This window comes from Streptomyces sp. NPDC025618 (genome assembly GCF_055558795.1).
Map to the genome: position 1 here is coordinate 1 of NZ_JBVHLW010000042.1, position 49811 is coordinate 49811.

The following is a 49811-nucleotide window of genomic DNA, read 5'->3' on the forward strand; positions in this document are numbered from 1 at the left end:
GGCACCTCCCAGCGGTAGCTGGGGGAGATTGAGGACGCTCCCCCAGACTTCGTCCGGGGGGACCCCCAAGGGCGCTCCCGCCGCAGGCGGCAACGAAACCCGCAGCCGGGGGTCCGGGGCGCGAGCCCCCCACGCGGCGGAGCCGCACATCAGATGCAGCCGGGAAGGGGCGGGGCGGGGAACAAGCCCGCCGCAGGCGCAACCCGCCGCACCCCCTACAGCAACCCCCCGAACTCCAGCAGGAGTTCACCCCGCGACCGCCGCCCGAAGGAAAGCTCGGCCACCCCCGCCGACACCGCACGGAAAACCGCCCACCCCCGCACCCGCTCCCCATCCACATCCAGCGAATCCGAAAGCTTCGACACCCGCCGCCGCGCGGCCGCCGCGGCCCCCGGCGAAGCGAGCAGCGTGTCCACGCGGTCGCCGATCAGCCACGCCAGGTCGTACGCCCGCTCGCCCACCAGCGGCCGCGGGCCGACGGCCAGCCACGGTGACCGGTCGCCGGCCAGCACATTGCCCTGGTGGAACTCCCCGTGCAGCAGCACCGGTTCCTCCGCGGAATCCGCTGTCAGCGCGTCCCGGAGCTCCAGCGCCTCGTCGGCGAGGGCCCGCGCGTCGGCCGCCCAGGGCTGCTCCCGGTGCTCCCGGAGAGCCGCAGCGAGAGCCGCCGTGTGCTCGGCGACGCCGGTGAACGGATGGTCGTCACCCGCCGGCACCCACAGCCGCTGGAGCACCGCCGCGGCCTCCAGCTGAGCCTTCGGCTCCGCGAGCGAGCGCAGGCTGATGTCACCGTGCAGCCGTTCCAGCAGGAGCGCCCCGCCGTCCGGGTCCACCCGCAGCGGCCGCACCGCGTGCCGGCCGTCCCACCGGGTGAGCGCCGCGTGCTCCAGTGCCGCCGTGCCGTCGGGCGGGGTCAGCTTGAGGGCCGCGGGCGTGCCGTCGGACTGGTGGACGAGGAGGACCAGGCTGGTGCGCCCGCCGGGCTCCTGTACCCGATCGAGTGTCAATTCCCAGCGCCGCAGCCACTCCTGGGCGGTCTCGGGCAGGGCGGCCAGCCACTGGCGGGCAGGGCTGTCCGCCGGCTCGGAGCTCAGGGTCCGCACCAGCCGCTCCGGCGGTTCGAGGCGGTCGCTCGCGTGGGTCATCCCTGGGCTGTCCTTTTCGTCTTCGCTGGTCAGGTGCGGTCCGGCGAACCGCTGGGGGAGGCCCGCTCGGCGAGCCCAGGGAAGGCTACGCTCCCCCCGCGCCAGCGCACCGCCCGCACCGCCGCCTCCCGCAGCGCGGCGGCCGCGTCCCGGCGGAGGGCGCCCGTGGCGTCCCGTACGAGATCGGCGTAGACGTCCGCGACCCGGCTCTCCAGCTCCGCGCCCAGCCGCACCGCGGCCGCCGCGTCGGACACCGCGAACGGCAGCGCGTACCCCGCGGCCGCCGCCTCGGGCGTGCCGCCCAGGTCCCGTACGGCCCGGCTCATCGCGTCGCGCCGCACGCGGTGCGCGTCGTACGCCTCGCGGGCCAGCGCGGCGTGCGGTTCGTCGACGCGCGCTCCGACCACCCCGTAGCCGTACACCGCCGCGTGTTCGGCGGCGAGGGCGGCCTGGGCCGCGTCCAGGGTCCGGGTCCGTGCCGTGGCGGCCGGCGACGCTGTCATGAGGCGCCTCCGAGCAGGAGGACGTGACCGGCGCCCGCCGCCGCGACGGACGCGAGGAGCCGGGCGAGCCCGGGCGGCGCGCCGACGAGCGCGGCCGTACGGGCGTCCAGGGCGCGGCGCTCGGCCTCGGCGAGGGCGGCCAGGGCCTCCTTCTCGTCCCCGGGAACCTCCGGGGGAGCGGAGGGTGAGGGTGAGGGTGAGGGTGAGGGTGAGGCGGACGAGGAGGTTCCGAACGCCTCGGCGTGCCGGGCCACTTCGGCCCGCAGCGGCCGCAGCCGGGGCGCGAGCGCTTCGTGCGCGCCGATCGTCGCGTCGTACCGCGCCAGCAGCTCCGCCGAGTCCCGGCCCGCGGCGGCCCGCAGCCGGTTCGCCGCGGACGTCCGCTCGTCGCCGCCCCCGGCGGTGTCCGAGCAGCCGGTCAGCAGCGCCGAGGCGCCGCCGGTCAGCAGGGCCGCGCCGCCCGCCAGTACCCCGCGTCTGCGCGGGCCGGCAGCGCCCCGCGTCGTCGTCGTGAGCGCCACGATCCCCTACTTTCCGTGTGTCCGCCAGGTCCCGCCATGATCACCGCCCGCGAGCGTACCCGCGCGCGGGCGCGAGGCCGGGGAGCGGGGACCGAATCGTCAGTCGGCTGCCGGAACAGATAGGCTTTGACCTGACACGCGACTTTCCCACAACAGCACACGCGGCCGAGGAGTCACCCGGATGAGCACCACCCAGAGCGAGAGGCTGCGCGAGCTGCTGGCCCCTCTCGTCAGCGCGCGAGAGCTGGATCTGGAAGAGGTCGAGGTGACCACCGCCGGCAAGCGCCGTGTGCTGCGCGTCGTGGTGGATTCCGACGCGGGCGTCGAGCTGGACGAGTGCGCCGACGTCAGCCGCGCGGTCTCCGAGAAGCTCGACGAGACGGACGTCATGGGCGGGACCCCGTACGTCCTGGAGGTCACCTCTCCCGGCGCCGACCGTCCCCTGACCGAGCACCGTCACTATGTGCGTGCCACCGGCCGCCTGATGAAGGCGCAGCTGACGGAGGGCGGCGAGCTCGTCGCCCGTATCGTCGCGGTGGACGACGAGGGCCTGGACCTGGAGGTTCCCGGGGTGAAGGGCCGCAAGCCCACCGCCCGCCGGATCGCCTTCGGTGAGATCGCCAAGGCCCGCGTCGAGATCGAGTTCAACCGCAAGTCCGACGACAAGGCCGCCAAGGCCGAAGACGAAACCGACGAGAGCCAAGAGGAGGCGTAGCCGTGGACATCGACATGAGTGCCCTGCGGGGTCTGGTGCGAGAGAAGGAGATCTCCTTCGACCTGCTGGTCGAGGCGATCGAGTCGGCCCTCCTCATCGCGTACCACCGCACCGAGGGAAGCCGCCGCCGCGCCCGCGTGGAGCTGGACCGGTCCACCGGCCATGTGACGGTCTGGGCCAAGGAGGACCCGCAGGACCTGGAGGAGGGCGAGGAGCCCCGCGAGTTCGACGACACTCCCTCCGGCTTCGGCCGGATCGCCGCGACCACCGCCAAGCAGGTCATCCTCCAGCGTCTGCGCGACGCCGAGGACGAGATCACTTTCGGTGAGTTCGCGGGCCGTGAGGGCGACGTCGTCGCGGGCATCGTCCAGCAGGGCAAGGACCCGAAGAACGTCCTGGTCGACATCGGCAAGCTGGAGGCCATCCTGCCGGTGCAGGAGCAGGTCCCCGGTGAGGAGTACAAGCACGGCACCCGCCTGCGGACGTACGTCGTCCGGGTGGCGAAGGGTGTCCGCGGCCCGTCCGTGACGCTCTCGCGCACCCACCCCAGCCTGGTGAAGAAGCTGTTCGCCATGGAGGTGCCGGAGATCGCCGACGGCTCGGTGGAGATCGCGGCCATCGCCCGCGAGGCCGGCCACCGCACGAAGATCGCGGTGCGCTCGACCCGCTCCGGGCTGAACGCCAAGGGCGCCTGCATCGGCCCGATGGGCGGCCGCGTCCGCGCGGTCATGGCCGAGCTGCACGGCGAGAAGATCGACATCGTCGACTGGTCGGACGACCCGGCCGAGCTCGTCGCCCACGCGCTGTCCCCCGCACGGGTGAGCAAGGTCGAGGTCGTGGACCTCGGCGCCCGCTCCGCCCGGGTGACCGTGCCGGACTACCAGCTGTCGCTCGCCATCGGCAAGGAGGGGCAGAACGCCCGCCTCGCCGCCCGCCTCACCGGCTGGCGCATCGACATCCGGCCCGACACGGAGCAGTCCGACCAGGACTGATCCTCATGAGGCCGGCGCCCCTGGGCGCCGGCCGACGGACTTCGGGGCCCGCCGAGGCGGGCCCCGGGAGACGGCCGCGCAGGGTGGCCGAAACGTATTCGTGCCCGATCACGGCCCCCCAGGGGTGAGGTCGGCGCGGGGAGGTAGACTTAATCAGTGTCTGGCCGGACGCATGCCCGCGCATGCCCTGAGCGAACCTGTGTGGGATGCCGGGAGCGAGCGGCCAAGGGCGATCTGCTGCGGATCGTGATGATCGAGGGCGCCTGCGTCCCCGACCCTCGCGGTACGCTGCCCGGCCGGGGTGCCTCCGTGCACCCCACACTGGTCTGTCTCGACCTGGCGGTCCGCCGCAGGGCGTTCCCCCGGGCCTTCAAGGCCCAGGGCCCGCTCGACGTGACGGAACTGCGCCGATTCATCGAGCGGATCGATGAGTAAGGGCAGCACCGACAGGCAACACCGTAAGAAGAACGGCACGGGAAACCGTGCGGTCAGGTACCTCGCGAGTTGGAAGTAGGTCGAGATTGCGATGAGCACTCGATGAGTACGCGATGAGTACGCCCATGAAGTAGCGACGGTCCGGTGGACACCCCGGACCTAGAAGGAGCGAAGTGGCTAAGGTCCGGGTATACGAACTCGCCAAGGAGTTCGGAGTAGAGAGCAAGGTCGTCATGGCCAAGCTCCAAGAACTTGGTGAATTCGTCCGTTCGGCGTCCTCGACCATCGAGGCGCCGGTCGTCCGCAAGTTGACTGACGCATTGCAGGGCCCTGGCGGCAACGCCAAGTCCGCTGCGAAGCCCGCGGCGCCGCGCAAGGCCGCGCCCGCGAAGCCGGGTGCCCCCACTCCGGGCGCCCCCCGTCCCGCTGCCCCGGCCCCCAAGCCGGCCGCGGAGACCCCCTCCACCCCCAAGCCCGCAGGCGGCGCGCCGACCCCCGGTCCGCGCCCCGGCCCGAAGCCCGCTCCGGCGGCTCCGGCCAAGCCTGCCCCTGTCACCCCGGTCCCGGCCGCGGAGTTCTCCGCCCCGGCCCCGGCCCAGCAGGCCCCCTCCGGTCCGCGCCCCGGCGCCACCCCCGGCCCGCGCCCGGCCCGTCCGGCGCCCGCCGGTCGTGACGGCGGTCAGCGTGACGGCGGTCGTCCCGAGCGCGCCCCGCGCCCCGGTGGCCAGGGTGCCCCGCGCCCCAGTGGCGCCCGTCCGGCCGGTCCCCGTCCGGGCAACAACCCCTTCACCTCCGGTGGCTCCACCGGCATGGCCCGGCCGCAGGCCCCCCGTCCCGGTGGCGCCCCGCGTCCCGGCGGCGAGCGCCCCGGCCCGGGTGCCCCGCGTCCGCAGGGCGGCCCCGGTGGCGCCCCGCGTCCGCAGGGTCAGGGCGGCGCCCGTCCGACCCCGGGCGGCATGCCCCGTCCGCAGGGCGGTCCCGGTGGCGCTCCGCGTCCCGGTGGCGCTCCCGCGGGCAACCGTCCGAACCCCGGCATGATGCCGCAGCGTCCGGCCGCGGGTCCGCGTCCGGGCCCCGGCGGCGGCGGTCGCGGTCCCGGCGGCGGCGCCGGTCGTCCCGGCGGTGCCGGTCGTCCGGGTGGCGGCGGCTTCGCCGGCCGTCCGGCCGGTCCCGGTGGCGGCGGTCGTCCCGGTGGCGGCGGCGGCTTCGCCGGCCGTCCCGGTGGCGGTGGCCCCGGCGGCGGTGGCGGCGGCTTCGGCGGCCGTCCCGGCTTCGGCGGTCGTCCCGGCGGCCCGGGTGCCCGTGGCGGCACGCAGGGTGCCTTCGGCCGTCCCGGCGGTCCGGCGCGCCGTGGCCGCAAGTCGAAGCGGCAGAGGCGCCAGGAGTACGAGGCCATGCAGGCCCCGTCCGTCGGCGGCGTGATGCTGCCGCGCGGTGGCGGCGAGACCATTCGCCTGTCCCGCGGTGCCTCCCTCACCGACTTCGCGGAGAAGATCGGCGCCAACCCGGCGTCGCTCGTCGCCGTGATGATGAACCTCGGCGAGATGGTCACGGCCACCCAGTCGGTCTCCGACGAGACGCTGACGCTCCTCGGCGACGAGATGAACTACACCGTTCAGATCGTCAGCCCCGAGGAGGAGGACCGCGAGCTGCTCGAGTCGTTCTCCATCGAGTTCGGTGAGGACGAGGGCGGCGAGGAGATGCTCGTCTCCCGTCCGCCGGTCGTGACCGTCATGGGTCACGTCGACCACGGTAAGACCCGACTGCTGGACGCCATCCGCAAGACGAATGTCGTCGCGGGCGAGGCCGGCGGTATCACGCAGCACATCGGTGCGTACCAGGTCGCCACCGAGGTCAACGGCGAAGAGCGCGCGATCACCTTCATCGACACCCCGGGTCACGAGGCGTTCACCGCCATGCGTGCCCGTGGTGCGAAGTCCACCGACATCGCGATCCTCGTGGTGGCGGCGAACGACGGTGTGATGCCGCAGACGATCGAGGCGCTGAACCACGCCAAGGCGGCCGACGTGCCGATCGTGGTCGCGGTCAACAAGATCGACGTCGAGGGTGCCGACCCGACCAAGGTGCGCGGTCAGCTCACCGAGTTCGGTCTGGTGGCCGAGGAGTACGGCGGCGACACCATGTTCGTCGACATCTCCGCCAAGCAGGGCCTGAACATCGACAGCCTGCTGGAGGCCGTGGTCCTCACCGCGGACGCCTCGCTCGACCTGCGCGCCAACGCGGAGCAGGACGCGCAGGGTATCGCCATCGAGGCCCACCTCGACCGTGGCCGCGGCGCCGTGGCCACCGTGCTCGTCCAGCGCGGTACCCTCCGCGTCGGTGACACGATGGTCGCCGGTGACGCCTACGGCCGTGTCCGCGCGATGCTCGACGACAAGGGCCAGAACGTCGAGGAAGCGGGTCCGTCGACCCCCGTCCTCGTCCTCGGTCTGACCAATGTCCCGGGCGCCGGCGACAACTTCCTCGTCGTCGACGAGGACCGCACGGCCCGCCAGATCGCCGAGAAGCGCGCCGCGCGTGAGCGCAACGCCGCCTTCGCCAAGCGCACCCGCCGGGTGTCCCTCGAGGACCTCGACAAGGTGCTCAAGGCCGGTCTGGTGCAGGACCTCAACATCATCATCAAGGGCGACGCGTCCGGTTCGGTGGAGGCTCTCGAGTCCTCGCTGCTCCAGCTCGACGTCGGCGAAGAGGTCGAGATCCGGATCCTGCACCGCGGTGTCGGTGCGGTCACCGAGTCCGACATCAACCTGGCGACCGGCTCCGACGCCATCGTCATCGGCTTCAACGTCCGCGCCGAGGGCCGTGCCACGCAGATGGCCGAGCGCGAGGGCGTGGACGTCCGTTACTACTCGGTCATCTACCAGGCGATCGAGGAGATCGAGGCGGCCCTGAAGGGCATGCTGAAGCCGGAGTACGAAGAGGTCGAGCTGGGTACGGCGGAGATCCGCGAGATCTTCCGCTCGTCCAAGCTGGGCAACATCGCGGGTGTTCTCATCCGCTCCGGCGAGGTCAAGCGCAACACCAAGGCGCGACTCATCCGCGACGGCAAGGTCATCGCGGAGGAGCTCAACATCGTCGGTCTGCGTCGTTTCAAGGACGACGTCACCGAGATCCGCGAGGGCTTCGAGGGCGGTATCAACCTCGGAAACTTCAACGACATCAAGATCGACGACGTCATCGCGACGTACGAGATGCGCGAGAAGCCGCGCGGCTGATCCGCGTAGCGACTGCCGCGGGTCGCGCGTCCACCAGGGATGGTGGCCGCGCGGCGCGCGGGACGGGGCCGGTCGGCGGGAGAAATTCCCGTCGATCGGCCCCGGCCGTTGCATGTACGGTGCTAGGAGCTCGTACACAACAGCTCTTGCCTCACGCCTCCCGGGTGGGCCTCACCCGTCACGCATGTATGTAGGGACACTGTCCTTCGACCTGCTCCTCGGCGACGTCCGGTCGCTGAAGGAGAAGCGCTCCGTCGTCCGCCCGATCGTCGCCGAGCTGATCCGCAAGTTCGCGGTCAGTGCGGCGGAGGTCGGTGACCAGGACCTCCACCGCAGGGCCCGGCTGGGGCTCGCGGTGGTCTCCGGGGACACGGGGCACCTCACGGATGTACTGGACCGCTGCGAGCGGCTTGTCGCCGGGCGGCCGGAGGTGGAACTGCTGTCGGTCAGACGGCGGATCCACGGCGACGACGACTGATGACTGAACCGAAGAAGAAAGAAGTAGGCGCATGACCGACAACGCGCGGGCGCGCAAGCTGGCCGACCGTATCCGGGAGATTGTCGCGGAGACGCTCCAGCGCCGGATCAAGGACCCGCGGCTCGGCTATGTGACCATCACGGACACCCGGGTCACCGGTGACCTCCGCGAGGCGACCGTTTTCTACACGGTCTACGGCGACGACGAGGAGCGTGCCGCCTCCGCGGCCGCCCTGGAGAGCGCCAAGGGCATCCTGCGCTCCACCGTGGGCCGGGAGACCGGGGTGCGCTTCACCCCGACCCTGACCTTCGTGGCGGACGCCCTGCCCGACAACGCCCGGACGATCGACGACCTGCTCGCCAAGGCCAAGGCCAAGGACGCGGAGGTCCGTGAGGTCTCCTCCGGCAAGACGTACGCCGGCGACGCGGACCCGTACCGCAAGCCCGGCGAGGACGCCGAGGACACCGACCAGGCGTCCGAATGAAGCAGAAGGCACCGGCTCCGCCGGACGGTCTGATCATTGTCGACAAGCCGGCCGGCTTCACCTCGCACGACGTGGTCGCCAAGATGCGCGGCATCGCGCGGACGCGGCGCGTCGGCCACGCGGGGACGCTCGACCCGATGGCGACGGGCGTGCTCGTGCTCGGCATCGAGCGGGCGACCAAGCTGCTCGGTCACCTCGCGCTGACCGAGAAGGAGTACGTCGCGACGATCCGCCTCGGGCAGAACACCGTGACGGACGACGCGGAGGGCGAGATCACCTCGTCCACCGACGCCTCCAAGGTCACCCGCGAGGCGATCGACGCCGGCGTGGCCAAGCTGACGGGCGCCATCATGCAGGTCCCGTCGAAGGTCAGCGCGATCAAGATAGACGGCAAGCGGTCCTACGCCAGGGCCCGCGAGGGCGAGGACTTCGAGATCCCCGCCCGCCCGGTGACGGTCTCCTCCTTCGCGGTGCACGCCGTGCACCCGGCCGAGGCGGAGGACGGCACCCCGGTGCAGGACCTGCTGGTCTCCGTCGTGTGCTCCTCCGGCACCTACGTCCGGGCTCTCGCCCGCGACCTGGGCGCGGACACGGGCGTCGGCGGCCACCTGACCGCGCTGCGGCGCACCAGGGTCGGCCCGTACGGCCTGGGCGAGGCCCGGACGCTGGAGCAGATCCAGGAGAAGCTGGACGTCATGCCGGTCGCCGAGGCGGCCGCCGCGGCCTTCCAGCGCTGGGACGTCAACGAGGAGCAGGCGCGCCTGCTCGGCAACGGCGTGCGGATCAAGATGCCGTTCTTCGAGCGCACCGGCGCGGTCGCGGTCTTCGGGCCGGACGGCCGCTTCCTCGTCCTGGTCGAGAACCAGGGCGGCAAGGCCAAGAGCCTGGCCGTCTTCGGCTGAGGCCGGACGGCCTCACCACGGCGCCGGGGCCTGGGCTCCGGCACGCTCGTGGGGACGGGGCGCGCAAGCACGCGTCCCGTCCCCACGATGCCCTTCTCCTCGCTCCCCATCCGCCGCATGCCGAGGATTCACCCCATTGGGCAGGCGCTCGGAGTGAACCGAGGGGGTGGAAGGGGGCGCGTTCCGGGTGCGATCTGTCCTGCCGATCATCCGCTGCCTACCGTCGACGTAAGTGCACGGCGGGGAGGTTCGACGGATGAACGGTCGGCGGACCGATGCGGACGAGTACCTGGTGCGCATCAGAGACCTCGCCGGGCGACCGCGCGGCACGGGGTTCCTCGCGGACGACCGCGGCACGATGATCACCAGCCATGAGGCGGTCGACGGGCTCGCGCGGCTCGTCCTGCTCGCGCCGGGCGACCGCACCTGCCTGGTCGGCGCGGACGCCGTGACCCAGCTGCCCGGCTGCGACCTCGCGCTCGTGCGGACCGAGGGGCTCGGCGTGCGGCCGCTGCCCATCGCCGCGGCCGAGTGGATCGAGGACGGCACGGAGGTGCGGCTGCGCGCGGGCCGCTGGCAGACCGCGCGGATCGTCGGCGAGGCGCTGGTGACGTACACCGCCACCGACCGCTTCCACCTGCTGGACGCGGCCGTCGAGCTGTCCCTCGGCGAGCGCGACGGCCTGCGCCTCGGCGAGGAGGCCACCGGCGGACCCGTCATCGACGCCCGTACGGGAACGGTGGCCGCCGTCCTTGGTACCGCGCTGCACGCCGAGCGCCGGTCGGGCGGATTCGCGATCCCGCTCCGGGCCGCCGCCGGTGCCACCCCGGGCGGCCCGCTGGCGGCCCTCCTGGAGCGCAACGCCGCCACCATCCCGGCCTACGGCCCCGACCTCAATCTCGCCGGCGCCCTCCAGCTCACGGCCACCTCCCTCGGGCAGGTCACCACCGCGCGCGCCTGGCGCGACCCCGTTCCCCGGCCGGAGATCGCCAGGGAGTTCGAGCGCTTCCTGGCGGTCCCGCGCGCCCCGTTCACCGACGCGGACGACGGGCCGGATCCCGCGGGCGGCGCTAACGCCCCGGAAGGCGGCCTCCCGTGCGGAACCGGCGCGGCCGAGCCCGCGCCCCCGCCCGACGGCTTGGAAGCCGGCACCGAGGCGGACGCCGGTTCCGGGCCGGAAGCGGAACCGGGGACCCGCCCGCCGCTCGGGCCCCTGGTCCTGGGGCTCGTCGGCGGACCGGGCACCGGCCGGACGACCGAGCTCGGCGCGCTCGCCTCCCGGCGGGCCCTCGGCTCGGAGCCCGCGCCCACGATCTGGATCCGCGGCGCCGACCTGCGCGACGGCGACGAGAGCGTGCGGGACGCCGTGGCGCGTGCACTGGAGGCCGCCGCGCGGATCGTCACCGCCTCGGCGGGCACGGCCGGCACGGTGGGGGATCCGGCCGAGGCCACCCCGGAAGCCGTCGCCGCCCTCGCGCACCGCGTGGGGCGCCCGCTGCTGATCGTCCTCGACGGGCCCGAGGAGCTCCCCCCGGTCCTCGCCCACGGGCTGCCCGCCTGGACGGCCGCCACCGCGGAGTGGCTGGGGGAGGTGTCGGCGCGGATCATCGTCGCCTGCCGCCCCGAGCACTGGGAGACGGCGGGCGCCCTCTTCCCGCCGTCCGCCCTGCACGTGCCGGACGACGCCCCCGCCCCCCGGGGCCTGCCGCCCTGCGTCCGCCTCACCGACCTCACCCCCCGGCAGGCCGCCGAGGCCAGGGCCGTCTACGGCGTCCCCGAGGAGGCCATCCAGCAGGCGGACGCCGCCCACCCGCTGGCCCTCCGGCTGCTCGCGGAGGTCCGCGCCGCCCTCCCGGACGCGGCCGCGTCCGGGGAGGACGAGGGCGCCCGGCCGCCCGACCGCTGGGACATCTTCTCCGCCTTCCTCGACCTCACCTGCCTGCGCATCGCCGTACGGCTCTCCGCCGACCGCAGGCCACCGCTGCGCGGCACGACGGTGCGCCGGCTCGCCGCCCGGGTCGCCGGGCAGGTGCACGAGGCGGCCCGGCGCTGTCTCGGGCCCGGCCAGGGGGAGCTGGAGCGCGAGGCGTTCGAGGAGCTCTTCCCCTGGCGCAACGGCTGGGCCTCCGCCGTGCTCACCGAGGGCCTTCTCGTCCCCGCCGGCAGCGGCTACCGCTTCGCGCACGAGGAGTTCGCCGACTGGCTCCAGGGCGCGCACCTCGACCTCGACGCGGCCCTGCACGCACTGGTCCACCGGTGGTACGAGCACGAGAGCGCGGGCCTGGAGGCGGAGGAGAGGCTTCCGTCCCGGCCGGGCACCGGAGCCGCCCCCGAGGGCCACGTCCCGCCGCCCCCCGGCTCCAAACGGCCGCCCCGCACCGGCGCGGGCCGCCGCCGCACCAAGCGCGGCGCGGCCGAGCAGGAGAGACCGAAACCCCTGCCCGTGCCCCGGCACCGCATCGGCCCCGTGCTCCAGTCGCTGCTCCTGCTCGCCCGGCGCTCCGGCCCCGCCGCCCTGGCCGAGCGCCTCTGCGCCCTGGTCCACGCCGTGGAAGCCCTCTCCCCGGCCGGGCGCTCCGCCCTCGGGCAGACCACCGCCGTCACCGACGCACCGGCCCCCGCCCTCCCCGACCCCGCCTGGTGGGCCGCGCACCTGCTCGGCGAGACGCTGCTCCGCGTCCCCGACGCCGCCCCCTATCTCGGCGCCCTGCGGCTGCTCGCCGAGCGGATCACCGCCCGCGCCGTCGACCTCGGCGGCTTCGACAGCGACGCGAGCCGGGCGCTGGGCGGGCTCGCCGAGTTCGGCCCCTGGTTCTGGCTCCGGCTGCCGCTCGGCCTCGCCGACCGCCTCGACCTGCTGCGCCTGCTGCTCCCCGCCGACGGCCCGCCGCCCGGGGCCGCCCCCCACGTCCACTCGCAGCTCGCCCCGCACCAGGGCGCCCACGCGCCCCAGAGCGACCGCTTCCTGCCCGCCGTCGCCACCGTCCTCGCCGAGGACCCCTGCGCGGCACAGACCCTCATCTGCCGCTGGTTCACCGACGAACGCCCCCTCCAGGCCGCGCCCTACCCCGACAGCGCCCGCCTCACCGTCTCCACCGCCGCCCAGGTGCTGCTCCACACCCACCGCCACCGCGCCGTCGACGACCTCGCCGAGGCCCTGGTGGAGGCCGGGCACCCGCGCGCCGACGAGCTCCTCAACGCCCTCGCCGAGGACGAGCCGTCCGCGCTCTGCCGGGCCGTCGACCGCTGGGCCCACGACGACCGCCTGGAGCGGCACGTGGCCGCCGCCGCGTACGCCCTGCGGACCGCGCCCCACGTCACCATCGACGCCGACCGCGAGCTGCTGCGCTACTCCGCGCTCGCCCTCCTCGCCCGCCCCGCCGAGGGCGCCCTGCACGGCACCGCGCTCGCCCTCCTCGTCCGGGACACCGAGACCCGCGCGAAATACCTCCCGCAGGCCATCGTCCGCTTCGCCGCCGGTGACCCGCACCTGCCCGCCGAGGCTCTGGCGGCCGCCCTGACCACCCACCCCGAGCCCGTCTTCGCGATCTTCCGGGCGCGGCTGTACGAGCCGGGCGACGGCCCGGCCCTGGTGCTGCGCGCCCTCGCCGGGGTCACCGCCCCCGCCCTGGCCCGCCGGGCCGCCGCGCTGGTCCAGGAGCACATCGAGCACCGCCCCGAGAGCGCCGCGCACGCCGCGGTCTTCGTCGACCGGCGGCTGGAGGAGGGCCCCGCCGCCCGGTCCGTGCTCTTCCCGCTGGTCGTGCACCTGCTGAGCAGCCGCCCCGCGCAGGTGCGCCGGGCCCTCGCCCCCGTCCTGGCGGCCCCCGGCACCGCGCTGTCCCGGCCCCTGCGCCAGGAGCTGCTGGAGGTGCTGCTGGAGCGCGAGCAGTACGGGCCGTACGAGCGCGACGTCACCGTCCTCGACGCCCTGCTGCGGGCCGTCGCCGCGGGCGCCGGCGAGCGCACCGAGGCGCGCACGCGCGACCTCGTGCACCGCACCGGCCTGCTGATGGCGCGCACCGCGGAGGGGGCGGCCTGCTTCGACCGGCGGCTGACGCAGCTGGCCCGCGAGATCCCGGTCTTCGGTGAACAGGTGCGCCGCTGGCTGAAGTCCGCGCCCGCGCAGTGGGCCGTGGTGGTGGGGCCGCGGGCGCGGATCAGGCTGACCGCCGGGGCCGGGACGGACGGGGCGAGCGCCGGTGGACCGGCCGATGCGGACCGCCGCGAGCCAGCATGGCACTCTTAGTCCTGCGTATATCGACAGACAACAGTTCGGGTTCGGGCGAGGAGCGGGCACAGTGCAGCGCTGGCGTGGCTTGGAGGACATCCCCCAGGACTGGGGGCGCAGCGTCGTCACCATCGGCTCGTACGACGGCGTGCACCGGGGGCACCAGCTGCTCATCGGGCGCGCGGTGGAGCGGGCGCGGTCGCTCGGCGTCCCCGCCGTCGTGGTGACCTTCGACCCGCACCCCAGCGAGGTCGTGCGGCCGGGCAGCCACCCGCCGCTGCTGGCCCCGCACCACCGGCGCGCGGAGCTGATGGCGGAGCTGGGCGTGGACGCGGTGCTGATCCTGCCGTTCACGGCGGAGTTCTCCAAGCTCTCGCCCGCGGATTTCGTGGTCAAGGTGCTGGTCGACAAGCTGCACGCGAAGCTGGTCGTCGAGGGCCCCAACTTCCGCTTCGGCCACCGGGCGGCGGGCGACGTCGACTTCCTCAAGGAGCTCGGCGTCACCTACGACTACGACGTCGAGGTGATGGATCTCTATGTGACCGGTGAGGCGGGCGGCGGACTGCCGTTCTCCTCCACGCTGACCCGGCGCCTGGTCGCCGAGGGCGATGTCGCGGGCGCGATGGAGATCCTCGGCCGCCCGCACCGCGTCGAGGGCGTCGTCGTCCACGGCGCGCAGCGCGGCCGCGAACTGGGTTACCCCACGGCCAACGTCGAGACCCTCCCGCACACCGCGATCCCGGCGGACGGCGTCTACGCCGGCTGGCTGACCGTCGGCGGCGAGGCGATGCCGGCGGCCATCTCGGTCGGCACGAACGTGCAGTTCGACGCGACCGAGCGGACGGTGGAGGCGTACGCCATCGACCGCACCGACCTGGACCTCTACGGCCTGCACGTGGCCGTGGACTTCCTCGCCTACCTGCGCGGCATGGAGAAGTTCGACTCCATCGAGGCGCTGCTGCAGTGCATGGCAGGCGATGTGAAGCGGGCGCGTGACCTGGTGGCGGCGCACGCCGCCGCGCACGTCACGGCATGACCCGCTGACAAAACGACGGAAGGGCCCCGGGCGGCGAACGCCCGGGGCCCTTCGTTATGCGCTCAGGTCTGCTGCGGCGGGTACTGCTGGGGGTAGCCGTAGCCGCCACCGGGCTGCGGCTGACCGCCCGCGGGCGGGTAGGGGCCGCCCGGCTGCGGCTGGCCGTACGGATACGGCTGCTGTGGATACGGCTGGGCCTGCGGCTGTCCGCCCGCGTACGGGTCGTACGGCTGCTGGTAAGGCGCGGGGGCGCCCGGCTGGCCGGGGACGTACGCGCCCGGCACGGGCGGCGCCTGGTGCGCGGGCGGGTTCTCCCCGGTCCACAGCCCGTGCTGCTGCTGGGCCCGGGTGAAGTCCTCCGCGACCAGCGCGGACAGGTGGAAGTACGCCTCGCGCGTCTTCGGCCGCATCATCTCCAGGTCGACCTCGGCTCCCGCCGCCAGGTGCTCGTCGAAGGGCACGACCACGACACCGCGGCACCGCGTCTCGAAGTGGGAGACGATGTCCTCCACCTTGATCATCTTGCCGGTCTCGCGGACCCCCGAGATCACCGTGACGCTGCGCGAGACGAGATCGGCGTAGCCGTGCGCGTGCAGCCAGTCCAGCGTGGTGCTGGCGCTGCTGGCACCGTCGACGGACGGCGTGGAGACGATGATCAGCTGGTCCGCGAGGTCGAGGACGCCGCGCATCGCGCTGTAGAGCAGGCCGGTGCCCGAGTCGGTGAGGATGATCGGATACTGCTTGCCCAGCAGGTCTATCGCCCGCCGGTAGTCCTCGTCGTTGAAGGTCGTCGAGACCGCCGGGTCCACGTCATTGGCGATGATCTCCAGGCCGGACGGGGCCTGCGAGGTGTAACGCCGGATGTCCATATAGCTGTTCAGGCTCGGGATCGCCTGGACGAGGTCGCGGATCGTCGCACCCGTCTCCCGGCGCACGCGGCGGCCGAGCGTGCCGGCGTCCGGGTTGGCGTCGATCGCCAGGATCTTGTCCTGCCGCTCGCTCGCCAGCGTCGCCCCGAGCGCGGTGGTGGTCGTCGTCTTGCCGACGCCGCCCTTGAGGCTGATGACGGCGATCCGGTAGCAGGACAGCACGGGGGTGCGGATCAGCTCCAGCTTGCGCTGCCGCTCCGCCTCCTCCTTCTTGCCGCCGAACTTGAACCGGCTGGTGCTCGGCTGCTTCTTCGGCTTCGGCTTGTTGCGCAGCAGCCGCTCCGACGACAGCTCCATGGACGCCGTGAACCCCAGCGGGGCCCCGTGCACGGACCGCTGCCGCTGCTCGGGCGTCACGGTCGGCCAGCCGCCGGACCGCGGGTCCACGGGGACGCCGGGCTGCGGCTGCTGGGGCTGAGGTTGCGGCTGTTGCTGCTCGGCGAGCGGCGGGAGGGCGCCGTTGTCCGGCGCGACAGCGGGCGGCAGCGCGTAACCACCGGGCTGCACGCCCGGCTGCGCCTGCGGCGTCTGCGGCGCTTGAGGTTCCTGCTCACCGGGCTGCACGCCGGGCTGGGCCTGCGGTACCTGCTCGCCGGACGCGCTCTGCGGCTTCGGCGCGGGCGCCTCGCCGGAACCCTCCGGAGCGATGGGCGCCTGAGGCGGCGTCACAGGGGAAGTCGGCGGGGCGTACGGGGAGGGTGCGGTCTGCGGGGTGTACGGGGCGGGGGCGCCCTGCGCGTACGGGCCCGGGTGGGCAACTCCCGTGTGCGGAGCGGGCATCGGGGCGTACGGCGAGGGTGCCGGGGCCGCGTCGGGACGCGGGTAGCCGTAACCGCCCTGCGGCGCGCCCGGCGGCTGCGCGTACGGGGACTGGGGTGCCTGGGGCACCTGGGGTGTCTGAGGTGCCGGCTGGCCGGGGTAGCCGTAGCCGCCTTGCGGCGCGGCGGACGGCGCGGGCGGGGGAGTGGGCGTCGCGGGGGCGGCGTCGGGACGCGCCGGCAGGGACGGTGCGGGTGCCGGGGTGGGTGCGGGCGCCGGTGCCGGTGTGGGGGCCGGTGCGGCCGGGGGAGCGCCGGGGGCCGGGACGGCGGGCTGGAAGTCCGGGGGCAGCGGCGGCAGCGCGCCCTGAGGCACGGACGGCGGTGCCCACGGCTCGGGGGCCGGAGCCTCGGGAGCCGGTGTCTTCGCGGCTGACGCCTCGGCGGTCTGCTCCGCGACGCCTTCCGGCGGCGTCACGGCGGAGAACCGCATGGTTCCCTCGCTCCGGACACCCGGCTCTTCCGCGCGTCCGGCGACCTCGTCGCGCAGAGCGGCCGCGGAGAAGCGCATGGTGCCCTCGGGGCGGGGCGCGTCGGCGGGAGGCTGCGGCTCCTCGGCCCGGTCCGGAGCGTCTACCCGCGGGGCGGCGGAGAACCGCGTCGTCCCCTCGCCGCGCACGTCACCCTCGCGAGCGCCGCTGTCCGCCTCGCCCTGCGGGACGCCGGGGGAGAAGCGCGTCGTCCCTTCGTCACGTACATCGCCGTCGGCCTCGGAGGCGTCCGTTCCGAAGGAGGCGTCCGCTCCGAACGGAAGAGGGTCGGTGTCGGCGGTGTCCACCGTGCCGTTCTCGTCGGACACTTCGGATACACCGGACGCGGTGGCAGCCGCCGCGGTGGCCGGGGAACGGTCCGCACCGTGCTCCGCGAGCGCGTCGGCAGCGGGTGCCTCGCCGTCGGCGTGCGCGTCGGCCGCTTCCGGCACCTCGGCCGGCGGAGGCGTCGCGCTGTCCGCCACCGGCGTCCCGGTCGCCTCCGCCCCGAACGGCAGCTCGTCCGCGGGGGATTCGCCCTGCGAGGCGGCGGGCGGGAGCCCGTCCGCCGCACCGGCACCGAAGGGCAGGCTGTCCGCTGCCGCCGGCGCGCCGGCGGGCTCCTCGGCCGGGTTCGCGGTGACAGCCGGCTGCGGCGTCCACACGGGCGGCAGACCAGGCGGAGCCGACGGCGGAACCGGCGGAGCCAGCGGTTCACCCGAAGGCGGGGGCGGGGCCGTCCGGCTCACGTCACCCTCGCCGACGGCCGGGCCACCGGCGGAGCCGGCCGCACCAGTGGCCTGCGACACCGCGTTCTGCGTGTACCAAGCCGGTGGTGTGTAGTCGATCGTGAACTCACCCGTGTGGTCGGGTTCGTTCTCGTGGCCCGCGTCGGACCGGTCCTCGCCGGCTGTGGTCCCGCCCGCGCGGAGCTCGTCCCGATCGCTGCTCACATTGCCTCCTGCTGATGTGGTCTGACGCCCATGTGCTGCCTGTCGGGCCCGACCGTTCCCGTCGTCCGACCGCCCGGGGTTCCCCCTGTTCCGACGGGAGGAGTCCGGTCCGCGGTTCTCCCGTACGTACACCCGTCAAGACTAATCGTCATACGCGCCGCCACGGCAGGCCCGCCCCCGCCTCCTCAACAGCCCCGTGGCAACCGGCCCCGGCCGGCGCCGGAACCGGGTGATAGAAAGATTTCCCGCTCGAAAGCCATAACGGCGCGGGATCCGCGCCCGATTCGCTCCTTTTCGTTGGAATGCTGACGTTCCATCGGATCGCGGGGGGAGGCAGAACGGGCGCCGGGCCCGCACAGCAAGAGGTATGCGCTGATGGTCCAGCCGCCCCCACCCCCACCGATGCCGCCGAACCAGCCCTCCGGGGGCGGCTTCGGGGCACCGCAGGATCCGGCCGCGAACGCTCCGCAGGCGCCCCAGCAGCCCCCCACCGCTCCGGCCGATCGCCCGGCTCCCGCCGAACCCCCGGCTGCGGCCGGTCCTTCGATTCCGCTGACGAAGCCCGCGGCGGCCCCGGAACAGCCGCCCGCGCCCCCGGCCCAGGCCCCCGCCGCGCCCCCCACGCCCGCGGCCCCGCCCGCCTGGGGCGCCCCTCCGGCGCCGGGGCAGCAGGGTCCGGCCGGCGGCGTGCCGTACCCGCCGAACCCGTACACGCAACAGCCCGGCGCGCAGCAGCCGAACCCGTACGGTGCCTTCCCGCCGCCCCCGGGCCGGCCCTTCGGCGCCCCGGGCCCCCAGCCCTCCGACGGCCCGGACAAGAAGCGGACGGCCCTGGTCATCGGCGCGGCGCTCGCGGTCCTGGTCGCGGCGGCCGGTGGTGTGTGGGCGCTGACCGGCGACGACAAGGGCTCGGACAAGCCCAGCGCCCACGGCAGCACCGCCCCGGCCAAGGGCGGCGAGGGAGGCGGCGACGAGGGCACCGCGGGCCCGCGCGACGGCGGCGAGAGCGACCCGAACGACGCCCGCCAGGCCGGCGAGGCGAAGGTCCTCATCGACCAGAAGGGCCCCGACGTCGACCGGGCGGGCGCCGATGTCCCGGGCATCTGGGTGATCGGCGACCACGTGGTCAAGACCGTGCAGGACAAGGTCGTCGCCTATTCCACGGACGACGGCAAGGAGAAGTGGTCCGTCCCGCTGCCCAAGCGGGTGTGCGCGGCGCCCAAGGACACCACGGACGACGGCAAGGTCGTCGTGGCGTACGAGGGCGACAAGAAGGACGAGTGCGGCAACTACGCCATGCTCGACCTGAAGGCGGGCAAGAAGGTCTGGGACAAGCCCATCCCCAAGTCGGGCGGATTCGCCGAGAGTTTCATCGGCCTCGACATGGCCATCAGCGGCAACGCCGTGGGCGCCGCCTGGTTCGGCGGCTCCGGCATGATCCGGGTCAGTGACGGCGAGACCATCGCCACCCCCGACATCCAGTCGGGCTGCGGCATCGACGGCTACGCGGGCGGCAAGGCGCTGCTGCGTTCCTGGAGCTGCGTGAGCGACAACACCTCGCACATCGAGAAGGTCGACCCGGCCACCGGCAAGGCCACCTGGACCTGGGACGGCCGCAAGGGCCTCCAGACCAAGAAGATCTACTCCAGCGAACCGGCCGTCGTCTCCCTCCTGTCGGACGACAAGAAGTCCGGCGGCATCATCGCGCTCAAGGACGGCAAGGAGCGCTCGGTCATCGACTTCGCCGGCCAGTCGTACGCGCCGACCTGCGGGCTCTCGATCGTGAACCACGACCTCGGCGGCTGCCAGGGCGTGGCCGTCACGGACGACACCCTGTATCTGCCGACCGAGGGCAACTACTCCTCGGGCAACGAGATCCACGCCTTCGACCTCGACAGCGGCAAGCGCAAGTGGGCCGCCAAGAACACGAGCAAGCGCGAGCTGATGCCCCTGAAGGCGGACGGCGACAAGGTCATCGCGTATCAGAAGGCGTCGTACGACAAGGCGGGCGCCGTCGTCAGCGTCGGCTCCGACGGGGACCCCAAGGTGCTGCTCCAGATCCCGGCGTCCATGACGTCCGCCGAGAACAACTTCTTCAGCGCGCGCTACCTCTACGACAACGACCGCTTCTACATCGCCACGACGCGGCTGTCGGGCAGCAATTCGGGGGACGGCAACAGAATGCTGCTGGCCTTCCGCAAGTGACCCCGGGGGTGGGGCGGGGCAGACACCCGGCCCACCCCTCGGCTCAGTCCATCCGCCGGGCCGCACCCAGCAGCCCGGCCTCCGGTCCCGTCGCCCGGGTGTCGGCATACATCCGCGACCGACGGCCCGCGCACCACAGCGTCACCCCGTCCTGGAGCGTCGGCAGCGCCGCGACGTCCTCCGGCGGCAAACCCAGGAGCCGGCCGAGCTGGGCCGCCTCCTCCGGGGAGACCCGCTGGACACCCACCAGATCCGCGCTCGCCATCAGGCGCGGCGCCTCCGGGCTCACGAACGGCAGCAGGGTGAGCACCGGCTGCCAGGGCGCCGCGACGACCCGGCCGCGCGGCGGCCGCGCACCGCAGTCACGCACGACGAGCACCGGGCTGTGCACCGACGCCCCTTGCGGCGGCACCCTCCCGACATCGTGCAGAGTCACGCACGGCTGACCGCTGTTGGCGGCCTGCGCGAGCGACGTCCACAGCTGGCGGCGGCCGGTCTCCACGGCGACGCGGGCACCCGTGCCGACCGTGCGCAACGCGATCACCTGTGCCGTCCACGCGCCGCCGACCAGGACGGCGTCGAAGGGGGCGGGGCGGCCGATCCCCAGAACGGCGGGCGAGCCCTGGGGATCGGTGCCGATCACCACGCCGTCGTCCCCGACCGGCAGGGCCAGTGCCTCGAACTGCTCCGGCGCGATCTCGTGCCGCCCGCGGCGCGGACCCAGCAGCCCGAAGCCGGGGCGCCGCCGCGCGGACGCGGGTGGCGGGGGAGCTGTGGTCATGAGCGCGTCCCTCCCAGGGGCAGCGTGGCGAGGACACCGGGCACCTGCTCGTGATCCAGCCGCACCAGACCGGCCTTCGCACCGCGTGCGGCCCGCTCCAGCTCCCGCCGGGCATCGGCCAGTTCGTCCGAACTGCGGCCGGTGACCCGCACGTGCGCGGCCACACTCGGCGCGTGCCGGCCGCCCGGTGTGCGGCCGCGCCCGAGGGTCAGGCTCAGCGTCGTCGACAGCGCCGGCAGCGAGGTGAGCAGCGCGGCCAGCTGCGGCAGCGGAGTGGCCTCCGGCCCCAACTGCGGCCAGCGGGAGACCCAGTACGTGCTGTGCCACCGGTCGTCGCACCGCCAGGCCCGGGAGCTCTCCGCGGTCCGCCGCACCGGCGTGCCACTGCGGCCCGCCCGCGCCGAGGCGGTCGGATTGACGTTCGCGGCGGTCGCGATCGCCGCCGTGAGCCCCTCCTCGGACAGCAACTGGGCGCGGAAACCCGCCCCCTGCAAGCGGCTCGCGAGCTGGTCCGCCGCCCGCAGCAGACAGCGCCGCGCGCCCTCCACACCCGAACCGCGCGCCTCGACGGCCTCACGGCACAGCTCCGGGTCGAGCTTGAGCGCCACCCACGTCAGCCGTACCGCGGGGGTCCCGGCCATCGCCTGGAGCGGCGCGTAGTTACGGGCCGCCAGGGCCTCCGCCGACAGGTGGGGGGCGGGCGCGGGCAGCGTGCTCTGCACCACCTGCACGGACTCCAGCCGGATCCCGTCCACGTCCATCGCGTCCCGCAGCAACGCCAGTGGCAGCGCCTTCTCGGCCCGCAGCGGACGCAGCGGGGCGTCGACGGCGTCGATCCGCAGCATCACCGTCAGGAACGTGCCGTCCCCGACCAGGCCCACCTCGCGCCGCTCACGGTCGGTGAAGGAGCCGGTCCGCAGCGCCGGTTCGCACTCCAGGACCGGGGCCAGCCCCGTGTCCGTGCCCACCGGGGCGGCCACCGCCCGGCCCGCGCGCCGCCGCAGCGACACCGCCGTGGCCAGCCAGTCCGCTATCGGCCGCTGCCCGCGGCGCACGAGCGCGAGGAGCACCAGCACCGCGGCCACCACACCCGCCGGCACCAGCCACACCGGGCCCGCGGCCCACGCGGCCAGCACGAGCGCCGCCGCCACCTCGACCAGCACCAGCTGCTGCAGCCGGACCGGCCCCACGCTGCCGGGCCGCGACACAGCCCGCGGCGCGACCGCGCCCGGCTGCGCGGTGACCGCTGGCCGGCGTACGCGCGTTGCGGCACCCATGCCTGACAAACCCCCTCGCCTCACGCTGATCCCCTACCGGCATAGTAGGGGGCCGGTACGACAACCGGACCGACGGCAGGGTCCGGCAGCACCCCGTCAACCGAAGCCGACCACTGGGGAGAAGCGGCGACACATGGCATCACGCCGGGATCAGCTCAACGCGTACACCTTCGCGAAGAAGCGAACGGTCGCAGCTTTCCTGCAACCTTCCCCCAGCGGTACGGAGGAAGGGGCCCCGCGCCCGCTGCGCGCGGTCCTGCCCGGCGTCGTCGTCGGGGCGCTGCTCGTCGCCGGATTCGGGGCCTGGGGCCTGTTCCGGCCGGTCGCGCCCAAGGGCTGGGACGACACCGCCGCGCACGTCATCGTCGGCAGTGAGTCGACCACGCGCTATGTGGTCCTGGAGACGGACAACAAGAAACAGCTGCACCCCGTCCTCAACTTCGCCTCCGCCAAGCTGCTCCTCACCCCCGACAAATCCACCGTCATCAAGGTGAAGGAATCCGAGCTCGACAACGGCCACATCCCGCGCGGCCCGACCCTCGGCATCCCCTACGCCCCCGACCGCATGCCCGGTGCCGCCGAAGCCGGCCGGAAGAAGCAGTGGGCCGTCTGCGAACAGCCCGGTGGCACGAACGGGAACACCACGCAGAAAGCCGTCTTCCTTTTCGCCGACCGCGATCCGAAACTCAGGAAACTCACCGGCCCGGACCGTCTGCGGGGCAATCAGGCCCTCTACGTACAGGGCCCCGACGACGCCCGCTACCTCATCGATCCGCAGGGCACCAAATACCTGCTCGGCGGCCCGGAGTGGAAAGCCCTGGACACCTCGGACTACAACCTGCTGTTGCGCTCCCTCTTCCAGGACGGTGCCCGTCCGCAGCGCGTCACCAAGGACTGGCTGAGCACGTTCAACGACGGCGCCCCCATCGTCTTCCCCGAGATCCGCGGTGACATCGGCGGGAACGCCGGTGTCACCACCCTGCCCGGAACGGCCAACCGCGTCGGCACGGTCCTCGAAGCCCCCACCGGCACGGGCACCCAGCACTACGTCGTGCTCCAGGGCAAGGTCCAGCGCGTCTCCGAATTCGTCGCCAAGCTGCTCCTCAACAGCAAGATGCTCACGTCGCTCGGCCAGGCCGGCACACCGCAGCACGTCAGCGCCGCCACCTTCACCCCGGACGACGAGGAGTTCTACGGGAAGTACCACTGGCCCTCGCGCGTGCCCCAGCAGGCCAACGCGCAGGAGGCGCCCGCCGGAGGCGGCGCCAAGACGACGGTGTGCAGCATCTTCGGCGGCCTCTCGGCCGGCGGCACCCCCGACCTCGCCACCTGGGCCGGCACGGAATACCCGGCGACCATTCCCGACGGGGCGACGAGCGCCTACGTCACCCCCGGCTCCGGACTGCTCTACCGCCAGGTGACCGGCCACCAGACCACCAGCGGCTCCATCTTCCTCGTCACCGACACGGGGCTGCGCTATGCCGTGCAGTCCAATGGCGACAGCGGCACCGGAAAGTCGAAGATCGGTGAGAATCCCGCACCGTCCCCGGGCGCGGATGGAAGTACACCTGAGAGCTCGCCCTCGGCCGCACCAGAATCGGGAACGGCCCGTGCCCGGCTCGGCTATCAGAACGTGAACCCCATGGCCGTACCCGCCAATTGGTCGCAATTCCTCCCCACGGGCCCGCGTCTGGACGCCAACAGCGCCCGGCAGCCGCAGGGATCGTGAGGAGCGGCATGCGACGCATCACCGCCGCGCTGGCGGCCGCCGCGCTCATGACTCCTCTGACAGGGGCGTCGGCCGTATCCGCCCCGCTCCCCGTCACCCTCGACGGCAGCGGCGAGTGCACCTATCCCGCGAAGCCCATCAAGGGCACTCCCTGGTCGCTCCAGCGCGTCCTCCTCGACCAGCTCTGGCAGGACACCAAGGGCAAGGACAGCAATGGCAAACCGGTGCGCGTGGCCGTCATCGACACCGGGGTCGACACCCACAACCCCCAGCTCAAGGACGCGGTCGACGCCAAGAGCGGAGCGGATCTGCTGACCGGCAAGCAGGCGGCGGCCGCGGACGGCGTGGGGGTGCGCGAGGCCACCGAGGACCGCCGCGAGGCAGCCTCGAAGGACCAGGCGAAGAAGGAGCCCAAGCCCGCTCCGAAGACCACGCCCAAGCCCTCGGAGCAGCCCAGGACGGCGCCGACCCCCAAGCCCTCCGCCTCGGCGTCGGCTCCGGCGACCCCGAAGCCCTCGGAGAAGCCCACGCCCAAACCCGAACCCGAGAAGCCGGCCGTCCAGCTCGACCCCACGCTCGACCTCGTCGGCCACGGCACGAAGGTCGCCGGCATCATCGCGGCCCGCCCGTCCGCCACGAGCGGCTTCGTCGGCCTCGCGCCGGAGTCGGTCATCATCCCGATCCGGCAGAACGACGAAAAGGGCACCGGAGACTCCCAGACCCTCGCCCAGGGCATCAACCTGGCCGTCGCCGCCGGGGCCCAGGTCATCAACATCTCCCAGGACACGGCGAAGGCGCTCAAACCCGATTCCGATCTGGAACTCGCGGTGAAGGACGCCCTCGCCAAGGACGTCGTCGTGGTCGCCTCCGCGGGCAACGACGGCCTCGACGGCAGCGTCAAGGAAACCTATCCGGCCGCTTATAAAGGCGTTCTCGCCGTGGCCGCCTCCGACCGCAACAACGAGCGCGCCGCCTTCTCCCAGCCCGGTGAATTCGTGGGCGTCGCGGCCCCCGGCGTGGAAATGGTCTCCACCGTCCCGCTCGGCGGGCAGTGCGTCGACAACGGCACGAGTTTCTCCGCCCCTTATGTGGCCGGCGTCGCCGCCCTCATCCGCGCCAAACACCCCGACTGGAAACAGCACCAGGTCGTCGCCCAGATCGAGCAGACCGCGGAACGCGCGACGAACGGCCATGACCGCTATGTCGGCTGGGGCGTGGTCGACCCGGTCCGCGCCCTGACCGACGACGCCCACCCCCTCGACAGCGTCACCGCCGCCCAACCCACCACCCGCCACGCCAAGCCCCCCACTCCGGCCCCCCTGGCCACAGGAGAATCCCCCTCCCAACGCCAGGAACGCCTCGCCACGTACGGCCTGGGCGGCACGGCGCTGCTGGTGGCGGCGATCGCCGGGGTGGCGGTGGTGCTACGGGATCTGCGGCGCCGCCGGGCGGCTTGATTGAGTACGCGTACTCAGGCGGCGAGGGGATACCGGGCGGCACCATGTAACTCATGCAGGGAGTGGCTGGAGTGGCGTAGTGTCGCGCTGGATGCCACAGGGGAGGGGCAGGGTGCAGCAACAGGGTTCGGGCGATCAGGACCAGAGGCCGTTCGGCAACGGCAATCTGGTGAAGGAAGCCGAGACGCTGGCGAAGTTCAAGGGCCGGATCGACACCATCGTGTCCGAACTGGAGAAGTCGCCCGCCTCGCAGAAAGCCATCGCCCATCAGACGATCCCCAAGGGCGCTTACGGCACCGGATTCGGCTCCGCCGACGACCTCGCCAAGCTTTACGACAAGGTTCACGACCAGCTGAAGATGCTGTCCCAGACCTTGGGCGACCAGGTCGAGGCGATGGGGATCGCCGCCGTGGTCGCCGAGCGCGGATACGACGGGATGGACGCCGAACAGGCCGCCCGGCTGAAGGCGATCGAAGAGCGCGTCCGCAAGAACTACCACGACCCGACGGCGGGAAAGCCCGCCCCGGCCAAGGGCGGACACGAGCCCAAGCCGGAGCGCAGCGGCGCCTCCGATCTCGGGTCCGAGACCGCGTAAGGGGGCGGCACACGGATGGGCAAGGGGAAATTCGACGACGCCACGCACGAAGAGCTCTACGCCATGGTGGCGGGCGGTCAGCCACAGCAGATCAATGACGCCGCGGACGCGTTGCTGAAGGCGTTCACCGACATCAATGACCTCGGCGGGGAACTCCAGGCGCATGTCGAGCGCGTGAAGTGGGAGGGCGAGGGCGGCGAGGCATTCCGCAACTGGGGTGCGGAGCTGGCCAAGCAGACGCTCAAGCTCGCCGACTACACGCTGAAGGTCGGCATCAACATAGGCTTCGCGGGCCAGAGCCTGAGCGACGCGCAGAAGGCGATCCCGGCACCGGAACCGTGCTTCGCGGACCCGGACAAGGAAAAGGCGCGCTTGAAGGGCGCGGAATCCAACCGGCAAGAGGCCATCAATCAGATGGAGCGGTTGGATTCCTACTACCGGACGGTGCATACGGATGTGGCGGGGTTGGAGGTGCCGCGGTTTCCGGTGTTGCCTGGTGGGCTCTGGCCGGTCGTCCGCGACTATGAAAGACCGGATGGAGCATCATCCACGGGCGAGGGCTCGATGGCAGGTGGGGGCCGCGCTGCGTCGCTACCGACTGGAACGGGCTCGACCGCAGCCGCTCATGATGCTCCCAACCGTCAATTGGACGCGGACTCACGTGGACACCTGGGTGTGAATCTGTCCCCCGACCGGCCTGTGCATACGGGGATTGACTCTGCGGTACTTACACCATCGCCCGATATCGTCGGCAAGCCCGCAGCGCCCAGCGTCCCTGGTCCGTCCAACGACACAGTAATTCCAGGGGGTGTCGCCGCACCGCGGCCCTTCGTGCCCAACATGCCATCCGGTGGGCAAAGCGGGACAACCGGGCCACGTGGACCGTTCGGTGCCCGCCCGGTGAGCAGTGTGAATCCATCGAGACCTGGAGGGATGCCGAGGGTTCGGGAGAGCGACGGCATCATCGGCGGTACGCCTGCTCGTTCCGGTAGTCAGTCCATCAACCCGCGGCTGCCCCGAAGCACGGTCGTAGGCGAAGAGCGGACTGTTTCGGGGCCTCAGGCGGGTGCAGCCACGGCATCGCGGGGTCCGGCTGGGGCCCCAAGCGCGCGGACAGGAGGGCCCATGGGTATGGGCGGCCATCCTGTTGGCGGTAGCACTCCTGGCCCGAGGAACGGCTACGTCGGCCGAAGGCTGGCCACAGAGCCAGGTGGTACTGCTGGTGGCCTGCGTGCACCGCGGGAAGGACGCTCCGAGTTCACACCGGGTGGCTCAGGTCTCGTACGAGGAAATCAGCCGCCAGGTGTGATGCCACACTCGGGAACCAACTCTTCCGGGGGCAACCGCCGTCGCTCCACCAGGCCCGACTATCTGGTGGAAGACGAAGAGACCTGGACCACAGGCCGCGGAAATGTCGTGCCTCCAGTCATCGAATAGCTCACGAGACCTCACGAAGGGGACCACTGCCTCATGCGATTTCCGGCTCAGCGCGCCCTGCTGGCCTCGGCATTGCTCGGGGTGATGCTCATGCCTCTCGAGTGCCTCGTGACCCCTGCCGTGGCGCAAGACGAGCACTCGAGGCAGTGGTTCTTGGACGATATGCAGGCCGAAGAGATGTGGAAGGTGAGCCGAGGGCAGGGCGTTACAGTTGCCGTGATCGATACAGGCGTGGACGGGTCGCTTCCCGAGCTACGGGGCCAAGTGTTGGAAGGCATGGATGTTTCCAACAAGCCCACGGGTGCCAATGTGGACGACGACGGCCACGGAACAAATATCGCTACGCTGATAGCTGGCACTGGTGCAGATGGAGGAATTCAGGGGTTGGCTCCTGGAGTCAAGATCCTTCCAGTGAAGGCCGTGCCAAACGGTCGAGCAGACGCTATCGACCCGTTGATGGCGAGGAGCATTCGATACGCCGCTGATCACGGCGCTCGAATCCTCAATATTTCGCTCGCAGGCCCAGGGGACAGCGTCCAGTTCCCCAAGGTTCAAGCTGCTGTCAACTACGCCCTTGAAAAGGGGAGTTTGATTTTTGCGGGCGTCGGAAACGATGCTGAAAAGGGTAACCCCGTGGAGATGCCCGCGGCGCTCCCCGGCGTCGTCGGCGTAGGAGCAGTCGACCGCCAGGGAAAAATCGCCAAATTCTCCACCTACGGAAACCAGGTCGGCCTCGTTGCCTTCGGCGAAGAAATCGTCGCGCACTGCGAAAAAGGTCCCGGATACTGTATCGGCGGCGGTACCAGCCAAGCCACAGCCATCGCCTCCGCCTCCGCCGCCCTCATCTGGGCCAAGCACCCGGACTGGACCAACAACCAAGTCCTCCGCGTGATGATGGAGACCGCCGGCAAGCCCGCAGGCGCCAAGATGCCCAGCAAATACCTCGGCTACGGCAGCGTCCGCCCCCGCAAGGTGCTCGTCGACGGTGAAGGCGACCCTGGCCCGGCAGACGTCAACCCCCTTCTCGCGGCCAACGCCGCCAACGCACCCAAGGCGTCCCCCTCCGATTCGAATTCGTCCGCGGTCGGCAAACCCATCGCCGCGAATTCCGGTTCGGGCGGAGGAATCGGCACCACCACCTGGGTCGCCCTCGGCGCGGGCGCCGCAGTGGTCCTCGCCGCGGCCATCGGCTTTGTCGTCGTACGCCGCCGTACCAGCCAGCCCTAACAACAAGAAAGGCGAAGCATGTCGGACACTCAGAAGATCAGTGATCCCGCATTCACCAAGTTCGAAGGCAAGATCCGGGAGACGAGCGAGGCCCTTTCCGCCAACCTCCGCTCCCTGGCCGATGCCATCGCCACGGTCGAGGCGGCCTGGACCGGTGCCGGCGCTCAAGCATTCCGCACCGCGCAGACCGCGCTCAACGAGGACCACGACGCCCTGCGCCGGCTGATCGACGGCATTCACGACGCCGTGGCCCTGACCCGTAAGGCCAGCCACGCGAACGACGCCGACATCATGGCGACCTTCAACAAGATCGACGTGAACGGCTCGGCCGCGGGCGGACACCTCGGTTCCCTGGGTGCCGGCGCGGGCGTCAGCGCCGGTCTCGAAAGCAAGATCAGCAGCTACTAGCAGTACTTCCGCATTCCACGAAGCAATCACCACCACGAGGGGGGTACATGTCCGGGGCGAATGACGACCTCAAGGTTCATTACAGCTCGGTCGAGAAGACCGCCGATGACATCAGCAAGGCGGCCGGCGTCGTCGACCAGCAGCTGAAGGACATCTGGGCCGCGGTCAACGAGGTCACCGAGGGCTGGCAGGGCGAGGCCCACCAGAAGATGCTCCAGGCGAAGGCGCAGTTCGACGCGCGCGGTACGCACATCCACTCGATCCTGACCGAGATCGCATCCAAGATCAAGCAGGGCAGCATGGATTACCGGCACACGGACCGCAAGGCTTCCCAGCTGTTCGACATCAGCTACTGACGGTCGACGGGGTGGGGCAGGCAAGGAGCAAGGCACGCCCCACCCCGCACGCTCACGTCAGATCGAACTCGCCGTCCCGCGCGCCGAGTACGAACGCCCGCCACTCGCTCTCTGTATAGCGCAGCACGGTGTCCGGATCGGCCGACGACCGCATTGCCACCGCACCACCCGGGAGATACGCGATCTCGACGCGCACCTCGGTCGTGGCATCCGGCGCGCTCAGCCACTCGACGCCGGAGATGTCCATCGCGTAGAGCTCGTCCTTCTCATGTGGGTCCATGACGCAGGGGCCGCCTTTCGGAGTGCGCGATCGCCGTCATATCGCGGCGCGCGAAGGTGAGTTGGCGCCGCGGAGTTCCTCGTGAGCAGCGTACTCCCGGCGGCGCCGCGATATCCCTGGATCACCGATCACGCTCACCTCTCAGAGCCGCTCGTAGTTCCGTGCCGTCTTCCGCGAGAACGCCACCCACATCTTGCTCCCCGCCAGCGGGCCGCCGACTTCGTCCAGACCACAACAAAGGCTCTCGCGCGCGGCCAGTGCCGCATCCAGGGTCGAAAGCGCCGCCCGCCGCCGTGCCTGACAGGCATCCCGCACGTTCCGAGGGTGCCGGGGATGCTCGTCGAACACAGTGAGGCGGAGTACGCCGAACCGCCACCGGATGGACAGGCTCGTCGGCTTCCCGGGAGTGAACAGGTAGGCGTTGGTGAGCAGTTCGGACGTCGTGAGCACGGCGAGTTCGGCCATGTCGGCGAGGTCGTGTGCGCGCAGAAGGCGATCGACGGTCTTACGGGCCATGCTGAGGCAGTACGCGCCGCCGGGGAGCCCGAGGGTGTAGTCGAGGTTACTGGGGACGGGCTCAGCGGAGGACACGTCCGACGAATCGGGCATGCAGGGTGCGAAGTTCATGCGTGGTCACTCCAGACGCTAGGCAGGGGTGAGGTGGGAGAGATCCAGCACGCAGGTGGGCACCGGTGGCTCGCCTCCCTGGGCGCAGGCATGTCCACCGCAGGGAAAGGCAGGCATGCTCGCGCGGTGCACTTCCGGTGCTCTCGCGTGTGAGCGGTGCGTTACTGAATGTAGGGGCATCGATACAGCGCAGACAACCTTGTCCGCAAAGACAACCCTGTCGGTGGACCCGGAGGGACGCTGCACGGCATGCTTCGGGTAGATCACGAGGAGGGCAGGCATGCCGTCGAGGAGCCAACCAACCCAGCGGCAAAGGCGCTTGGGGGTCGAGCTGCGTAAGCTGCGCGAGGCTGCGGGGATGAGCGCCCCGGAAGCCGGCGCGGCGGTGGGCATCAAGGCCTACCAGGTCAGTCACCTGGAGGCCGGGCGGGTTGGCGTGACGCCGAACCGCCTGCGCACGCTGGCCAGGAACTACGGCTGCACCGACGAAGCGTTGGTCGATGCCCTGGTGGCGATGTCCGACGAGCGGGACAAGGAATGGTGGGAGGAGTACAGGGGCGTGCTGCCTGGCTTCTTCCTCGACATCTCCGAGATCGAGTGGCACGCCACGCGGCTGCGCAACGCTTTGACTTCACACATCCCTGGTCTGCTCCAGACCGAGGACCATGCTCGCGCGATCTTCGAGATGGTCATCCCGGAACTCCCGGCCGAGCAAGTGGACGCCAGGATTGCGCACCGCTTGCAGCGGCGCAGGGTCCTCGATCGCAAGAACCCTCCCACGTACGACGTGATCATCCACGAGAGCGCACTGCGCATGCAGTTCGGTGGACGCGACGTGGCGCGGGCTCAGCTGAGGCATCTGCTGGAGGTCGGTGAACGTGATGGCGTCAGCATCAGAGTCATCCCGTTCGAGTCCGGAGGGTTCCCGGGGGCAGGCCAGACGGTGCTCTACGCATGTGCGGCAGTGCCGTCCCTGGACACCGTGCAGCTCGACACTTCCTACGGTTCCGTCTTCGTCGACTCCGAGGCGCAGCTCGCAAACTATCGGAGGCTCTTGAGCAAGATGGAGCTCTGCGCCCTGGGCAAGCGTGACTCGCGTCAGTTCATCCACTCGATCGCCCGGCAGATGTGAAGAAGGGGAGACGATGTCCGAGATCCACTGGCAGGAGCCACTCTGTGGTGGGGGCGGTAACGCATGCATTCAGATAGGCCACTCCCACACCGGAGCCCCCATACTCCGTGAAACAACCCGCCCCGACGAACTGATCACCACCACCCGCGAGGGCCTCCGTAACCTCATCGAAGCCGCCAAGCGGGGCGAACTCGACCATCTCGTCCAGTAGCCCAGACGACCGGCAGTACGGCCAGCGCGCCTCCCAGCAGAAGTGCCGCCCCGTGGATGTTCTGAGCAACCGCCAGCACCGCTCCGACGATCGGCACGACGAGGGCCGCGGGCCGGTGGACCGAGATGCCCCGCTCGTTGCCGACGTTGACGACCGCCGAGGCGACGACGCAGGCGACGAACGCCGGTATGAGGGCGCCCGGCCAGAGGGTGCCGACCATGGCAGCGCTCCAGAGCAGCAGTATGTGTGCGGCACCGCCGGGCAGCCGCGAGTCGGCGCGCCAGAGGGCCAGGGCGGCGGCGCCGGCCAGCGCGCAGATCGCGATGGAGTTGCCGCCGCCCGTGGGCTGCCAGGCATAACCGACGAACTCGCAGACGACGCCCACCCCGAAGTACTGCAACAGCCAGCGCGACCTGGACAGGACCTGCTCCGCGACCGTCCCCACCAGCAGGAGGAAGAGCAGATTGCTCACGGTCCCGAGCACCCCGCCGTCCTGGACGAACAGCGCCGTGCTCGAGCGCCACCACTCCCCATGCAGTCCGGCGGGGGTCCGCTGCAACTCCCCGAGGACGCCGTGCACGGCGAATTGCAGGAGCTTCACCGCGGCCGTCACGGCGAACACGACCGCAGTCACCACGGGAAACCGCCGCAGACCTGCGCGTTGAGTGATCGTCATGCCCACAAGTGTCCGCCCGGGCCCACGGCTGAGCCAGTGCCGCCCCTCACGGTTTCGGCATGACAAATGTCTACCGGGCGGGGCGTCAAAGGCCCCTGCCGCGACGGCGGAACTCGTTCGACATCGCCAGTCAGCACAGCACCAGGAAGAAATTGATGCCGGTTGCCGCAGGGGAATGGTTTCACCGCGATCATCCCCGTCGGTCTAACCCCATTATCCAAAGATTCACCGGCGCTCCATATACACGTCCTGTGTGGGCACCTTGAGATCCGTGCAGCCATGTCTTTCGCTCTGATCTCTGGCGAAATCCACGAGAAGGGGTTGAAGCTCGGTTCCTGAAAGGCCTTGCCTGTTGTCGGACTGGTAGCTGCTTGCTCGGTAGTTGGCGGACTCACCGTCACAGCGGGCCGTGGCCCGGCCGAAGTGCTCGCTCATGATGGCGTCACCGAAGTGGTATTGGGAAGGAAGCTTGACGTTTGCAGTTACCAGGGTCTCGAAGGGATGGTTGCTCCAGTCCCCGTACCAGCCGCTGAAATGGGCCACGGATTTTCCGCTCTTCGCATCCACGAGGGTGCATGCAGTGATCGGCGCCCGATCGTCCGTCTGCACCGCTACTTTCCAGGGGGCGCCGGATTTATTCCTCGGTAGTGAAGCCTTGGCGATCCACTCGCAAGGGGTACCGGCCGCCTCCTTCAATGACACGGCTTCCTGGCCATTCAGCAAGGCCTGTTTGGGCCGAGGTAGAGGAGGTGGTCGTTGCCCGGAAGGTTTGGGCGGCAACCCCCGTCCACGACCCGTCGGCGGCCACATCCCGCACCTGGCTGTCGTATGTCTTCTGGACGGTCTCGAAGTCCTTCGCCGCCGCCTCCCACTTCGCCGCCGCTGTGGTCAGCAGGGACAGATCCGTGGTCATGACCTGGTGGTACGTGAGCATGGTGTTCAGGTGCCCCTCAGTAGTCCGACAGCCGTGACTGGAAGGGCGGTTGGATGCCCTTTCCGTCCTGCGGGATGAGTAGCGGGATCTGGTTGCCCGTGTGGATGTGGGTGCCCTGGAACAACCGGTTGGCGCCACTCAGCGCCGCCTTCACCGACGCCCGCCACCCCTTGAGCGCCTCATTGATTCCGGCGCCCGTCGCCCACTCCGTGAATCCCTTGGCCGCGGCTTCCGTCGCCTCGTCCATGGAGCTGCCCGCCTTCTGGACGTCGGGCTGTATGTGCTGTTCCAGCGCGGAGACGGCCGACTGCTTCTTCGCCGCGGAAGACTTGAGCTCCGCGTCGCCTCCCGGCCCCGGGAAGCCGTTGAGTCGTGTCCGCGTCGCATCCCCCTGCAACGCGGCCCATTCGTCGTGGAACGTCACCGCTGCCTCCTGCCTGTCGCACCCACCAGTGCCCTCGAAAAGCCTTTGCACCAGGCACTTTTGCGTTCGAACCTAACAACAGGACCTCGCCCGGCGCAGCCGCTTCTTGATCTCTTGGCGTGCTTCTGTCGTGACCCTACGCACGCATACGTGGAAGGGGCATGAGTACGCGTACTCATGCCCCTTCCCCAGCGAACAGCCGGTCCCTGCCTACTCCTCCGGCAGCCACCCCACCTGCACCAGCGGAGCTCCCCGCTTCCGCGATACGAAGAAGCCGCGGCCCGGCGGCATCGGGCGGGGGCGTACGCCGCCCAGCAGGTCGCCCTCGCCCGGGTCGCCGGAGAGGACCACGCCCTGGGCGCCGAGTTCCTTCACGCGCTGCATGAAGGACTCGAACATCGAGCGGGACGCGCCGGCGGAGCTGCGGGCGATGATGAAGCGGATGCCGACGTCGCGGGCGAAGGGGAGGTTCTCGGTCAGGACCGAGAGGGGATTTCCGCTGCTGGTCGAGACGAGTTCGTAGTCGTCGACGATGACGAAGAACCGCGGGCCCGACCACCAGCTCCGGTCGCGCAATTGCTGCGGGGTGATGTCGGGCTGCGGAGCGCGCCTTTCCATCAGGCCGTTGAGGGCGTTCGCGTGGACGGCCAGCGCCGAGGCGAGCGGCGCGTATTCCAGCAGATGGGTGTCGGGAATGACATCGAGGAGGGTGCGGCGGAAGTCGCCCACCACGATCTTCGCCTCATCCGGCCCGTAGCGCTCGGTGATCTGCTTGGCCAGCAGCCGCAGCAGCGCCGTCTTGCCCGATTCGCTCTCGCCGAAGACGAGGAAGAACGGGTCGGTCTCGAAGTCGACGTAGACCGGCTCCAGATTGGTCTCGTCGATACCGATGGCGACGCCCTGCTGCGGATTCTCGAAGCCCTTGGGGAGCTCGTCGGCGCGCAGCTTGCGGGGGAGGAGCCGGACGCCGGGAGCGTGGGGTCCGGTCCATGCCTCGTCGACGGCGCGGACCAGTTCGGCGGTCGCGTCCGTCAGGGTCTCGGGGTCGCTGTCGGCGTCGATGCGCGGCAGCCCGGCCATGAAGTGGAGCTTTTCCGGGAGCTGGCCACGGCCGGGCACCCCGGCGGGGACGTTCGCGGCGACCTTGCGGTCGAATTCCGAGTCCATGGTGTCGCCGAGCCGCAGCTCCAGCCGGTTCAGGAGCTGGTCCTTGAGCGAGGCGCGGACCTCCATATTGCGGGAGGCGGTCACCACGACATGGATGCCGTACCCCAGGCCCCGCCCCGCGATATCGGTGACGACGCCTTCCAGCATGTCGTATTCCTGCTTGAAATTGCCCCAGCCGTCGACGATGAGGAAGACATCGCCCCACGGCTGGTCGGAGAATCCGCCCGCCGCCCGCTGCCGTCGGTAGGTCGTGATCGAGTCGATGCCCTGGGCCCGGAAATACTCCTCGCGCCGGGCCAGGATGCCCGCCACCTCGGCGACCGTGCGGCGCACGCGCTCCGGGTCGAGGCGGGACGCGACCCCGCCGACGTGCGGCAGGCCCGCGATGGCGCTCATGCCGCCACCGCCGAAGTCCAGGCCGTAGAACTGCACCTCCGCGGGCGTGTGGGTCAGCGCGAAGGACGCCACCAGTGTCCGCATGAGCGTGGACTTGCCCGACTGGGGGCCACCGACGACGAGCATGTTGCCCGCCGCGCCCGAGAAGTCGCGGTGCAGGACGTCGCGCCGCTGCTCGAAGGGCTTGTCGATGAGACCGATGGGGACGACGAGACGGCCGAGGCGCCCGTGCCCGGGCGCGGTCAGCCCGCGCCCCTCCACCGTGGACAGCGGCGGCAGCAGCTCGTCCAGGGAGGCCGCCCGGTCCAGCGGCGGCAGCCACACCTGGTGAGCCGGCGGCCCCTGGCCCTCGATCCGCCGGACGACGACGTCCAGGACCGTCTCCGCCTGCGGTTCCTCGCCCGTACGGACCGTGGGCCCGGCCGCGGGCTCGGGCGCGGTGTAGGTGACCGGCACGGGATCGGCGGTGAAGAGCACCGGGCGGCGCTCGATGGGCAGCGCGCTCCCCCCGGCGCCCGCGGCCGGAGCCGTGCGGTACGGGCCGGAGACGTACGCCGCCTTGAAGCGCGTCATCTCGTCCGTGCCGAACTTCAGATAGCCCGAACCCGGCACCGACGGCAGGTGGTAGGCGTCCGGCACGCCCAGCGCCGTACGCGACTCGGCGGCCGAGAACGTCCGCAGGCCGATGCGGTACGACAGATAGGTCTCCAGGCCGCGCAGCCGGCCCTCCTCCAGGCGCTGCGACGCCAGCAGCAGGTGCACACCCAGCGAGCGGCCGATGCGGCCGATCTGGATGAACATGTCGATGAAATCCGGCTTGGCCGTCAACAGCTCGCTGAATTCGTCGATCACCAGGACGAGTGAAGGCAGCGGCTCCAGCGCCGCACCGGCCGCGCGCGCCTTCTCGTAGTCGTGCATGTTGGCGTAGTTGCCCGCCGAGCGCAGGAGTTCCTGCCGTCGCTGGAGCTCACCGGTGATCGAGTCACGCATGCGGTCGACCAGCGTCAGGTCGTCCGCCAGGTTGGTGATCACGGCCGCCACGTGCGGCAGTGCCGACATGCCCGCGAAGGTCGCACCGCCCTTGAAGTCCGCGAGGACGAAGTTCAGCGTCTCCGAGGAGTGCGTCACCGCGAGCCCCAGGACCAGCGTGCGCAGCAGCTCCGACTTGCCGGAACCCGTCGCGCCGACGCACAGCCCGTGCGGCCCCATGCCGTCCTGCGCGGCCTCCTTCATGTCCAGCATCACCGGCGTGCCGTCCTCGCTGACGCCGATCGGCACCCGCAGCCGCTCCGCCGTGGACCGCGGGCGCCAGGTGCGCGCCACGTCCACCGAGCCCGCGTCGCCGAGCCCCAGCAGATCCGTGAAGTCGAGGTTGGCGAGCAGCGGCTCGTCGCCGTCACCGCCGCCCGTGCGCAGCGGCGCGAGCTGGCGCGCGAGCGCCTCCGCCGCCTCCATGGACAGCGTGTCCGGCACACCGTCGTACACCGCGACCTGCGACAGCAGCCGCAGCTCGCCCGGCTCCACCACGACGGACAGCCCGCCCCGCGGCTCCCCGAGATCCCCCGGCACCACCTCGACGATGGTCACGCCCTGGAGTCCCTCGAGCGCCGCGAAGACCGACTCGGCCGGCACCGTGCCGCCGTCGAGCACGAGCACCACGTGCGGCTGGTCGAGCACCGGCTGCCCGTCCCGGCTGAAGCGCGTGCGCCCCTCCAGCCGGGGCCGCAGCAGCTCCTCCAGCTCGCCGAGCTCGTCTCCGATCAGCCGGCGCGCGCCCGCCCCGTCGACCGCGCCCGGCACCTGAACGTGCGGCAGCCACTTCGTCCACTCCCAGTACGACGCCGCCCCGCGCGCCGCGACCACCGCGACCACCAGGTCGTCCGGCGAGTGCAGCGTCACCAGCTGCGCGACGAGCGCGCGGGCCGTCCCGTGCACCGTCTCCGGGTCGCCCGAGAGCGTCACGTGGTAGAAGGCGCGCAGCGACAGCGCCATCGGCATGCCGTCCAACGACCCGTGCGTGGCCAGGAACTGCTGCATCGCGCCCGTCGTCAACGGCTCCAGGTCGTCTATCGGAGCGGTCTCCGGAGCCACCAGCGGCGTCGCGAGCTGCTGCGCCCCCAGCCCGACGCGGACCTGCCCGAAGTCGTCGTCGCCCGCACGCCGCTCCCACAGCCGGGTGCCCTCCGCGACCACCGACCACAGCTGGTCGGGGGAGGGGTGCAGATAGAACTGCGCGTCCCGCTGCGCACGCGCCGTCCGGCGCACGGTCCGCCGCGTCTGCGCGAGGTATTTGAGGTAGTCCCGGCGCATGTCCGCGGTCTGCCCCTGGGAGCCCTGACGGTGCCTCACGACCATCGCGATCGTCATGCCCAGCGTCGAGCACATCATCATGACGCCCATGATCTTCATCATGGGAGCGGCGCCCGGCATGAAGAAATAGACCATCGACGAGGCCATGCCCAGCGTCGGCAACAGCTGCATCAGCACACTGTCCTGACGCCCGCGCGGCAGCTCGGGCGGCGCCTCCAGCCGGATCTCCTCACCGGGCACGTCCGGCGGCAGACTCCGGGGCGGGCGATGGACGACGACCTGGCTCACCGGATGCCTCAACCCCTCCACGCGGTGAGGAATCTCCGAGCGGCACCCCTCCGGCACCGGCCTCCCCTCCGCGGAACGGCGATCCTATCGACGTGCGCCGAGGGGCTCCCGATAGGGTGGCCGCCGCGCGTATGCATGAGCGAAGGCTCGGAGTGGAGCAGGGGGCCCCGACAGGTGAGTACGTCCACTGGGACAGGTTTCTGCCGGGTGACCGTGGTCGCTCCGGACAGCCGGATCGACGTCGCGCTGCCGGACGACATCGCGGTCGCCGACGTCTACCCGGAGATCCTCCGCCTCACCGGCCAGACCCAGCCGGTCGGCACCCCCACCGGCTATCACCTCGTGCGCCGTGACGGCACGGTCCTCGACAGCGCCCGCTCGCTGGCCGCCCACCGGGTCCTGGACGGCGAGCTGCTCTCGCTGCGCCCCTTCGCGGAGTCCCTGCCGCCCGCCGTGCACGACGACGTGACGGACGCCGTGGCCGCCGCGGTCACCCGCGACCGGACCCTGTGGAACGATCAACTCCTGCGTGCCGCCGGACTGTTCGGCGGCGCCCTGCTGCTCGCCCTGATGGCCTTCGCCCTGTGGTTCGCCGACCCCGCCCGGCACGACATGCACGGCACCCCCGGCGCCGTCGCGGCCGCCGCCGGTGTGCTGCTGGCCGCGCTCGCGGGCGTACGGGCACGGGTCTACGGCGACCGCGCCTGCGCCGTCGCCCTGGGGCTCGCCGCCATGCCGCACCTGATGATCGCGGGCTCCGGGATCCTCGCGCCCGACCCGGGGCAGGGCGCCGGCCGGCTGCAGTTCCTGCTCGGCTGCGCGGCCGTCCTCGTCGCCGCCGCGGCCCTGGTCGCCACCGTGCCCACGGGCGACGCGCCCTTCGTCGCCGCCCTCACCGCGGCGGTCACCGGCACCCTCGCCGCCTTCGGCCTGATCCTCGGCGGTGGGAGCCCCGCGGGCGCGGCCGCCGTCTGCGGCGTCGTCGCGATCGGCGCCATCGCCTTCCTGCCGGGCCTCTCCGCCCGCGTCGCCCGGCTGCCCATCGGCTACGCCGCCCCCCGCTCCGCCTCCGGCGGCGACCTCGATCCGGCCGCCCGCACCACCCCCGACCCGGTGGACGCCGAGCGCGTCGCCGAGCGCGTCCGCCGCGGCCACGAGCTGCTGCTCGGCCTCGTCGGCGGCTGCGCGGCCGTCGTCACCGCCTCCGCCGCCGTCCTCGCCTTCTCGGCCGACGGCGGCCCCTGGGCCCGCCTCCTGGCCCTGGCCGCCGGCCTCACCATGCTGCTGCGCGCCCGCCTCTTCCGCTACACCGCCCAGGTCACCGCCGTCCTGGCCGCCGGGCTCGCTGCCCTGGCCCTGCTGGTCCTCGGCATGTCCCTGAACCCGCCCGCCGGCGGCTCCACCGACATCCGCACGGTCTGGCTCGCCGTCGCCGTCACGCTCGGCGGCGGCCTGCTCACCGCCGTCGCCCTGATCGTCCCCCGCAAGGGCCTGTCACCCTTTTGGGGGCGCGTCTCCGACATCTCCGAGAGCGCGCTCCTCCTCGCCCTCGTACCGCTCGCCCTCGCGGTCCTCGGGATGTACGGGACGGCCCGCGGCCTGTCGGCGGGCTGACGGGCCCCGGAGCGGCCCCGGAGCGGGGCCCGGGAGCCGGGCTGGTACTGTGTGCAGTGGCCGTTTGTGTACGCGCCTCCGGAAAGCCCCGCAGGGCTTCTGGGGACAGCGCCCAGCGGACCCCGCCTCCCGAGTAACGGAAGCTCCCCTGAGACCAAGACCAGGGGCACTCGGTGGCTGAAAACGAGAATTCCAAGGAGTACGCGTGTCGCTCGACGCCGCTACGAAGAAGCAGATCATGGCCGAGTTCGCCACCAAGGAGGGCGACACCGGCTCCCCCGAGGTCCAGGTCGCGATGCTCACCCGTCGCATCTCGGACCTGACGGAGCACCTCAAGCAGCACAAGCACGACCACCACTCGCGTCGTGGCCTGCTGCTGCTGGTCGGCCAGCGCCGCCGCCTGCTCCAGTACCTGGCCAAGAAGGACATCACGCGCTTCCGCGCCCTGGTGGAGCGCCTCGGCATCCGCCGCGGTGCCGCGGGCGCCAAGTAAGACGTCGTGAAGGGAGCGGTTCCCACCTCTGGGGGCCGCTCCCTTTGCGTATCTCGTGCGACGCCGAAGCTTTGTAGTCTGGTGTCCACGAAAGACTGAACAAAAGAACAGCATGAGGAGGAGCGCTCCGCTCGCCGCCGGTCCTCGGTAGTGGCCCCCGGATCAGGGAAATCCGGGTGCTTCGATCGAAGACCGGCCAGCCCGGCGCACCTCCGCCCACGTCCCCGCCACACGGGCGGGGACGCAGACGAGGAGATATCCCTGGTGGAGAACGAGACCCACTACGCCGAGGCCGTCATCGACAACGGCACCTTCGGCACCCGCACCATCCGCTTCGAGACGGGCCGCCTGGCCAAGCAGGCCGCCGGCTCCGCCGTGGCGTACCTGGACGACGACACCATGGTGATGTCGGCGACCACCGCTTCCAAGAAGCCCAAGGACCAGCTCGACTTCTTCCCCCTGACGGTCGACGTCGAGGAGCGGATGTACGCGGCCGGCAAGATCCCCGGCTCCTTCTTCCGCCGCGAGGGCCGGCCCTCCGAGGACGCGGTCCTCACCTGCCGCCTGATCGACCGCCCGCTGCGCCCCTCCTTCAAGAAGGGCCTGCGCAACGAGATCCAGATCGTCGAGACGGTCATGGCGCTCAACCCCGACCACCTCTACGACGTGGTCGCCATCAACGCCGCCTCCTGCTCCACGCAGCTCGCGGGCCTGCCCTTCTCCGGTCCGATCGGCGCCACCCGCGTCGCCCTGATCAAGGGCCAGTGGGTCGCGTTCCCGACCCACACCGAGCTCGAGGACGCCGTCTTCGACATGGTCGTGGCCGGCCGTGTCCTGGAGGACGGCGACGTCGCGATCATGATGGTCGAGGCCGAGGCCACCGAGAAGACCATCCAGCTGGTCAAGGACGGCGCCGACGCCCCCACCGAGGAGGTCGTCGCCGCCGGTCTCGAGGCCGCGAAGCCCTTCATCAAGGTGCTCTGCCGCGCCCAGTCCGAGCTCGCCGCCAAGGCCGCCAAGCCCGAGGGCGAGTTCCCGGTCTTCCTGGACTACCAGGACGACGTCCTGGCCGCCCTGACCAAGGCCGTCCGTGAGGAGCTCGCGCAGGCGCTCACCATCGCCGGCAAGCAGGAGCGCGAGACCGAGATCGACCGCGTCAAGGAGATCGCCGCCGAGAAGCTGCTCCCGCAGTTCGAGGGCCGCGAGAAGGAGATCTCCGCCGCGTACCGCTCGCTGACGAAGTCCCTGGTGCGCGAGCGCGTCATCAAGGAGCGCAAGCGCATCGACGGCCGTGGCGTGACGGACATCCGTACGCTCGCCGCCGAGGTCGAGGCCATCCCGCGCGTGCACGGCTCGGCGCTGTTCGAGCGTGGCGAGACCCAGATCCTGGGCGTCACCACCCTCAACATGCTCCGCATGGAGCAGCAGCTGGACACCCTCTCCCCGGTGACCCGCAAGCGCTACATGCACAACTACAACTTCCCGCCGTACTCCGTCGGTGAGACCGGCCGCGTCGGTTCGCCGAAGCGCCGCGAGATCGGCCACGGCGCCCTGGCCGAGCGGGCCATCGTGCCCGTGCTGCCGACGCGCGAGGAGTTCCCGTACGCCATCCGCCAGGTCTCCGAGGCGCTCGGCTCCAACGGCTCGACCTCCATGGGCTCGGTCTGCGCCTCCACCATGTCGCTGCTGAACGCCGGTGTGCCGCTGAAGGCCCCCGTCGCCGGTATCGCCATGGGCCTGATCTCCGAGGAGATCGACGGCAAGACGCACTACGTCGCCCTCACCGACATCCTCGGTGCGGAGGACGCGTTCGGCGACATGGACTTCAAGGTCGCCGGTACGAAGGAGTTCGTCACCGCGCTCCAGCTCGACACCAAGCTGGACGGCATCCCGGCCTCCGTCCTGGCCGCGGCCCTCAAGCAGGCCCGCGACGCCCGTCTGCACATCCTCGATGTGATGATGGAGGCCATCGACACGCCGGACGAGATGTCCCCGAACGCCCCGCGGATCATCACCGTCAAGATCCCCGTGGACAAGATCGGTGAGGTCATCGGCCCCAAGGGCAAGATGATCAACCAGATCCAGGAGGACACCGGCGCCGAGATCACGATCGAGGACGACGGCACCATCTACATCGGTGCCGCCGACGGCCCGGCCGCCGAGGCCGCCCGCGCCACGATCAACGGCATCGCCAACCCGACCATGCCGGAGGTCGGCGAGCGCTACCTGGGTACGGTCGTCAAGACCACCACCTTCGGTGCCTTCGTCTCCCTCATGCCGGGCAAGGACGGCCTGCTGCACATCTCGCAGATCCGCAAGCTCGCCGGTGGCAAGCGCGTGGAGAACGTCGAGGACGTGCTCGGCGTCGGTGCCAAGGTCCAGGTCGAGATCGCCGAGATCGACCAGCGCGGCAAGCTCTCGCTGATCCCGGTCATCGAGGGCGAGGACGGCGACGACGCTAAGGACGAGTCCGCCAAGTGACGTCCCGTAGTACACGGAAGACGGCCCGCACCTCTTCGGAGGGGCGGGCCGTCGCCCGTACCCAAACGCTTCTCAAGGGCGAGCACGGCATCGGCACGGTCCGCCGCACCACCCTTCCCGGTGGGCTGCGCATCGTCACCGAGACCCTGCCGTCCGTCCGCTCCGCGACCTTCGGCATCTGGGCCAACGTCGGCTCCCGCGACGAGACCCCGACGCTGAACGGCGCCACCCACTATCTGGAGCACCTGCTCTTCAAGGGCACCGCCAAGCGCAGCGCGCTCGACATCTCCGCCGCCATCGACGCGGTCGGCGGTGAGATGAACGCGTTCACGGCGAAGGAGTACACCTGCTACTACGCCCGTGTCCTCGACACCGACCTGCCGCTCGCCATCGACGTCGTCTGTGACATGCTCACGGGCTCGCTCATCGACGCCGCCGACGTCGACGCCGAGCGCGGTGTGATCCTCGAAGAGATCGCGATGACGGAGGACGACCCCGGCGACTGCGTGCACGACCTGTTCGCGCACACCATGCTGGGCGACACCCCCCTCGGCCGCCCGGTCCTCGGCACCGTCGACACCATCAACGCCCTCGGCCGCGACCAGATCGCGCGCTTCTACAAGAAGCACTACGACCCGACCCACCTTGTCGTGGCCGCCGCGGGCAACGTCGACCACGCCAAGGTCGTCCGCCAGGTGCGGGCCGCCTTCGAGAAAGCCGGCGCGCTCGGCCGCACGGACGCGGCCCCGGTCGCGCCGCGCGCGGGCGCCCGTACGATCCGCACCGCAGGCCGCGTCGAGCTGCTCGGCCGCAAGACCGAGCAGGCGCACGTCGTCCTCGGCATGCCCGGCCTGGCCCGCACCGACGACCGCCGCTGGGCGCTCGGCGTGCTCAACACCGCCCTCGGCGGCGGCATGAGCTCGCGGCTCTTCCAGGAGGTCCGGGAGAAGCGCGGACTCGCCTATTCCGTCTACTCCTACACCTCGGGCTTCGCCGACTGCGGCCTCTTCGGCGTCTACGCCGGCTGCCGCCCGAACCAGGTCCACGACGTCCTCAAGATCTGCCGCGACGAGCTCGACAAGGTCGCGTCGGACGGTCTGACGGACGAGGAGATCACCCGCGCCGTCGGGCAGCTCTCCGGCTCCACGGTCCTGGGCCTGGAGGACACCGGCGCGCTGATGAACCGCATCGGCAAGAGCGAGCTGTGCTGGGGCGACCAGATGTCCGTCGACGACATGCTGGCCCGCATCTCGGCCGTCACCCCGGACGAGGTCCGCTCGGTGGCCCGCGATGTACTGGGGCAGCGTCCTTCGCTGTCCGTCATCGGCCCGCTGAAGGACAGGCAGGCGGCCAAGCTCGACGAAGCCGTGGCCTAGAGCAGTCTCCGAGCCCGAGAGAAGGAAGCACCAAGGATGAGCAAGCTGCGCGTGGCGGTCATCGGCGCCCACGGCCGTATCGGCTCCGAGGCCGTACGGGCCGTGACGGCCGCCGAGGACATGGAACTGGTGGCCGCGCTGGGCCGGGGCGACAAGCTGGAGACGCTGACCGAGGCGGGCGCCCAGGTCGCGGTCGAGCTGACGCACCCCGACTCGGTGATGGACAACCTCGAGTTCTGCGTCGCCCACGGCATCCACGGCGTCGTCGGCACCACCGGCTGGACCGAGGACCGCCTCGCGCGGCTGACCGGCTGGCTCGACGCCAAGCCGGGCACCGGAGTGCTCATCGCGCCCAACTTCTCCATCGGCGCCGTGCTCACCATGGCCTTCGCCCGGCAGGCGGCCCGCTTCTTCGAGTCCGTCGAGGTCGTCGAGCTGCACCACCCGAACAAGGCGGACGCCCCCTCCGGCACCGCCACCCGCACCGCCCAGCTGATCGCCGAGGCCCGCAGGGAGGCGGGCTGCGCCCCGCAGCCCGACGCCACGACGACGGCCCTGGAGGGCGCGCGCGGCGCGGACGTCGACGGGGTGCCGGTGCACGCCGTCCGGCTGCGTGGCCTGCTGGCCCACCAGGAGGTGCTGTTCGGTGACACCGGCGAGACGCTCACCATCCGGCACGACTCGCTGCACCACAGCTGCTTCATGCCGGGCATCCTGCTGGGCGCGCGGCGCGTCGTCAGCACGCCGGGGCTGACGTTCGGCCTGGAAAACTTCCTGGATCTGGGCTGAGCACCGTGCGCGCAAAGATCGTCTATTTCGCCCTGGCCGCAGTCCTGGTCGTCTACTTCGTCCTGGTCGGCAGCCGCGGCGTCATGCTCATCGAGCAGGGCACGGCCATCACCGTCACCTTCGGTGCCGCGGTGCTGGTGCTGCCCTTCATCGGTGCCTGGTTCCTCTACCAGACCACCAAGTTCGCGCGGGACGCCAACCGGCTGGCGCGGGAACTGGAGGCCGAGGGCGGCCTCCCCGTCGACGAGCTCGTCCGCACGCCGAGCGGTCGCATCGACCGCGACTCGGCGGACGAGGTCTTCGCCCGCCGCCAGGCGGAGACGGAGGACGCCCCCGGTGACTGGCGCACGTGGTTCCGCCTCGCGGTGGCCTACCACGACGCCCGCGACACGCCCCGCGCCCGCAAGGCGATGCAGCGGGCGATCGCCCTGCACGACGGCAGGCCGGTGCGCGCGGACGCGTGAGGCGAAGGGTCTCAGGCGGGGGAGTCCGCCCGCTGTCCCCGCGTGCCCGGCCGCACCAGCCGCAGCGCCGCCGCGATCACGACGGCGGCGACGATCACGCAGACCCCGCCGACCGGCAGCGAGCCGGCCAGCACGATGATCAGCGCGGAGAAGAGCAGATACGCGGCGAGGAGCAGCAGCAGGGCGGCGCCGCCCACCTGCCAGGAGCCGGGCCGATGGGCACGGCGCCCGAGCGGGGCGTCCTCGTGCGGCAGGGGCTCGGCGGCGGTCGTGACGGAGGCACCGTCGCGGGCGGCTGTCATGAAGGGCAGGGGCATTGGGCGAGGCTATCGATGCGCGAGAGGTCCGGCCACGTCAGGGTGGCCGGACCTCGGTCGTGTCGCTGATCGGCGCGCGTCAGCGGCTGTCCTTCGCCTCCGACTGCTGCGTGTGGTGCGTGCTCTGCGCACCGGTCTGGAGCGAGGGCATTCCGAACAGCAGCGCCCCCACGAGCCCCGCCGCGACCGTCAGCCCCACCAGCGCACGGCCGGCTATCTGCGAGCGGCTCGCGCGGTCTCGGGGCGGCGGCGTGACGTTGCTGCGGTAACGCTCTGCCTCGGCTACAAAGGCGAACGGCACGGGCTCTCGCCGGCGGAACATGAAGCGCTCTCCTAGAAGCTCGAGTGTGTGCTCTGTCAGTGCTGTCACACATAAGGACGTTCGAATCGCTTCGGTGGTGCCCGATTTCTGTGACTTCTGTGAAAAATCTCAACTGGGGCCACCGCGTTCCCCGCGGCCCCGCTCTGCCGGAGCCCGAGTGTCAGTGGCGGCCCGTAGGCTGGGCGCCGCCCCAGCAACGCGATTGGAAGGACCCCGCCGGTGACCGACAGCCCCACCGAGAACGCCAAACCCACATTCCGTGGCGATGTGACCGTCGAGCTGGTCAAGCACAGCGCTGCCGACTCCGACGTCCTGTGGGCGGCTCGCGTCTCCACCGCCGGTGAGCAGTCCCTGGAGGAGATCACCAAGGACCCCGAGCGGTCCAAGGGGCTCATCAATTACCTGATGCGGGACCGCCACGGCAGCCCCTTCGAGCACAACTCGATGACGTTCTTCATCAGCGCCCCGATCCTCGTCTTCCGCGAGTTCATGCGCCACCGCGTCGGCTGGTCGTACAACGAGGAGTCCGGCCGCTACCGCGAGCTCCAGCCCGTCTTCTACGTCCCGGGCGCGGACCGCAAGCTGGTCCAGGAGGGCCGCCCCGGCAAGTACGTCTTCGTCGAGGGCACCGAGGCGCAGCACGAGCTGACCACCCGCGCCATGGAGGACTCCTACCGCCAGGCGTATGAGGCGTATCAGGAGATGCTCGCCGCGGGCGTCGCCCGCGAGGTCGCCCGCTCGGTGCTGCCGGTCGGTCTCTTCTCCTCGATGTACGCCACGTGCAACGCCCGCTCGCTGATGCACTTCCTCGGGCTGCGCACCCAGCACGAGCAGGCGGCCGTCCCCTCCTTCCCGCAGCGCGAGATCGAGATGGTCGGCGAGAAGATGGAGGCGGAGTGGGCCAAGCTCATGCCGCTCACCTACGAGGCGTTCAACAAGAACGGTCGCGTCGCGCCGTAGCGCCGGTACGCGCGGTAGCGGGGGCACCGGAGAGGGTGACGCTCGGGCCGCGTACGCACCGGTAGCAAAGGTGTCCGTATTGCGGCTTTTCGTTACCTTCATCTAGGCTGAACAAACGGACCCGGCACTGCTTGAACCCCCGAGCAGGCAGTGCCGGGCTCCCTTTCCCACTCCCCGAGGGAGCACCTCACGGTGAGCAACGAGTAGCGTGGCCCCCATGGCTCCGACCTCCACACCGCAGACGCCCTTCGGGCGGGTCCTGACCGCCATGGTCACGCCCTTCACCGCAGATGGCGCCCTTGACCTCGAAGGTGCCCAGCGACTCGCCGCGCACCTGGTGGACGCCGGCAATGACGGCCTTGTCGTCAACGGCACCACCGGCGAGTCCCCGACCACCAGCGATGCGGAGAAGGCGCAGCTCGTACGTGCCGTGGTCGAAGCGGTCGGAGACCGCGCCCACGTCGTCGCCGGAGCCGGCACCAACGACACCCAGCACAGCGTCGAGCTCGCCCGCGCCGCCGAGAAGGCGGGTGCCCACGGCCTGCTGGCCGTCACCCCGTACTACAACAAGCCCCCGCAAGAGGGCATCTTCCGGCACTTCACCGCGATCGCGGACGCCACCGGCCTCCCGGTGATGCTCTACGACATCCCCGGCCGCAGCGGCGTCCCGATCAACACCGAGACCATCGTCCGGCTGGCCGAGCACCCCCGGATCGTCGCCAACAAGGACGCCAAGGGCGACCTGGGCCGCGCCAGCTGGGCCATCGCCCGCTCGCGCCTCGCCTGGTACTCCGGCGACGACATGCTCAACCTGCCGCTGCTGTCCGTCGGCGCCGTCGGCTTCGTCTCCGTCGTCGGCCACCTGGTCACCCCCGACCTGCGCTCCCTGCTCGGCGCCTACCTCGACGGCGACGTCGCCAAGGCGACAGCGATCCACCAGCAGCTGCTCCCGGTCTTCACGGGCATGTTCCGCACCCAGGGCGTGATCACCACCAAGGCGGCCCTCGCGCTGCGGGGCCTGCCCGCCGGCCCGCTGCGGCTGCCGCTGGTGGAGCTCACCGCCGAGGAGACGGAGCAGCTCAGGCGCGACCTCTCCGCCGGCGGGGTCGAGCTCTAGCGGCCGCGGGCGCCCCCCCGGGCGCCCGCCCACACACTTCACAACTGAACATCGACAACAACTGCAAGTGCACGAATGTCACGCGCGCCATGTGTCCCAGGAGGGCATGTGGCGTGCGTGGTGAGGAGAGTCTTTTGAGTCACCCGCATCCTGAACTCGGTCCCCCGCCGCAGCTCCCCAAGGGCGGCCTGCGCGTCACGCCCCTCGGCGGTCTCGGCGAGATCGGCCGCAACATGACCGTCTTCGAGTACGACGGCCGCCTGCTGATCGTCGACTGCGGAGTGCTTTTCCCCGAGGAGGAGCAGCCCGGAGTCGACCTGATCCTGCCGGACTTCAGCTCGATCCGTGACCGCCTCGACGACATCGAAGGCATCGTGCTCACGCACGGCCACGAGGACCACATCGGCGGTGTCCCGTACCTGCTTCGCGAGAAGCCGGACATCCCGCTGATCGGCTCCAAGCTGACCCTCGCCCTGATCGAGGCGAAGCTCCAGGAGCACCGCATCCGCCCCTACACCCTGGAGGTCCAGGAGGGGCACCGGGAGGGCATCGGCCCGTTCGACTGCGAGTTCATCGCGGTCAACCACTCCATCCCGGACGCCCTCGCGGTCGCCATCCGCACCCCGGCCGGCATGGCCGTGCACACCGGCGACTTCAAGATGGACCAGCTCCCGCTGGACCGCCGCCTCACCGACCTGCCCGCCTTCGCGCGGCTCGGCGAGGAGGGCATCGACCTGCTGCTCGTGGACTCCACGAACGCCGAGGTCCCGGGCTTCGTCCCGCCCGAGCGCGACATCTCCAATGTGCTGCGCACGGTCTTCGCGGGCGCCCAGAAGCGCATCATCGTGGCCAGCTTCGCCAGCCACGTGCACCGCATCCAGCAGATCCTGGACGCCGCGCACGAGTACGGCCGCCGGGTCGCCTTCGTGGGCCGCTCCATGGTCCGCAACATGGGCATCGCCCGTGACCTGGGCTATCTGCGCGTCCCCGCCGGTCTGGTCGTCGACGTCAAGACGCTGGACGACCTGCCGGACGACGAGGTCGTACTCGTCTGCACCGGCTCCCAGGGCGAGCCGATGGCCGCGCTGTCCCGGATGGCCAACCGCGATCACCAGATCCGGATCGTCCAGGGCGACACGGTCATCCTGGCCTCGTCCCTCATCCCCGGCAACGAGAACGCGGTCTACCGCGTGATCAACGGCCTGACCCGGTGGGGCGCCAACGTCGTCCACAAGGGCAACGCCAAGGTCCACGTCTCGGGCCACGCCTCCGCGGGCGAGCTGCTGTACTTCTACAACATCTGCAAGCCCCGCAACCTCATGCCGGTCCACGGCGAGTGGCGTCACCTGCGGGCGAACGCGGAGCTCGGCGCCCTGACGGGCGTGCCGAAGAACCACATCGTGATCGCCGAGGACGGCGTCGTGGTGGACCTGGTGAACGGCTCGGCGAAGATCGTCGGCAAGGTCCAGGCCGGGTACGTCTACGTCGACGGCCTGTCGGTCGGCGATGTCACCGAGACCTCGCTCAAGGACCGCCGCATCCTCGGCGACGAGGGCATCATCTCCGTCTTCCTCGTCGTGGACAGCACGACGGGCAAGCTGGTGAGCGGCTCGCAGATCCACGGACGCGGCTCGGGCATCGAGGACTCCACGTTCGCGGCGGTGGCGCCGAAGATCGAGGAAGCCATCGCCAAGTCCGCCTCCGACGGCGTGCTGGAGCCCCACCAGGTGCAGCAGCTCGTCCGCCGGACCGTGGGCAAGTGGGTGTCCGACACCTACCGCCGGCGCCCGATGATCCTCCCTGTGGTCGTCGAGGTCTGACGCACGATCAGCCGTACGGACGGCCGCCCCGGACTCGATTTGCATCCGGGCGCGGCCGTCCAGTACGTTTACGACTCCACCGCAGCGGGAACCCCCGAACGCCTTGTGCGTAAAGGATTGTTCCGCGGCGGACGGGAAAACCGACCCGGAGCGATCTGATAAAGTCGGTGAAGCCGGAAAGCGAAAAGCTGGAAGGCGAACCCCGCTCCAACAGGGGGCCGGAAATGAATTCCGAACCGGGAACGGAACGGAAAACGGATCTGGTAAGGTTGGAAACACGAAATACCGAAGGG

At 71.3% G+C, this 49811-nt stretch carries 42 protein-coding genes; 27 read left to right on the top strand and 15 right to left on the bottom strand.

The window, feature by feature from the left end; all coding sequences use genetic code 11:
- Positions 1-215: 215 nt before the first annotated feature.
- The 3 genes from ACZ4A5_RS26430 to ACZ4A5_RS26440 are packed head-to-tail and all read right to left on the bottom strand — an operon-like array spanning position 216 to position 2169.
- Positions 216-1145: an aminoglycoside phosphotransferase family protein gene (locus ACZ4A5_RS26430; RefSeq protein WP_467589249.1), complete on the bottom strand. Its 930-nt coding sequence runs from the start codon at positions 1143-1145 to the stop codon at positions 216-218.
- Between the two features lie 29 nt (positions 1146-1174).
- Positions 1175-1648 (bottom strand): ferritin-like domain-containing protein, encoded by a 474-nt coding sequence (locus ACZ4A5_RS26435; RefSeq protein ID WP_467589252.1) that lies wholly within the window; start codon positions 1646-1648, stop codon positions 1175-1177.
- Complete coding sequence (locus ACZ4A5_RS26440) at positions 1645-2169, bottom strand: hypothetical protein (protein WP_467589255.1); 525 nt, start codon at positions 2167-2169, stop codon at positions 1645-1647. The genes ACZ4A5_RS26435 and ACZ4A5_RS26440 overlap by 4 nt, the downstream gene beginning before the upstream one ends.
- Positions 2170-2350: 181 nt before the next feature.
- Between ACZ4A5_RS26440 and rimP the strand changes: the two genes are divergently transcribed.
- The 9 genes from rimP to ACZ4A5_RS26485 all read left to right on the top strand — a co-directional run bounded on the left by rimP (position 2351) and on the right by ACZ4A5_RS26485 (position 14678).
- Positions 2351-2884 carry a ribosome maturation factor RimP gene (rimP, locus tag ACZ4A5_RS26445; RefSeq protein WP_467589258.1) on the top strand — a complete coding sequence of 178 codons (534 nt, stop codon included), beginning with the start codon at positions 2351-2353 and terminating at the stop codon, positions 2882-2884.
- Positions 2885-2886: 2 nt separating this feature from the next.
- The gene (nusA, locus tag ACZ4A5_RS26450; protein WP_361533448.1) at positions 2887-3876 is read left to right on the top strand and encodes a transcription termination factor NusA; all 990 of its coding nucleotides are present in this window, start codon (positions 2887-2889) and stop codon (positions 3874-3876) included.
- 156 nt (positions 3877-4032) lie between these two features.
- Positions 4033-4311: a YlxR family protein gene (locus tag ACZ4A5_RS26455; RefSeq protein WP_390752716.1), complete on the top strand. Its 279-nt coding sequence runs from the start codon at positions 4033-4035 to the stop codon at positions 4309-4311.
- A gap of 173 nt (positions 4312-4484) precedes the next feature.
- Positions 4485-7547 carry a translation initiation factor IF-2 gene (gene infB, locus ACZ4A5_RS26460; RefSeq protein ID WP_467589263.1) on the top strand — a complete coding sequence of 1021 codons (3063 nt, stop codon included), beginning with the start codon at positions 4485-4487 and terminating at the stop codon, positions 7545-7547.
- A 184-nt stretch (positions 7548-7731) separates the two neighbouring features.
- A complete protein-coding gene (locus ACZ4A5_RS26465) occupies positions 7732-8025 on the top strand; it encodes a DUF503 domain-containing protein (RefSeq protein ID WP_467589266.1) in 294 nt (97 codons plus the stop codon).
- A gap of 31 nt (positions 8026-8056) precedes the next feature.
- Positions 8057-8509, top strand: coding sequence for a 30S ribosome-binding factor RbfA (rbfA, locus tag ACZ4A5_RS26470; RefSeq protein WP_467589269.1), 453 nt, complete (start codon positions 8057-8059; stop codon positions 8507-8509).
- Positions 8506-9411, top strand: coding sequence for a tRNA pseudouridine(55) synthase TruB (truB, locus tag ACZ4A5_RS26475; RefSeq protein WP_467589272.1), 906 nt, complete (start codon positions 8506-8508; stop codon positions 9409-9411). Before rbfA ends, truB begins: the two co-directional genes overlap by 4 nt.
- A 256-nt stretch (positions 9412-9667) precedes the next feature.
- On the top strand, positions 9668-13660 hold the full coding sequence (locus ACZ4A5_RS26480; protein WP_467589277.1) for a serine protease: 3993 nt from the start codon (positions 9668-9670) through the stop codon (positions 13658-13660).
- 52 nt (positions 13661-13712) lie between these two features.
- Positions 13713-14678 carry a bifunctional riboflavin kinase/FAD synthetase gene (locus ACZ4A5_RS26485; RefSeq protein WP_467589280.1) on the top strand — a complete coding sequence of 322 codons (966 nt, stop codon included), beginning with the start codon at positions 13713-13715 and terminating at the stop codon, positions 14676-14678.
- 62 nt (positions 14679-14740) lie between these two features.
- Here the strand turns inward: ACZ4A5_RS26485 and ACZ4A5_RS26490 are convergent, their stop codons facing one another.
- Positions 14741-17848, bottom strand: a complete 3108-nt coding sequence (locus tag ACZ4A5_RS26490; RefSeq protein ID WP_467589283.1) for an SCO5717 family growth-regulating ATPase — start codon at positions 17846-17848, stop codon at positions 14741-14743.
- Positions 17849-18535: 687 nt separating this feature from the next.
- On the opposite strand from ACZ4A5_RS26490, the gene ACZ4A5_RS26495 reads away from it, so the two are divergent.
- A complete protein-coding gene (locus ACZ4A5_RS26495; protein WP_467589287.1) occupies positions 18536-20053 on the top strand; it encodes an outer membrane protein assembly factor BamB family protein in 1518 nt (505 codons plus the stop codon).
- A gap of 43 nt (positions 20054-20096) precedes the next feature.
- On the opposite strand, the gene ACZ4A5_RS26500 is transcribed toward ACZ4A5_RS26495, so the two are convergent.
- Both ACZ4A5_RS26500 and eccE read right to left on the bottom strand, forming a co-directional pair.
- Entirely contained in the window at positions 20097-20834 is a 738-nt protein-coding gene (locus ACZ4A5_RS26500) for a hypothetical protein (RefSeq protein ID WP_467589290.1), read from the bottom strand.
- Positions 20831-22111 carry a type VII secretion protein EccE gene (eccE, locus tag ACZ4A5_RS26505; RefSeq protein ID WP_467589293.1) on the bottom strand — a complete coding sequence of 427 codons (1281 nt, stop codon included), beginning with the start codon at positions 22109-22111 and terminating at the stop codon, positions 20831-20833. Before eccE ends, ACZ4A5_RS26500 begins: the two co-directional genes overlap by 4 nt.
- A gap of 133 nt (positions 22112-22244) precedes the next feature.
- On the opposite strand from eccE, the gene eccB reads away from it, so the two are divergent.
- From eccB to ACZ4A5_RS26540, 7 genes are all read left to right on the top strand, one after another.
- Positions 22245-23840: a type VII secretion protein EccB gene (eccB, locus tag ACZ4A5_RS26510; RefSeq protein ID WP_467589296.1), complete on the top strand. Its 1596-nt coding sequence runs from the start codon at positions 22245-22247 to the stop codon at positions 23838-23840.
- Positions 23841-23887: 47 nt separating this feature from the next.
- Positions 23888-25297, top strand: a complete 1410-nt coding sequence (gene mycP, locus ACZ4A5_RS26515) for a type VII secretion-associated serine protease mycosin (RefSeq protein ID WP_467589353.1) — start codon at positions 23888-23890, stop codon at positions 25295-25297.
- Positions 25298-25409: 112 nt separating this feature from the next.
- Positions 25410-25892, top strand: coding sequence for a hypothetical protein (locus ACZ4A5_RS26520; protein ID WP_467589299.1), 483 nt, complete (start codon positions 25410-25412; stop codon positions 25890-25892).
- A 15-nt stretch (positions 25893-25907) separates the two neighbouring features.
- Positions 25908-27329, top strand: a complete 1422-nt coding sequence (locus tag ACZ4A5_RS26525) for a WXG100 family type VII secretion target (RefSeq protein ID WP_467589303.1) — start codon at positions 25908-25910, stop codon at positions 27327-27329.
- 33 nt (positions 27330-27362) lie between these two features.
- A complete protein-coding gene (gene mycP / locus ACZ4A5_RS26530; protein ID WP_467589306.1) occupies positions 27363-28556 on the top strand; it encodes a type VII secretion-associated serine protease mycosin in 1194 nt (397 codons plus the stop codon).
- A gap of 18 nt (positions 28557-28574) precedes the next feature.
- Positions 28575-28964, top strand: coding sequence for a WXG100 family type VII secretion target (locus tag ACZ4A5_RS26535; RefSeq protein WP_398869925.1), 390 nt, complete (start codon positions 28575-28577; stop codon positions 28962-28964).
- A 47-nt stretch (positions 28965-29011) separates the two neighbouring features.
- Positions 29012-29320 (top strand): WXG100 family type VII secretion target, encoded by a 309-nt coding sequence (locus ACZ4A5_RS26540; protein ID WP_398869926.1) that lies wholly within the window; start codon positions 29012-29014, stop codon positions 29318-29320.
- A 52-nt stretch (positions 29321-29372) separates the two neighbouring features.
- On the opposite strand, the gene ACZ4A5_RS26545 is transcribed toward ACZ4A5_RS26540, so the two are convergent.
- On the bottom strand, positions 29373-29600 hold the full coding sequence (locus ACZ4A5_RS26545; RefSeq protein WP_366004983.1) for a DUF397 domain-containing protein: 228 nt from the start codon (positions 29598-29600) through the stop codon (positions 29373-29375).
- 141 nt (positions 29601-29741) lie between these two features.
- Complete coding sequence (locus ACZ4A5_RS26550; protein ID WP_467589311.1) at positions 29742-30227, bottom strand: hypothetical protein; 486 nt, start codon at positions 30225-30227, stop codon at positions 29742-29744.
- 280 nt (positions 30228-30507) lie between these two features.
- Between ACZ4A5_RS26550 and ACZ4A5_RS26555 the strand changes: the two genes are divergently transcribed.
- Positions 30508-31359, top strand: coding sequence for a helix-turn-helix domain-containing protein (locus ACZ4A5_RS26555; protein ID WP_467589314.1), 852 nt, complete (start codon positions 30508-30510; stop codon positions 31357-31359).
- A gap of 164 nt (positions 31360-31523) precedes the next feature.
- On the opposite strand, the gene ACZ4A5_RS26560 is transcribed toward ACZ4A5_RS26555, so the two are convergent.
- The 5 genes from ACZ4A5_RS26560 to eccCa all read right to left on the bottom strand — a co-directional run bounded on the left by ACZ4A5_RS26560 (position 31524) and on the right by eccCa (position 37765).
- Entirely contained in the window at positions 31524-32246 is a 723-nt protein-coding gene (locus ACZ4A5_RS26560; protein WP_467589317.1) for a rhomboid family intramembrane serine protease, read from the bottom strand.
- A gap of 225 nt (positions 32247-32471) precedes the next feature.
- Positions 32472-32855 (bottom strand): hypothetical protein, encoded by a 384-nt coding sequence (locus ACZ4A5_RS26565; protein WP_467589321.1) that lies wholly within the window; start codon positions 32853-32855, stop codon positions 32472-32474.
- Positions 32856-32880: 25 nt separating this feature from the next.
- On the bottom strand, positions 32881-33159 hold the full coding sequence (locus ACZ4A5_RS26570; protein ID WP_467589324.1) for a hypothetical protein: 279 nt from the start codon (positions 33157-33159) through the stop codon (positions 32881-32883).
- 37 nt (positions 33160-33196) lie between these two features.
- Positions 33197-33604 carry a hypothetical protein gene (locus ACZ4A5_RS26575; protein WP_467589327.1) on the bottom strand — a complete coding sequence of 136 codons (408 nt, stop codon included), beginning with the start codon at positions 33602-33604 and terminating at the stop codon, positions 33197-33199.
- 210 nt (positions 33605-33814) lie between these two features.
- Positions 33815-37765 carry a type VII secretion protein EccCa gene (gene eccCa, locus ACZ4A5_RS26580; protein ID WP_467589330.1) on the bottom strand — a complete coding sequence of 1317 codons (3951 nt, stop codon included), beginning with the start codon at positions 37763-37765 and terminating at the stop codon, positions 33815-33817.
- A 135-nt stretch (positions 37766-37900) separates the two neighbouring features.
- On the opposite strand from eccCa, the gene eccD reads away from it, so the two are divergent.
- The 6 genes from eccD (at position 37901) to ACZ4A5_RS26610 (ending at position 44982) form a co-directional block, all read left to right on the top strand.
- Positions 37901-39379 (top strand): type VII secretion integral membrane protein EccD, encoded by a 1479-nt coding sequence (gene eccD, locus ACZ4A5_RS26585; RefSeq protein ID WP_467589333.1) that lies wholly within the window; start codon positions 37901-37903, stop codon positions 39377-39379.
- Between the two features lie 205 nt (positions 39380-39584).
- Positions 39585-39872 (top strand): 30S ribosomal protein S15, encoded by a 288-nt coding sequence (rpsO, locus tag ACZ4A5_RS26590; RefSeq protein ID WP_045934183.1) that lies wholly within the window; start codon positions 39585-39587, stop codon positions 39870-39872.
- Positions 39873-40136: 264 nt separating this feature from the next.
- Positions 40137-42353 carry a polyribonucleotide nucleotidyltransferase gene (locus ACZ4A5_RS26595; RefSeq protein WP_467589336.1) on the top strand — a complete coding sequence of 739 codons (2217 nt, stop codon included), beginning with the start codon at positions 40137-40139 and terminating at the stop codon, positions 42351-42353.
- Positions 42350-43729, top strand: a complete 1380-nt coding sequence (locus tag ACZ4A5_RS26600) for a M16 family metallopeptidase (protein WP_467589339.1) — start codon at positions 42350-42352, stop codon at positions 43727-43729. Before ACZ4A5_RS26595 ends, ACZ4A5_RS26600 begins: the two co-directional genes overlap by 4 nt.
- Positions 43730-43765: 36 nt before the next feature.
- The gene (gene dapB / locus ACZ4A5_RS26605) at positions 43766-44518 is read left to right on the top strand and encodes a 4-hydroxy-tetrahydrodipicolinate reductase (RefSeq protein ID WP_467589341.1); all 753 of its coding nucleotides are present in this window, start codon (positions 43766-43768) and stop codon (positions 44516-44518) included.
- A 5-nt stretch (positions 44519-44523) separates the two neighbouring features.
- Positions 44524-44982, top strand: coding sequence for a hypothetical protein (locus tag ACZ4A5_RS26610; protein WP_398869940.1), 459 nt, complete (start codon positions 44524-44526; stop codon positions 44980-44982).
- A gap of 11 nt (positions 44983-44993) precedes the next feature.
- Here the strand turns inward: ACZ4A5_RS26610 and ACZ4A5_RS26615 are convergent, their stop codons facing one another.
- The gene (locus ACZ4A5_RS26615; RefSeq protein ID WP_467589344.1) at positions 44994-45299 is read right to left on the bottom strand and encodes a hypothetical protein; all 306 of its coding nucleotides are present in this window, start codon (positions 45297-45299) and stop codon (positions 44994-44996) included.
- Between the two features lie 79 nt (positions 45300-45378).
- Entirely contained in the window at positions 45379-45621 is a 243-nt protein-coding gene (locus ACZ4A5_RS26620; protein WP_366007571.1) for a hypothetical protein, read from the bottom strand.
- Positions 45622-45840: 219 nt separating this feature from the next.
- On the opposite strand from ACZ4A5_RS26620, the gene thyX reads away from it, so the two are divergent.
- From thyX to ACZ4A5_RS26635, 3 genes are all read left to right on the top strand, one after another.
- Entirely contained in the window at positions 45841-46581 is a 741-nt protein-coding gene (gene thyX, locus ACZ4A5_RS26625; protein ID WP_366007570.1) for an FAD-dependent thymidylate synthase, read from the top strand.
- 217 nt (positions 46582-46798) lie between these two features.
- Positions 46799-47698 (top strand): 4-hydroxy-tetrahydrodipicolinate synthase, encoded by a 900-nt coding sequence (dapA, locus tag ACZ4A5_RS26630; RefSeq protein WP_467589347.1) that lies wholly within the window; start codon positions 46799-46801, stop codon positions 47696-47698.
- A gap of 134 nt (positions 47699-47832) precedes the next feature.
- On the top strand, positions 47833-49518 hold the full coding sequence (locus ACZ4A5_RS26635) for a ribonuclease J (protein ID WP_467589350.1): 1686 nt from the start codon (positions 47833-47835) through the stop codon (positions 49516-49518).
- The last annotated feature ends 293 nt before the right edge of the window (positions 49519-49811 follow it).

Excerpts from the sequence above, each read along its gene's own strand:
- ACZ4A5_RS26560 (WP_467589317.1), bottom strand. The coding sequence starts at position 32,246 with ATGACGATCACTCAACGCGCAGGTCTGCGGCGGTTTCCCGTGGTGACT.
- ACZ4A5_RS26550 (WP_467589311.1), bottom strand. The coding sequence starts at position 30,227 with ATGAACTTCGCACCCTGCATGCCCGATTCGTCGGACGTGTCCTCCGCT.
- dapA (WP_467589347.1), top strand. The coding sequence starts at position 46,799 with ATGGCTCCGACCTCCACACCGCAGACGCCCTTCGGGCGGGTCCTGACC.
- ACZ4A5_RS26615 (WP_467589344.1), bottom strand. The coding sequence starts at position 45,299 with ATGCCCCTGCCCTTCATGACAGCCGCCCGCGACGGTGCCTCCGTCACG.
- ACZ4A5_RS26500 (WP_467589290.1), bottom strand. The coding sequence starts at position 20,834 with ATGACCACAGCTCCCCCGCCACCCGCGTCCGCGCGGCGGCGCCCCGGC.
- eccB (WP_467589296.1), top strand. The coding sequence starts at position 22,245 with ATGGCATCACGCCGGGATCAGCTCAACGCGTACACCTTCGCGAAGAAG.
- rbfA (WP_467589269.1), top strand. The coding sequence starts at position 8,057 with ATGACCGACAACGCGCGGGCGCGCAAGCTGGCCGACCGTATCCGGGAG.
- ACZ4A5_RS26555 (WP_467589314.1), top strand. The coding sequence starts at position 30,508 with ATGCCGTCGAGGAGCCAACCAACCCAGCGGCAAAGGCGCTTGGGGGTC.
- mycP (WP_467589353.1), top strand. The coding sequence starts at position 23,888 with ATGACTCCTCTGACAGGGGCGTCGGCCGTATCCGCCCCGCTCCCCGTC.
- truB (WP_467589272.1), top strand. The coding sequence starts at position 8,506 with ATGAAGCAGAAGGCACCGGCTCCGCCGGACGGTCTGATCATTGTCGAC.
- ACZ4A5_RS26430 (WP_467589249.1), bottom strand. The coding sequence starts at position 1,145 with ATGACCCACGCGAGCGACCGCCTCGAACCGCCGGAGCGGCTGGTGCGG.
- ACZ4A5_RS26535 (WP_398869925.1), top strand. The coding sequence starts at position 28,575 with ATGTCGGACACTCAGAAGATCAGTGATCCCGCATTCACCAAGTTCGAA.
- ACZ4A5_RS26465 (WP_467589266.1), top strand. The coding sequence starts at position 7,732 with ATGTATGTAGGGACACTGTCCTTCGACCTGCTCCTCGGCGACGTCCGG.
- ACZ4A5_RS26480 (WP_467589277.1), top strand. The coding sequence starts at position 9,668 with ATGAACGGTCGGCGGACCGATGCGGACGAGTACCTGGTGCGCATCAGA.
- ACZ4A5_RS26525 (WP_467589303.1), top strand. The coding sequence starts at position 25,908 with ATGGGCAAGGGGAAATTCGACGACGCCACGCACGAAGAGCTCTACGCC.
- dapB (WP_467589341.1), top strand. The coding sequence starts at position 43,766 with ATGAGCAAGCTGCGCGTGGCGGTCATCGGCGCCCACGGCCGTATCGGC.
- ACZ4A5_RS26620 (WP_366007571.1), bottom strand. The coding sequence starts at position 45,621 with ATGTTCCGCCGGCGAGAGCCCGTGCCGTTCGCCTTTGTAGCCGAGGCA.
- eccD (WP_467589333.1), top strand. The coding sequence starts at position 37,901 with ATGAGCGAAGGCTCGGAGTGGAGCAGGGGGCCCCGACAGGTGAGTACG.
- ACZ4A5_RS26545 (WP_366004983.1), bottom strand. The coding sequence starts at position 29,600 with ATGGACCCACATGAGAAGGACGAGCTCTACGCGATGGACATCTCCGGC.
- ACZ4A5_RS26570 (WP_467589324.1), bottom strand. The coding sequence starts at position 33,159 with ATGACCACGGATCTGTCCCTGCTGACCACAGCGGCGGCGAAGTGGGAG.
- eccE (WP_467589293.1), bottom strand. The coding sequence starts at position 22,111 with ATGGGTGCCGCAACGCGCGTACGCCGGCCAGCGGTCACCGCGCAGCCG.
- ACZ4A5_RS26435 (WP_467589252.1), bottom strand. The coding sequence starts at position 1,648 with ATGACAGCGTCGCCGGCCGCCACGGCACGGACCCGGACCCTGGACGCG.
- ACZ4A5_RS26540 (WP_398869926.1), top strand. The coding sequence starts at position 29,012 with ATGTCCGGGGCGAATGACGACCTCAAGGTTCATTACAGCTCGGTCGAG.
- mycP (WP_467589306.1), top strand. The coding sequence starts at position 27,363 with ATGCGATTTCCGGCTCAGCGCGCCCTGCTGGCCTCGGCATTGCTCGGG.
- rimP (WP_467589258.1), top strand. The coding sequence starts at position 2,351 with ATGAGCACCACCCAGAGCGAGAGGCTGCGCGAGCTGCTGGCCCCTCTC.